Annotated in this window: 45 protein-coding genes, 1 other RNA gene, 1 riboswitch and 1 other annotated feature (2 of these 48 running past the window's edge); of the genes, 39 read left to right on the top strand and 7 right to left on the bottom strand. The window is 33.8% G+C overall.

Annotated elements, in window-relative coordinates; all coding sequences use genetic code 11:
* Positions 1-208, top strand: the 3' portion of a protein-coding gene (gene rsmA / locus BN4220_RS03410; protein WP_066713617.1) for a 16S rRNA (adenine(1518)-N(6)/adenine(1519)-N(6))-dimethyltransferase RsmA. Its footprint begins 665 nt before the window's first position; 208 of the gene's 873 nt are visible here — the last part of the coding sequence; its start codon lies beyond the left edge, outside the window; its stop codon occupies positions 206-208.
* Positions 209-267: 59 nt separating this feature from the next.
* Positions 268-1146, top strand: coding sequence for a GNAT family N-acetyltransferase (locus tag BN4220_RS03405; protein WP_066713615.1), 879 nt, complete (start codon positions 268-270; stop codon positions 1144-1146).
* A 134-nt stretch (positions 1147-1280) separates the two neighbouring features.
* Here BN4220_RS03405 and BN4220_RS03400 read toward each other — a convergent pair whose 3' ends face one another.
* Positions 1281-3131 carry an ABC-F family ATP-binding cassette domain-containing protein gene (locus BN4220_RS03400; protein ID WP_066713612.1) on the bottom strand — a complete coding sequence of 617 codons (1851 nt, stop codon included), beginning with the start codon at positions 3129-3131 and terminating at the stop codon, positions 1281-1283.
* 413 nt (positions 3132-3544) lie between these two features.
* On the opposite strand from BN4220_RS03400, the gene BN4220_RS03395 reads away from it, so the two are divergent.
* Together BN4220_RS03395 and BN4220_RS03390 are read left to right on the top strand one after the other, a co-directional pair.
* Positions 3545-3991: a GatB/YqeY domain-containing protein gene (locus BN4220_RS03395; protein WP_066713611.1), complete on the top strand. Its 447-nt coding sequence runs from the start codon at positions 3545-3547 to the stop codon at positions 3989-3991.
* A 104-nt stretch (positions 3992-4095) separates the two neighbouring features.
* Complete coding sequence (locus tag BN4220_RS03390; RefSeq protein WP_066713609.1) at positions 4096-5661, top strand: DUF6128 domain-containing protein; 1566 nt, start codon at positions 4096-4098, stop codon at positions 5659-5661.
* Here the strand turns inward: BN4220_RS03390 and BN4220_RS03385 are convergent.
* From BN4220_RS03385 to tadA, 3 genes are all read right to left on the bottom strand, one after another.
* Complete coding sequence (locus BN4220_RS03385) at positions 5644-6225, bottom strand: GNAT family N-acetyltransferase (RefSeq protein ID WP_066713608.1); 582 nt, start codon at positions 6223-6225, stop codon at positions 5644-5646. The genes BN4220_RS03390 and BN4220_RS03385 overlap by 18 nt on opposite strands.
* 227 nt (positions 6226-6452) lie before the next feature.
* Positions 6453-7148: an anaerobic ribonucleoside-triphosphate reductase activating protein gene (locus BN4220_RS03380; protein ID WP_066713605.1), complete on the bottom strand. Its 696-nt coding sequence runs from the start codon at positions 7146-7148 to the stop codon at positions 6453-6455.
* An 80-nt stretch (positions 7149-7228) separates the two neighbouring features.
* Positions 7229-7711 (bottom strand): tRNA adenosine(34) deaminase TadA, encoded by a 483-nt coding sequence (tadA, locus tag BN4220_RS03375; protein ID WP_066713603.1) that lies wholly within the window; start codon positions 7709-7711, stop codon positions 7229-7231.
* A 277-nt stretch (positions 7712-7988) separates the two neighbouring features.
* Here tadA and BN4220_RS20205 point away from each other — a divergent pair, with 277 nt between their 5' ends.
* From BN4220_RS20205 to BN4220_RS03340, 8 genes are all read left to right on the top strand, one after another.
* Entirely contained in the window at positions 7989-8156 is a 168-nt protein-coding gene (locus BN4220_RS20205; protein ID WP_197467883.1) for a hypothetical protein, read from the top strand.
* Positions 8157-8288: 132 nt separating this feature from the next.
* Positions 8289-8550, top strand: an RNA gene (gene ffs, locus BN4220_RS03370) — signal recognition particle sRNA large type.
* Between the two features lie 332 nt (positions 8551-8882).
* Positions 8883-11222, top strand: a complete 2340-nt coding sequence (locus tag BN4220_RS03365) for a hypothetical protein (protein ID WP_066713600.1) — start codon at positions 8883-8885, stop codon at positions 11220-11222.
* A gap of 115 nt (positions 11223-11337) precedes the next feature.
* Positions 11338-12930, top strand: a complete 1593-nt coding sequence (locus tag BN4220_RS03360; RefSeq protein WP_066713594.1) for a hypothetical protein — start codon at positions 11338-11340, stop codon at positions 12928-12930.
* A gap of 47 nt (positions 12931-12977) precedes the next feature.
* Entirely contained in the window at positions 12978-13709 is a 732-nt protein-coding gene (locus tag BN4220_RS03355; protein ID WP_066713592.1) for a DUF6063 family protein, read from the top strand.
* Positions 13696-18123, top strand: a complete 4428-nt coding sequence (locus tag BN4220_RS03350) for a hypothetical protein (protein ID WP_066713590.1) — start codon at positions 13696-13698, stop codon at positions 18121-18123. The genes BN4220_RS03355 and BN4220_RS03350 overlap by 14 nt, the downstream gene beginning before the upstream one ends.
* A gap of 79 nt (positions 18124-18202) precedes the next feature.
* On the top strand, positions 18203-18928 hold the full coding sequence (locus tag BN4220_RS03345) for an ABC transporter ATP-binding protein (RefSeq protein WP_066713588.1): 726 nt from the start codon (positions 18203-18205) through the stop codon (positions 18926-18928).
* A 19-nt stretch (positions 18929-18947) separates the two neighbouring features.
* Positions 18948-21158, top strand: coding sequence for a tetratricopeptide repeat protein (locus BN4220_RS03340; RefSeq protein ID WP_066713585.1), 2211 nt, complete (start codon positions 18948-18950; stop codon positions 21156-21158).
* A 30-nt stretch (positions 21159-21188) separates the two neighbouring features.
* On the opposite strand, the gene BN4220_RS03335 is transcribed toward BN4220_RS03340, so the two are convergent.
* Positions 21189-21530, bottom strand: a complete 342-nt coding sequence (locus tag BN4220_RS03335) for an Ig-like domain-containing protein (RefSeq protein WP_066713582.1) — start codon at positions 21528-21530, stop codon at positions 21189-21191.
* Positions 21531-21794: 264 nt separating this feature from the next.
* Here BN4220_RS03335 and BN4220_RS03330 point away from each other — a divergent pair, with 264 nt between their 5' ends.
* The 3 genes from BN4220_RS03330 to BN4220_RS03320 all read left to right on the top strand — a co-directional run bounded on the left by BN4220_RS03330 (position 21795) and on the right by BN4220_RS03320 (position 24726).
* A complete protein-coding gene (locus tag BN4220_RS03330; RefSeq protein ID WP_082812023.1) occupies positions 21795-22622 on the top strand; it encodes a flavin reductase in 828 nt (275 codons plus the stop codon).
* Positions 22623-22679: 57 nt separating this feature from the next.
* Positions 22680-23192, top strand: coding sequence for a shikimate kinase (locus BN4220_RS03325; RefSeq protein WP_066713578.1), 513 nt, complete (start codon positions 22680-22682; stop codon positions 23190-23192).
* Positions 23193-23427: 235 nt separating this feature from the next.
* On the top strand, positions 23428-24726 hold the full coding sequence (locus BN4220_RS03320) for a UDP-N-acetylglucosamine 1-carboxyvinyltransferase (protein ID WP_066713575.1): 1299 nt from the start codon (positions 23428-23430) through the stop codon (positions 24724-24726).
* 50 nt (positions 24727-24776) lie between these two features.
* Here BN4220_RS03320 and BN4220_RS03315 read toward each other — a convergent pair whose 3' ends face one another.
* On the bottom strand, positions 24777-25868 hold the full coding sequence (locus tag BN4220_RS03315) for an HD-GYP domain-containing protein (protein ID WP_066713573.1): 1092 nt from the start codon (positions 25866-25868) through the stop codon (positions 24777-24779).
* Between the two features lie 368 nt (positions 25869-26236).
* Positions 26237-26333, top strand: a riboswitch (SAM riboswitch).
* Between the two features lie 64 nt (positions 26334-26397).
* On the opposite strand from BN4220_RS03315, the gene metK reads away from it, so the two are divergent.
* The 5 genes from metK (at position 26398) to BN4220_RS03290 (ending at position 31616) form a co-directional block, all read left to right on the top strand.
* Entirely contained in the window at positions 26398-27588 is a 1191-nt protein-coding gene (gene metK, locus BN4220_RS03310; RefSeq protein ID WP_066713570.1) for a methionine adenosyltransferase, read from the top strand.
* A gap of 188 nt (positions 27589-27776) precedes the next feature.
* Positions 27777-29321, top strand: a complete 1545-nt coding sequence (locus BN4220_RS03305) for a sensor histidine kinase (RefSeq protein WP_066713561.1) — start codon at positions 27777-27779, stop codon at positions 29319-29321.
* A 30-nt stretch (positions 29322-29351) separates the two neighbouring features.
* Positions 29352-30041 (top strand): response regulator transcription factor, encoded by a 690-nt coding sequence (locus BN4220_RS03300; protein ID WP_066713559.1) that lies wholly within the window; start codon positions 29352-29354, stop codon positions 30039-30041.
* Positions 30042-30231: 190 nt separating this feature from the next.
* Positions 30232-30486, top strand: coding sequence for a TM1266 family iron-only hydrogenase system putative regulator (locus tag BN4220_RS03295; protein ID WP_066713557.1), 255 nt, complete (start codon positions 30232-30234; stop codon positions 30484-30486).
* Positions 30487-30530: 44 nt separating this feature from the next.
* The gene (locus tag BN4220_RS03290) at positions 30531-31616 is read left to right on the top strand and encodes an ABC transporter substrate-binding protein (protein ID WP_066713555.1); all 1086 of its coding nucleotides are present in this window, start codon (positions 30531-30533) and stop codon (positions 31614-31616) included.
* Between the two features lie 188 nt (positions 31617-31804).
* Here BN4220_RS03290 and BN4220_RS03285 read toward each other — a convergent pair whose 3' ends face one another.
* Positions 31805-33562, bottom strand: coding sequence for a DUF885 domain-containing protein (locus BN4220_RS03285; protein ID WP_066713553.1), 1758 nt, complete (start codon positions 33560-33562; stop codon positions 31805-31807).
* 318 nt (positions 33563-33880) lie between these two features.
* On the opposite strand from BN4220_RS03285, the gene BN4220_RS03280 reads away from it, so the two are divergent.
* The 19 genes from BN4220_RS03280 to BN4220_RS03190 all read left to right on the top strand — a co-directional run.
* Positions 33881-37249: a DUF6240 domain-containing protein gene (locus BN4220_RS03280; protein WP_066713551.1), complete on the top strand. Its 3369-nt coding sequence runs from the start codon at positions 33881-33883 to the stop codon at positions 37247-37249.
* 38 nt (positions 37250-37287) lie between these two features.
* A complete protein-coding gene (locus BN4220_RS20605) occupies positions 37288-38772 on the top strand; it encodes a flagellin N-terminal helical domain-containing protein (RefSeq protein WP_278280708.1) in 1485 nt (494 codons plus the stop codon).
* A 19-nt stretch (positions 38773-38791) separates the two neighbouring features.
* The gene (fliS, locus tag BN4220_RS03270) at positions 38792-39271 is read left to right on the top strand and encodes a flagellar export chaperone FliS (RefSeq protein ID WP_066713547.1); all 480 of its coding nucleotides are present in this window, start codon (positions 38792-38794) and stop codon (positions 39269-39271) included.
* A 717-nt stretch (positions 39272-39988) separates the two neighbouring features.
* On the top strand, positions 39989-41449 hold the full coding sequence (trpE, locus tag BN4220_RS03265) for an anthranilate synthase component I (RefSeq protein ID WP_066713545.1): 1461 nt from the start codon (positions 39989-39991) through the stop codon (positions 41447-41449).
* The gene (locus tag BN4220_RS03260) at positions 41446-42033 is read left to right on the top strand and encodes an anthranilate synthase component II (protein WP_066713542.1); all 588 of its coding nucleotides are present in this window, start codon (positions 41446-41448) and stop codon (positions 42031-42033) included. Before trpE ends, BN4220_RS03260 begins: the two co-directional genes overlap by 4 nt.
* A gap of 90 nt (positions 42034-42123) precedes the next feature.
* On the top strand, positions 42124-43134 hold the full coding sequence (gene trpD, locus BN4220_RS03255) for an anthranilate phosphoribosyltransferase (protein ID WP_066713539.1): 1011 nt from the start codon (positions 42124-42126) through the stop codon (positions 43132-43134).
* Positions 43135-43312: 178 nt separating this feature from the next.
* Positions 43313-44101 carry an indole-3-glycerol phosphate synthase TrpC gene (trpC, locus tag BN4220_RS03250; RefSeq protein WP_066713536.1) on the top strand — a complete coding sequence of 263 codons (789 nt, stop codon included), beginning with the start codon at positions 43313-43315 and terminating at the stop codon, positions 44099-44101.
* Positions 44085-44723, top strand: coding sequence for a phosphoribosylanthranilate isomerase (locus tag BN4220_RS03245; RefSeq protein WP_066713532.1), 639 nt, complete (start codon positions 44085-44087; stop codon positions 44721-44723). The genes trpC and BN4220_RS03245 overlap by 17 nt, the downstream gene beginning before the upstream one ends.
* Positions 44724-44834: 111 nt before the next feature.
* Positions 44835-46019 (top strand): tryptophan synthase subunit beta, encoded by a 1185-nt coding sequence (gene trpB / locus BN4220_RS03240; RefSeq protein WP_066713530.1) that lies wholly within the window; start codon positions 44835-44837, stop codon positions 46017-46019.
* Entirely contained in the window at positions 46012-46785 is a 774-nt protein-coding gene (trpA, locus tag BN4220_RS03235) for a tryptophan synthase subunit alpha (RefSeq protein ID WP_066713528.1), read from the top strand. Before trpB ends, trpA begins: the two co-directional genes overlap by 8 nt.
* Positions 46786-46997: 212 nt before the next feature.
* Positions 46998-47759, top strand: coding sequence for an ABC transporter permease (locus BN4220_RS03230; protein WP_066713525.1), 762 nt, complete (start codon positions 46998-47000; stop codon positions 47757-47759).
* Position 47760: 1 nt separating this feature from the next.
* On the top strand, positions 47761-48351 hold the full coding sequence (locus tag BN4220_RS03225) for an ATP-binding cassette domain-containing protein (protein ID WP_066713522.1): 591 nt from the start codon (positions 47761-47763) through the stop codon (positions 48349-48351).
* A gap of 169 nt (positions 48352-48520) precedes the next feature.
* Complete coding sequence (locus tag BN4220_RS03220) at positions 48521-49273, top strand: cytidylate kinase family protein (RefSeq protein WP_066713520.1); 753 nt, start codon at positions 48521-48523, stop codon at positions 49271-49273.
* 145 nt (positions 49274-49418) lie between these two features.
* The gene (ytvI, locus tag BN4220_RS03215) at positions 49419-50459 is read left to right on the top strand and encodes a sporulation integral membrane protein YtvI (RefSeq protein WP_066713515.1); all 1041 of its coding nucleotides are present in this window, start codon (positions 49419-49421) and stop codon (positions 50457-50459) included.
* 49 nt (positions 50460-50508) lie between these two features.
* Positions 50509-50743: a binding site (T-box leader), on the top strand.
* Positions 50744-50839: 96 nt separating this feature from the next.
* The gene (gene proS, locus BN4220_RS03210) at positions 50840-52273 is read left to right on the top strand and encodes a proline--tRNA ligase (protein WP_066713513.1); all 1434 of its coding nucleotides are present in this window, start codon (positions 50840-50842) and stop codon (positions 52271-52273) included.
* 80 nt (positions 52274-52353) lie between these two features.
* Positions 52354-53811: a nicotinate phosphoribosyltransferase gene (locus tag BN4220_RS03205; protein WP_066713509.1), complete on the top strand. Its 1458-nt coding sequence runs from the start codon at positions 52354-52356 to the stop codon at positions 53809-53811.
* A 37-nt stretch (positions 53812-53848) separates the two neighbouring features.
* Entirely contained in the window at positions 53849-55036 is a 1188-nt protein-coding gene (locus tag BN4220_RS03200; protein ID WP_066713507.1) for a coenzyme F420-0:L-glutamate ligase, read from the top strand.
* A gap of 547 nt (positions 55037-55583) precedes the next feature.
* Positions 55584-56600 carry a LacI family DNA-binding transcriptional regulator gene (locus BN4220_RS03195; RefSeq protein WP_066713505.1) on the top strand — a complete coding sequence of 339 codons (1017 nt, stop codon included), beginning with the start codon at positions 55584-55586 and terminating at the stop codon, positions 56598-56600.
* Between the two features lie 58 nt (positions 56601-56658).
* On the top strand, positions 56659-57671 hold the 5' portion of the coding sequence (locus BN4220_RS03190) for a hypothetical protein (protein ID WP_066713502.1). Its footprint extends 448 nt past the window's final position; 1013 of the gene's 1461 nt are visible here — the first part of the coding sequence; its start codon is at positions 56659-56661; its stop codon lies off the right edge, out of view.

The following is a 57671-nucleotide window of genomic DNA, read 5'->3' as shown; positions in this document are numbered from 1 at the left end:
TATGTTTAAATTAATCAGAGCGTCCTTTAATCAAAGAAGAAAAACTTTGGCCAATGGATTAAATAATTCACAAGATTTATCATTTTCAAAGGAAATGATAGAAAAGGCGATAGAGGAGTTAGGAGTTCCTGCTACAATACGTGGAGAGGCCTTAACGTTAGAACAGTTTGCAAGGTTAACAGATATTCTTTCACGTTTAAAGAATTAACAGCTAATAACAGATAAAGAATATAGACAAAATAAGAGAGGCTTCGGTGGAAAACAAACATGGGGAATATAAAATGTCTACATCGTTTGAATGGCCGTTATAGAGAAGAAATTCGAGCATTAGAAGAAAAATGCAATGCTTTAGATCAGTCAGAAAGAACGGTATACTTATCAACAAACGGTAACACAACAAAGAATCTTAAGTGTTTTTATTTATATTATGAAGAGGAATTAAAGGGTTTTTTAGCCTTAACAAATATTGATGACAATGATATTGAACTGAATGCTTTTGTAGACCCAGAGTATCGACGCAGAGGAGTTTTTAAAAAACTAGTACAAGCGGCTTTTAAAGAGTGCAAAAAAAGCGATGTTTCAGAAGTATTCATTTTTCAAAGACCTTTTGATAAAGGATCATTGAAAGCAATTTTATCAGTAGGTGCAGAGTATTTATATTCTGAGTATCAGATGGAATTGTCATTATTAGATGGAATGAAAGCGGCAGAGGATATATCAAAGGTAGTTACCTTACATGAAATAAAACAAGAACAAAAAGAATTTTATACAAAACATATGATTCCGTTATTTCAGATGTCAGAGGATGAAGCTGGTGAGCGTTTTGAAGATGCAATTTCAGAACCACGATTAAAAACATATATTGCATATGATAATGAGGAACCAGTCGGATTTTTTAGCCTCTTTTATGGAGGAAGCGCAGTTACTCTTTTTGACGTGGGAATTTGTGAGGAATATCAAGGCAAAGGCTATGGAAATGCTTTGTTAAGAGCGATATATGACGAGGTTTTAACCAAAAAGGAAGATGGAATTTATAGAATAATTCTTCATGTTAGTAGTTATAATGAAGTCGCTACACATCTTTATAAAAAACACGGATTTCAAGTGAAAGACCAGTTAGATTGCTATAAAATTGAAATATTATAATAGATAAAAGATTATATAGTTAAATAAAAATACCACTGTTTTTTAGGAGGGTGTCCTCTTTAATATCAGTGGTATTTTTAATTCGTATGCTTATATAAATAGAAGATTACTATGGCTTTGTAGGAAATAATAACTTATCGATTCTCTTTATAGGCCTGTATTTGTTCGGCTAGGTCATTTAAATATACCCAGCGTTCCATTTTCTCTTCTAACTTTTGTTCGCATTGCTCTTTCTCTTCCATCAGAGCATTTAGTTTGGAGTATTCTGTTGCGGACTTTGCAATATTTTCTTCTAGCTCAGCGATGGTTTGTTCTAGCTTGCTAATATCTTCATCGATGGTTTCATATTCTTTTTGCTCGTTATAGCTAAACTTTGGACGATTGTTTGGTTGCTTCCAAGTGTTTTTGCTAGACTCTGTATCCACAGAAACTTGGTCATCGGCTGCTTTATTGTTGATAGAGGAACCATTTGCGCCACCTGATTGTGGATAACTTTCCTCACTTGTTCTTTTTTCTTTGTAATCACTAAAATTACCTTCATATTGAACAATTAAACCATTGCCCTCAAAGGAGAAGATTCTATCTACTACCTTATCTAGGAAATAACGGTCATGAGAAACTGTGATAACAATTCCATCAAAGTTTTCTAAGTAGCTTTCTAAAATACTAAGTGTTTGTATATCTAAGTCGTTGGTAGGCTCATCTAGTATTAATACATTAGGAGCTTCCATTAACACTTTAAGTAAATAAAGTCGGCGCTTTTCACCACCGGATAACTTTGATATAAGTGAGTACTGCATAGCGCCTGTGAATAAAAACTTTTCACACATCTGTGAAGCTGTTACTACACCATCCACGGTCTGAATGAATTCTGCTGTATCTTTCACATAATCAATTACCCTTTGTTGCTCATTTAAAGCTTCATTTTCTTGAGAAAAATACCCGATTTTAACGGTGCTACCAGTATGCACTTGTCCTTGATCTGGTGTTAGCTTGTCTGTGATTATTTTTAGCAAAGTGGATTTTCCACAACCATTTGGACCAATAATTCCAATACGGTCTCCTGGTAAAAAGATATAGGAAAAGTCCTCGATATACGTTTTGTTATCAAATTGTTTTGAAATATGTTCTAATTCGATGGTTTTCTTTCCTAAGCGAGTAGATACAGAAGATATTTCAACACTTTTATCTTCTTCAATGGTTTTTCTATCTCTTAAAGCTTCAAAACGTTGGATATGGGCTTTTTGCTTTGTAGAACGAGCTCTTGCGCCACGCATCATCCACTCTAATTCAACACGATATAAACTTTTATTTTTTCTCTCTGTAGCCATTTCAATGTCTTCTCGTTGGGCTTTTAGTTCAAGAAATTTTGAATAGTTCGCCTGATAGCTATAAAGATTTCCTTTATCTATTTCAATAATTCGGTTTGTTACTTTATCAAGAAAGTAACGATCGTGAGTAATCATAATAAATGCACCACGATATTTGTTTAAATAGTCCTCTAACCATTCGGCCATTTCATTATCTAAATGGTTTGTTGGCTCGTCTAAAACTAAGATTTCCGCTGGTGTTAATAAAGTTCGAACCAACGCTGCTCTCTTTTTTTGTCCGCCAGATAAAAACTTAGGAGATTCGTCAAAGTTTGAAAGTCCTAATTTAGTGAGCATGGACTTAGCTTCCCCCTCTAAGTTGCGATAAGATTCTTCCGCGGTTTTTCCCTGAATTACATTTTCAAGAATGGAAAGTTTCTCGTCAAATACTGGTACCTGTGGTAAATATTCAATTCTAACCTTTTTACCTTTCGTTATTGTTCCAGTATCAGGTTCTTCAAGGCCTGCAATCATCTTTAGTAAGGTTGACTTACCGGTACCGTTAATTCCGATTACTCCGATCCGGTCGTTATCATTAATTCCTAAACTTGCATTTATAAAAAGCATACGCTCGGTATAGCTCTTGCTGATGTTTTCCATTGTTAACAGGTTCATAAATACCTCTTTCTAAATATAGAATTTACGATTTGTATAGTGCACATTCTACACTATTTTGTATATGATTGCAAAGGGGAGATAGCCAGCATTAGTGGATTGGGAATATCAGGTTGGTGGTAATCATGGAAAAAAGGTGTTTCTTATGCTATAATTATTGGATGTAATTATGTTATTCATATGCTTACTTTTGGAATTTAGAGTGGCGATTCAATATAGGTACACCGCAATATATTCGAAAATCTAGAGCGAAGGCTTAAAATTATGTTTTAGGTAGAAAAGGTTTGATATAGTGCTTTATGGAAATAATAACTATATTAGGCAAGAAAGAAAATAACGATTACCATAAAAGACTCATAGTGAGGTTTTATTAAGAAATTGAATGTCGCTAATGGCGACGGAATGGAGGAAATATGTCGAAAATAGAGTTAGTTAGAGCAGAGATGGTGAAAGCAATGAAAGCTGGTGATAAAGCTAGAAAGGATGCACTTTCCGCGTTATTAACAGCATTAAAAAACTTCGAAATTAATAAACGTGCAGATTTAACAGAGGAAGAAGAAAATACTGTTATTTTAAAAGAAATTAAGCAACTAAAAGAGACTTTGGATTCTGCACCAGCGGATCGTACTAGCATTATTGAAGAATGTACCTTCCGCATCAATGTATTATCTGAATTTGCACCAAAAGCGATGGATGAAGAGGAAGTAAAGGTAGTTATTAAAGAGGTTTTAGAGTCACTTTCTATCTCAAATCCTACAGCAAGTGATAAAGGAAAGATTATGAAAGAACTTATGCCAAGAGTCAAAGGAAAAGCAGATGGCAAGATGGTAAACGAACTTGTAGCTAAGATGTTTTCTTAAAAGTAATAAGCAATTTTAGTCATATTACTCCCAACACAGTCATATATTTCGATAAGACGAGCAGTTTGATTTGAACGCTAAATAAAGCGCAAGGGAGGAGTAATATGGCTGATTACAAACGCTTAATTACGTATGCATATAATTATGAGTCAGGAACGAAAAAGCAAAATGTGGGTCATGCAAGAGTTGAGGTATTTGGAAATGAGCTGAAAGTAAAGGTGAATATAAAAGTACCAAACTTTTCTGGAAATGCTTTAAAATTGTATTTTTACAAGCGAATTCGTGGAGGATTAAAAGTTACTTATCTTTGTGAGATACCTGTGGCAAATGGGTTGGTAGATGAAAAGGTACAGACAGTTACCAGTCATATCGGAGATTCAGGGCTAGAATTTCATGAATTGGATGGATTTATCTTATACTATAATCCTACAAAGTGTGTTGTATCGGATTGGAATGACATGGTACTAACTAGTGAGGAATTATATAGTATAGAATCTTTAAAGACTAAGAAGGCCTCCGATGAGGCTACTAAGATATCACAGATAAAACCTATAAGTGAGCAGGTAGATATTGTAGAAAATGAACCAAAAGATTTACCTAAGATGCAAGACGATAATCAAAAGGAAAAAGCATCTGAGGTTATAAGTGACTCTAAAATTAACAATGAATTAGAATTAGAGCTTGAGAATAACTTGGATTCTTCTAAGTCATCTGAATTAGATCTCTTTAAAAATATAGCTTCTAAAATTGTACAAAATATTAATAAGTTAAAGGATTTAGATGATAGTAATTCAGAGACCGAGGCTGTAGGGGAAAAAGCTTCGGAAGAATTCTCCGAACAAGCAGTCTTTTTTGATGAAAAGGCCTCTAAAATTTCGGAAACAGAAGATTCACAATTGGATTTAGATGCGGGCTTATTTGATAATACTTTATCAGAGCAATCGAAAGAGGATGGTGTATTAGAGGAGAATGAGTATACACAACAGCAAAAAGATGCAGATGCATTAAATCAAATGGATGAAAATGCACGAGAGGAAGAAAATGAGTATACTTTTGAACAAGAATATGAAAGTGCACTAGATCAAGAAGTACATAATATATCAGGGGAATTCTCTCAGGAATTCTTAGAACAAGAACTTATGAATGCATCAGAACAAGAGACTAGGAATGTTCCAAATAGGAGAACCGACATGCATTCTATACCTGGGCTAGCAGCTGCAGCTACAGGTGTTCCAATAGAGAATCAAGGCATTTTTGGTGCAATTAATCAGCAAGCGCCAGCAAATACAAATAAAATATTCCCTTGGAGAGACACCCCTGAAGCAAGAAAAATATTAAACGGATTTCCACGAGTTTATCCTTTTGAAGATGGTGAAATCGCAGAATGTGTTAAAATAGAACCCAAAGATATCGGTTTATTACCAATGGAGCACTGGGGAACCGGTAATAATAGTTTCTTACTTCATGGTTATAACAATTATCATCATTTGCTGTTTGCGAAAAAGCAAACTAGAAATGGGTGTTTGTATTTACTCATGGTTCCTGGTGTTTATAATGCACGTGAAAAATATATGGCTAGGTTATTTGGTTTTGAATATTTTAAATCTGCAAAGCGTAGGAATCTTAGAGAAGGTGAATTTGGTTATTGGTACTTAACGATTAACTTTTAAATGAAAGGTTGGGAGTGGATCGTTTGATAATAAAGAAAAACGAAGATGGTTTTCTCGTTTTCCAGCGATTTCACAGCTATTTCTAGATATTCCTTCATAGGTAAAGCCTAATTTAGTTATGAATTGAATGGAAGCAGTGTTACTTGGTAAAATATCAGCTTCAATACGATCTATGTTTAATTCATGGAACAAAATAGGTATAAGATAGCTTAGTGCCTCATATGCATATCCTTTTTTTATAGAATCTTTATCGAGACGATAGCCTATTTTACAGGTGGCATAAGGTAAGTGGTAAATATGGTAAAAACATATTGTTCCAATGATATGGTTTTCATTGCCTTTCTCAAACAAATAGTAGCGAAGGGAGCTTGCCCTTAAAAACAGCAGATTATCTGCTTTAAGTGCAGCTTCCTGATAAGCTATTGTATAAAATTCTGTGGATTGTAGTGGTTCATATGGGGAAAAGAAAGCTTTATTTTTATTATAAAAATCCAGTACCATAGGAGCAGCACTTTCATTTAAAAGCTTTAGCGTTAAACGCTGGGTATTATAGATAAATTGCATGGAAGTGTCCTCCTAGTTTCTGTCATTCGTAAGTATCTTCTAGAAATTAATTATGCCTGCATAATTAATTAATCAGGCGTAAGTATAAAGCATTATACTGTCTAAAGCATTATACTGTTTAAAGTATTAATTTATTACGCTGTCTAAATTATTACGCTGCCTAAATTGAACTGTATAATTTGTTACACAATCGAATTAACTAGGCAGATCTAATTGATTCGGTATATCTAATCAATCCCACGCAAGCTAGTTTGTGGGATATAAGAAGTGAGCAGGTCTTTGATATGTAGCATTTCTTCTTTGCTAAGAGGGTGTAATCCTCCTTTAATTAAATCTCCAGAATCTTTGAAAGCTTGTAAATAATAATTTTTTGCACCTTGCAACCATTTTCCAATGGATAAAAAATCATCTGGAGTATGACATTCTTTCACGACGGTTGTACGGAATTCATAAGGAATATCACTTACAAGTAATATTTCGACACTTTTTTCAATATTGTTTAGATGAAAAGAATCTAATCCTATTGTTTGACCATATTTTTCTTTGGAGTTTTTAATATCCATAGCAACATAGTCAATTTTCTTTGTATCTATTAATTCTTTTAGAATGCTTGGTTTATAACCATTGGTATCTAGTTTTACCAAGAAACCAAGTTCTTTTATTTGATCAATAAATGAAATAAGATCAGTTTGTAAGGTTGGCTCTCCACCTGTAATACAGACTCCTTCTAGTACCCCTCTTCTCTTTTTTAAAAAATCAAAAAGTTCAAGCTCTGTAATTTGAGGCTGTTCATGAGGATGTAAAACCAAAGGTGCATTTTGGCAAAAAGGACAACAAAAGTTGCAACCATTCGTAAAAATTGTACATGCAATGTGTTTTGGATAATCTAAAAGCGTTAGTTTTTGTAACCCAGCAATTTTCATAATACCTCTATTCTGACGCTTTAACGCCCATTCATAATGAGCATACGTCTGTGTGCCGATAAATTTATCAATCTTTTACCTTATTTATCTTTATTTTGAAGTTTTTCCTTTTTCTTTTGTTCCCTTAATTCTTTAAAAAAACTTTGTAATAAATTCGTACACTCTTCTTCTAAAACCCCAGTGATAAGTTCTACCTGATGATTAAACTCTTGCATTTGCAATAGATTACATACGGAGCCAGCGCAGCCAGCTTTTGGATTCATAGAACCAATGACCACTTTATCAAGGCGAGATTGCACGATAGCTCCAGAGCACATTTGGCAAGGCTCTAAAGTGACATACATGGTACAGCCTTCCAAACGCCAATCTCCCAAACGTTTACTAGCCTTTTCAATGGCTATCATTTCTGCGTGTGCAAGAGTCGTTTTTTTTGTGTTTCTTTTGTTATAACCTCTAGCAATAATGGAATCATTATAAACAATTACGCAGCCAATGGGAACTTCACCAATTGCAGCGGCTTTTTTTGCTTGCTTTAAAGCTTCTTTCATATATATTTCGTCCATTTGGGTAAACTCCTTTATATCAATTAACCTTTTGATTATTATAGACTTATCAAAGGTATCGTACAAGCCCTTGAAAATCAATATAATTTTCGTATATAAGCTTTATTGTATAATATAAATTTCAAAAAATAAATTATATACCAATAGAATGATTTTTTAAAATATAATAAACACTTATAATATACCTCTTTATGGCACATATTAATTACTAGCTTATGGCTATTTTAAAAGCATTGAAAGCAGAGATATAAAATTAAATTTTATTGGAGGTAATTACATGGCAAAAGCAGGTATGAGAAGACCAGATCCTAAAGAGCCACATGGAACAGAGAGTAATCACAAGTTGCATATTAAGAAAAATGATCAACCGCCAGTTCCTGAAATACAAGGAAAGGCAAAGAGTGGACATAAAAAGGCGAATGATATGCAAGAGAATTCAAAATAGTAGCTTGATTTGTAATAATTCTCTTGAAAGAATCTATTGTATGTGAACGCTTTTTCTTGACATATGAGCTAAAACAAAGTATACTAAGTCATGCATTAAAAATATTATATTATTAAATTGGTTATAAAATTTCCGTGCAGCCGGGGAGATAGCGGTGCCCTGTACCTGCAATCCGCTACAGCAGGGGTGATGTCTAGCCTAGGGCAATGTGTTGTAGAGCAGCCCTTAATAAGTGGCGTTGACGTTTGGGTCTTACGCAACAGGAATTTGTGAACCGTGTCAGGGCAGGAATGCAGCAGCACTAAGCAAAACCTCTTGTGTGCCGTAAGGGAGCCTGGGCCGAGTTAACTGTTAAGGTAACGTCTATGAGCATTGTTCGAAGCAAGGCGCACGGATTAAAATAGAATTATAATGATGTCGTTACAATGGGTAGCGGCATTTTTTTTGTGTATTTCTTGTTTTTGATAAAGACTACCACAGAAGTTGAATTTTTATATTTAGTAATTCCAAAAAATGTATAGGACTATTGTATTAAATTAAATAGGACTGGTGTACTATCAACGGAGATAGCCCTTTGCCTGATTGTCTAAAAGCCTTAAAAAAGTGTGTTTTTATACAAAATTCTTGCATTTTCATCTTCCCGTACTTTCCTTTTTGGATTATAATAATAGTTGAAGTTATGAGGGGCTTTTAAATCTTAAGATAAGAAAGGTATCGGATAAAGATATGAGTATAGAATTAAAACCGGGTACTGTAAGTCAAGTAGTGAAAGGTACAACTCTATTTGCTCAGAATGGTACGATTGATAATATCTGTATGATATTAAAGGGGCGTGTAATGGCAAGAAGTAAAGGAGTATTTACTGTTCTTACTCCTGGATGTTTTATTGGAATAAATGATATATATTTAGGTCGGTATTTAAATGACTATATTGCTGTTGATGATTTAGCTATTTACACGTTTGCAGTAGAGGGGTTAGAAAACGAAGGAGCAAAAATTTTAGATAAAATATTAGAGGTAAACAAAGACTATGGCGGTTTAATCGTTTATTCTTTATGCAATTATCTAAAGAATATTATAGAAGTTAAGCTAAGCTTGTCTTCTTTAACAATGTCTTTATATACATTTATAAAGTCGCATTATAAGAATTACATTGAAATTGGTAAGGGAGCAGGCGTTATAACAAATACAATGCCTCAGGTAGAAGAACTTTATTTGTATGAATCAGAATATAGTGTAGATAATAAAAAGCTTCAGTATTACCTAGAGAGCAGTAAAATTCCTGTGGATATTCAAAAAAGCTATTTTTCATATACAAACTACATGGTTTCAAGTCATATTGAAGAGATATCAACATTAATAGCAGAAGCTACGAATGAATGCATGGAACTAGCGGAATACATAGAAGATGCAGTATATGTTTTAATGAATGATGGTGAGCAAAGCTTATTTAAAAATGAAGCTATATTGGCTATGAAGTTAAATAAAGCAGGGAATAGAAATGAATTCCTTATGGAAGAAATCGATAAAACCGTCGATCAGATTAATAAGGTAGATAAAATCTTCACCGAAAAGGTTGGACGTAGTTTACAGATTGATCGTGAGAAGATGGAGCAACTATATTATGCACTTATTAGTGGAGAGAATGAAGTTCTCATCCACAATAAGCAAAATAAGTTGGTTGATAGCAGCGATTATTTAAAAGAGTTAGAGGGATCTTTACAAAAGATTTTAAGATATAGTACATTAGAGCAAGAAGAAATGTTGGCGTTTACCAACAATATAGAGTATTTTATTAATGCAAGCGACCGATTATCCATTGATGATACGATGCGCTTAGTAAAACGAGAAATTTCAAAAACGTTTTATGAACTATATGAGAACATTTTCTTGCTTTCTTATGGTAAAACATCAATTCCTAAAGCAGTGGAGCTATTTTTAAATTATGGATATATTGATGAGCGCTTGTTAACCGAGGAGCAACTGCTTTCTCTATGCCAGATTGATGATTTAAAAGAGGAATCCCGTTTTAATATCTATAGCATAAGAGAATGGCTCACTTTAATCTATGAAGGAAAAAAGGAGCCGTCTAAAACGGAATTTGATTTGGATTATAATGAAACTCTTAGGATTGCAAAAAAACGTGGTGAGATTCGAGAAGAAGACGAGCGTCGATTGAGCACTGATCTTAATGAAAAGTTAAAGTTTGAAATTAAAAATATGTTCTTGTATAATAACAGAATTGTAAATGGTCAATTATCAACATTTGTTCCAATTTTATATAAGGATATGTTTTTAAATAGCCTAGAGCGTTCCTATCTAACAAAACAAAGAGTAGAAGAAGCACTAAATAAAGTAATCTCTATTGATTACTCTGCTTTTTGTCGTGAGGTTTTGTATTATGATAAGGAAAAACGAATTGAACGTGAATATATCATAAAAGAAGTATTTCCTGATATTATACTATTCCCAACCGTTGGTACCAATGGATCTATGTGGCAGGAAATCACGGGTAAGAAAAGAGATAGTGAAGGAAGATTTATGTTCCCAAGCTTTTTTGAATCCAATTTTGATGATGTAATGATTCGTATGGTTGGGCGATTCCGTTGGGAACTTTGTAGAAGTATTCAAGGAACCTCATGGAATAACATTAAGGAGAAATCCTTAACTTCTGAATACATGGATTATATTCAGTTTTATAAAAAGAATTCAGAGCTATCAGAAGAGCGTAAGGAAAAGTTAAAATCACAAATTCAAAGAAATAGAAACAATTCTAGAGAAATATTTGCGTCTGACTATGAAGCATGGATAAAAGGAGAGGCCATGGGGGCCTTAAAATTAAATAAATATGTAAGAGAACTTCTTGCAACTTATTGTCCATTTTCAAAGCAAATAAGAGATAAAATTAGGACGCAACCGTTGTTTGAAGAGGCAATGGCAAGATATAATCGTAATAAATTTAAAAAGATACATGAGCTTGAACTTCGATATCATGCTTTGCAAAAGGATAATATTGAGTTAACGCAAGAATTAATTGATACAATGAAATTTTACAAAGAACTGTAAGTAAACATCAGTTTTAGAACTGTCGCAAGATTGTGCATATGCGACAGTTCTAATTTTCTTGAACAGCTTCTTTTATTAAATTTAGTGCACCTTAGGTGGCTTAGTGAGAGGAAATATGATTCAAAATTCTCCAATGATTACGGATATTATAGAAAATCATAACGATCGTATGCAAAACTTAAAGAAGTTTATTCCCTTCTTTCGATTGCAAGATTCTGCGATGAATTATTACAAGGAAGGAAAATATGCCTTCCTTGATTTAGGATATTTAACAATGGCGTTGTTACGATATTTCATTGAAGAAAATAATTTTAATGACCGCCAAGTTTCTTATGCAGAAGTAATATCTTTTATGACGCAAGCGCTACAACGGGATTTTGATCTCTTTTTATCAGAGGAAGAATATAAGGATTTAATAGGCTATATGTTCGACAAGATAAAGAATGATGGAAAACCTTTTGTGATGGACTATTTTGATCCAGCGGATAAGAAAAGAAAAACTGCCAGAATGAAATTAATTGATAGTAAATTAAGCAATGGAACTGTACTTTATACAATTACAGCAGATGCCATTGAGTTTTACTTAGAAACCAAGGAAGTAAAAGAAGAAAGTAGAATTAGTATTGAGCAGCTGCTACTTGAAAAAATGATAACTACGAAAAATTTTAGAGGTGGAATTGAGGTAATCCGAAGAATTAATGGAGAGGTAAATCGATTACGCCTTAGGAAGCAAGAGGTATTACAGATTTTAGGAAACAACGTCTTTGAGGGTGTAAAGGCACTTGAAGAGTTTAATAAGACGGGTATCCAGTGGTTTAACGAGGAACAAAAGGCATTTTTAAGGAATAAACAGTTGATTGACCAAGCTTATGCAAAAACAGAGCAATTGGCAAATACAGAGCAAGATCCGGTGAATCGCGAAAACTCATATAGAGAAATTTATGAGTTGGAAGTGGAGATAAATAAGGCAATTGATAATCATGGTAGATTGTTAAGTGATTGTACGGAACTCCAAAAAAGAGCCGATGAAATTATTTCTAAATACAAATTTTCAAGGTTAAGAAATGCATTTGATTTTAGCGGATATTTAGAGAAAGCAAAAGAGAAAAACAATACAGAATTTTTATCCTCACTGATGATGCCATTGTTAAAGCCGAAAATAAATAAAAGCTTTTATATAGGATCCATAGATGAACTTTTATTGGGGCAAACGGAGTCAGAGGAAAAAGGACAGTTAATTGGAGAACAGTTAGAGGAAAACTATCGATACGATGATGAAATAGAAGAAGAACGCTTAGAATCCAATTATCAAAGTATTGTAAAAACATTACTTGATACGTTGTTAAGCAATGAGAGTTTTGATTTAAAACAATTTAACGCCATATTAGAGGTAAAGTATTTTGATGTTATTTTTAAGAATAGCGACTATTATTCTTTTCTTGTTCAACTATGCCAGAAAAAAGAGTATGATTTATCAAAACTTGAGGAGCATCAGGATACATTTTTTGAAGGCATACTAGCTAAGTTTTTATTAGAACCAAAACATGCAAGGTATAAGAAGTTAAAATTCCGCTTGGAGTTATCAGGGGAAGAATCCCTTACATCGGAAGGCATGTTAAAAGAAGAGGACCTATTAACACATAATGTTTTATTAAAAGAACATACAGGAAGCTTTACAACATCGAATATTCGATTTATACGTATATAGGAAAGTTAAAATACCTCCTAGCAGTAACATAGAAAGGTTAAGAAACGATGAATAACAAAAATCTTGAAAAGGCAATGGACATATTTGCAGCTTTGATTGTTGGTGAAGAAATCAGCTTAGAATCCGGAAAAAATGCAAGTCTTTATGAAGCATATAATTCCAATAGTGAAGTAAATGATATGGTTGATCTTATGCTAAAGAAGATGAATTTGAATATATATAACTATAATTATAGTTTGTATGTAACAGCAGGGGATCATAACCGAGTGTTTGGATACAGCAATGAAGAATTAAAGCGAATGCTTTCCCTTCGCCTTAATAAAGAGCTTTATCTGTGTTATTTTATTATGTATAATATCATGACGTATTTTTATAGCGATTCCGCTACTTATACTTTTGCAGAATATATAAAGTTGGAAGATGTAATTTCTTCTGTGGATGCATCTTTAAAAAATATAATTTCGAATTTAAATATTATGGTGAAAAATGAGCTTGAAGAAAGCAGTTTTGAAATGTTAGCTCTAACTTGGGATGAACTTCCTGTAATGAGTAAAGAAGATACCAATGGGATACGTGCAGGAAGAGGATCTAAAGCAGCTTTTGTAAAACTAACATTTAACTTTTTGCTTTCTCAATCCCTAATGGTAGAAGCGCAGGAGCGATACTATCCAACCAACCGTTTTCATGCACTGATTAAGAATTATTTTGAAGAAGAGCGTGGACGTTTGTTTGAAATGGAGCAATTCGCAAAGGAGGAAAATACCGGTGCCGAATATTAATAGAATTCGAGTAAACAATGTAAAATACAATTTTGGAACACAAGCTTACGATGATTTTATAATGAAACCATTTGGTCAAAATACCTTATATGATTTAGCAAATGGCGGTGGTAAAAGTGTTCTTATGTTATTAATGTTACAAACGGTGTTACCAAACTGTACATTAGATGACAAGCAGCCAATTGAGAAGTTATTTCGAACCAATGAGGGAAGTCAAACGATTCATTCACTGGTAGAGTGGAACCTAGACAATAAAGATATTGTCCATGGTTTTAAATACATGACGACTGGTTTTTGTGCAAGAAAAGCGACTGCAAATGCAGCAGAAGTTAATCCATCCAAGGAAACTGCCTCCATTGAATATTTTAACTACTGTATTTTTTATCGAGAATATAACGAAAATGATATTAGAAATCTTCCTTTAGTAAAGGATAAAGAAAGAATTACGTATAGCGGTCTTAGGAAATATTTAAAAGAGTTAGAACGTGATAATTCGTATATCGTAAAGATATTTGATCGAAAAGGAGAATATCAAAGCTTTATCAGTCAATATGGGCTTTATGAGAGTGAATGGGAGATTATTAGAGGGATTAATAAAACCGAAGGGCATGTTAGAACCTATTTCGAGAACAATTACAAAACCACGAGAAAAGTCGTTGAAGATTTATTAATTGAGGAAATCATTGAAAAGTCCTTCCGCTTAAAATCAGGAAATGATGAAGCGGCAGATATGATGTCAAAAACACTGCTTGATATTAAGGACCGATTACTTGAACTATCCAAAAAGAAAGAAGAAATCTCAGCTTATGATAAGCAAATTGAAATTATCTCAGATTTTTCAAAGCGTGTAGAAGGAATACTAAAATCTTATGAAGAATTGGCTGACTGTGAGAAAGATTTAGTTCGAACATATGCCCAAATAGGACATTTATATAAGTTAAAGACAGAAAAGCTTGAGACAAAGAAAATAGAAAGTGTATCTTATAAAGAAAAATTATTTTCCTTAACAAAAGCTATTGAATCTGCAAAATATTATATGGACAAATCCGCTGCAAGTGAACTTTTAATTCAGTTAAATGAAATGGAAGAGGAGCTTAAAGAGGCAAAAAACAAGCATACATTGATGTTAGAGCAGCTTCAAATAAAGGAAAGTTTTAATGATTATCTGGAGTATCAAGAAGAAAAAAATAAGCGTGATGAGATTTCAGAAGCAATTGCGGCGATTAAGAATAAAAGCACTGGGCTAATTGATGAAATTCACCTCTTAACTTATCATTTAAAAGAACGTTTTTCAATGAAACAAGAGAAATTAGAGGAAGAAATTAAGCAAGTAAAAGATGAGATAGAAGTTTCTTCAAAACAGGTACAAGATCTTGACTTTAAAACAAGATTAGTAGAAAAAGAACTTGCAATCAGTGATAGTAAATTTGAACAAGCCAGTGAAAAAGCCATTGAATTATCGGAGCATATAGCAAAACTTAAAACGAATTTAGGTCTTCTTGTGATTGAGAATGTAAGTGATGAAATTAAAGAGTATGAGAAAAAGCTTGAGAACTGCAAAGATTATCGAAAAATATTAGTAACTTCTTTAATTGAAATCGAAAAAGAGTTTAGCGAAGCAGAAGTTGAATTAACGAAAAATGAATATGAGAGTCATGCCCTAAAACAAGTATGCCAAGAAGCAGAAGAATTTTTTAAAGAGTATGAAGAAATTAAAAAAAGAATCCATGGTCTTGGAATTGTTTATGGTAAAAGTGAGTACGCTGCTTTAAGAAATGAAATAAAGGCAAGATATAAAAACAATATTAGTAATATTGAGGAAAATAAGACTCGTATTAAGACATTGGAAGAAGAATTAAAGCGCCTTAAAGATAAGACGTTTTTATCAAATAGTGAAATATTAGATGATTTTAAAGAAGAAATAAAAGTTAATAACCAAGTGTATGCAAGAACTGGCGAAGAGTATTTATTAACACGTTCTGAAGAAGAGAAAAAGGAACTTTTAAAACGTTATCCATATCTTCCATATTCTTTAGTCATTAAAGAGGGATATGAGGCGATAAAATCGGATGAAACGTTAATGAGTAAATTAACTTTTGATGTAGTCTTACCACTTATTGACGAAAGAGCTTTAACTTATAGTAAAGAAGTATTGCAATCAGAATACATCTGCTTGTTGGCAAAAGATCAAAGTATCTTTTTTGATGAAGAACGTTTAGAAAAAGAAATTCTTTCAAAGAAAAAAGAGCTTGAGGAAGCAAATCGGATTCAAAATCGTCTTTTGGAACAAGAGAGCACTTATCTTACAGATGAAGCACAGGTTCAAGAATTTATTTTAAAATATGCGGATAAGTATGCACGTTTACAAGAAGATGTTTTTGAGAAGGAACAAAAGCTAAAAATTCTTGAAAAAAGAGCAGTAGAAATACGTGAGAATTTAAATCAACGTATCGATAAAAAAGAGCAGACAAGGCAGGCATTACAGAGTACAGAAGATGAGATGGGCCGTCTAGAGATGGATATCGAAGTATTAAAAGAGCTTCTTCGATTTGATATGGAAAATGAACAGCAAGAAAATATTCTGAAGGAAGAAAGTAAGAAGAAAGATCATCTGGTTAAACAGCGCGATTTGTTAGCAGAAGAATATAACGCTGCTACATATAATCTTCAGTCAATCAAAGGGCTTATGGAGAGTAAGCAAGTAGCATTAAAAGAGTTAAATACGGTATGGGAAGAGAAATATCAGTCCTATTACGTAGAAGGAAACTATGAGGGCATTAATTTAACAGATGATGAGCTTTTAACTAGCTTAAATGGAAAATGTCTTGCATTTGAAACGGAGCATACGGACTTAGAGGATAAGAATCATTTAGTGAATTCTTATGTAAACGGTATGAATCGATGCTTAAAAAGTATTTCCAACCGAGGCGTTAGTACTTCGCTATTAAGTCAGTTGCAAGAAGAAGGAAAGTTATATCAAGTAAGTGATCAAGAGCTATTAAGCCTTAAATCTGGCGTAAGAGAATTAAAAGAGAAAATTGATCACATGGTTCAGATATTAGATGATAAAAAGGCGGAATTTAATCGCTTAGATGGAAAAACTGGGCAAGCCTTATCTGCTTATCAAGAGAAGTATGGTGAATTAACGGATGTTATTTTAGATGAAATGAAGGCTAAGGATGTTATTGAACGTAGTAAAAATCAGATTTTACAGTTGCAAAATAGCTTAGCTACCATGGAGGACGAACAACAGCAGTTAATAAAAGAATCTGAAGCGTTACTTGATATGAAAAAAGATATGGAGCGTATTTTTAAGAATAGCACGCTCTTAAACGAAGTACCAAACAATACGGATGATTTCTATGAATTAGAAGAAAAGGACATTAGCTCACGAAACGAGGAATTAGTTAAGTCATATGATTTACTTCAGGTTGCACTAAAATCAAAGCAAGAGGTGTTTGCAAGAAGTAAAGACGCAATTATTAGTGAACTCATGGCATTGAATGCAACAGGATTAGCTGAAGAGATTAGAAGCAGTGTTTCTATACCAAAGAATGTTGAAGATACGGTGAGATTACTTAAAAACTTAGAAGAAGTAAACGAATGTATCGCCTTAGAAAAAACATTGATTATGCGTGGAATAGAAGATATGGAGCAGATGAAAGAAAACTTTGAAAATCAATGTTTACAACGCTGTATTCATATTAAGACTGAACTTGAGCGCCTGTCTAAACTTTCAAAAATCATGTTGGATGGGGAACAAATTAGTATGATAAACCTTAGCATCCCTTATGTTAAGGAGGAATTCTATCAAGAAAAGATGTCCCATTATATTGATGAGATTGTGCACTATGCAGATGAATGCAAAACCTCAGAGGAAAGACTGAAATTTATTAAAATGTCTCTTTCATTAAAGAAGTTATTTTCTGTTATTGTTACAGACATGAACAGTATTAGACTTACTCTTTATAAAAGAGAACGTATCAAAGAACAAAGTAAGCATTTACGTTATGAAGAAGCCGTTGGAAGTACAGGACAGTCCCAGGGAATTTATATTCAGTTCTTAATTGCCATCATAAATTATATAAGTAATATAAACAGTGCATCTATGGATAACACTGGACTATTAAAGGTAATTTTTATAGATAATCCGTTTGGTGCAGCAAAAGACGTTTACATTTGGGAACCAATTTTTGAATTATTAAAGACCAACCATGTTCAATTAATTGTTCCAGCAAGAGGAACGACACCAGCGATTACAGGTAGATTTGATGTAAATTATGTACTTGGACAAAAGATTATCGATGGTAGACAGCAAACCGTTGTGGTTGATTATCAAAGTAGAGTGGATGCCAACGAGATTGAATATATACCAATTCAGTATGAACAAACCAGTATGGACTGGTTTGAATAGTCTATAAATAATACACTTGTCTAAAAATAACGTTAATGATAAGATATTCTTAAAATATGTCTAAAAAGGAGAGAATTTCATGCTTGAACTAATACATGTGAGTAAACATTATAAAAAGGTTATAGCTGTGAAAGATCTTTCCTTTTGCATAGATAAGGGCGAAGTCTTTGGGATAATTGGTGAGAATGGTGCCGGAAAATCAACGACTTTGTCCATGATTGCTACTTTAATAAAACCAGAGGAAGGTAGCATTTTATTCGAAGGCAAGGATATTGTGAAACATCCAAAGGTTATTAGGCAATCTCTTGGATATGTTCCACAAGATATTGCACTTTATGAATCTTTAACTGGTTATGATAATATATTATTTTGGGGAAGAGCCTATCATGTAAGTGATAAATTAATACACCAAAGATTAGCCATACTTAGTGACATGGTAGGTTTTTCTGCAAGTTTACTAAATAAAAAGGTAAAAGAATATTCAGGCGGGATGAAACGTAAATTAAATATTATAGCAGCTTTGTTGCATCAGCCTAAATTAGTTATATTTGATGAGCCTACGGTTGGCATTGATATTAGATCAAGAAAACAAATCTTAAAAGCAATCCTTGAATTAAAAAGGAATGGAACTTCTGTTATATTTGTTGGGCATCATATGGATGAAATTGAATCAATTTGTGATCGTATTTTGGTATTAAAAGATGGAAGAAGCATATATAATGGAACTATGAAAGAGGCAGTAAACCGTCAAACGGGCAAGATACCATTAGAACAATTGTATATGGAATTGATGAATCAATCATAAGTTTGCGGGGGAAAGCGTAATGGAAAGATATCATAATATTGTTAAAATAGAAAAAATAAAAAAGTGTTTGGAGCAGGAAGAGCTTGGAACAGCGCTTAAGGTTGCTCAAACCATTAACAAAAAGAAAATTAAAAATTTATCGGATTTAAGTATATTAGCAGAGGCATTCTTTCAGAATAAACACTATGAAGAAGCAAGAGAAATCTTTCTGTCCATTTATTCCAAAAACAAGGCTCGTAGAATTCTTGCTCAATTAGTACATTTATCAATAAAATTAAACGATGTAGAAGGTGCAGAAAAATATTTGGAGGAATTTAAACGAATTGCTCCAAAGGATTTTTATCATCATATTTATCGCTATAATATTGATAAAATGGCAGGCAAAGAGATTGATGTTTTAATTGCCGACTTAGAAGCATTAAAAAATGACTCCTATATGGAAAGTTGGGCTTACGAACTTGCTAAGCTTTATCACAAGGCTTCTATGAAAGATAAGTGTATCGAAGAATGCTCTAATATTATTTTATGGTTTGGAAATGGAGTTTACGTTGAGAAGGCAAAGGCATTAAAAGCTTACTATATGGGTGAGATTGACTTATCTGAAATTGAGGGAAAAGAGCAGGAATTAAGAGAAGAGCAAATCGCTAAGCAGATAAAGAATATTTTAAGTGAATATGAATTAAAGGAAAAAGAAAAAGAGGGCTCTTTAGAAAAATATAATGAAGATGAAGAAGGGGATACTGTAAGTAAGAAAGAGTATCAGACCCAAGAATCTGTCGAAGACTTTATCGATGAATTTAATACAGAAGAAGATATAGATAACTTTGTGGAAGAGTCCATAGTAGAGGAGAGTATGGAAAACTCTGCGGAAGAGGTCGAAGTAGAGGAGAGTATGGAAAACTCTATGGAAGAGGTCGAAATAGAGGAGAGTATGGAAAACTCTATGGAAGAGGTCGAAGTAGAGGAGAGCCTAGAAAACTCTATGGATGAGTCTGAGGTAGAGGAGAGTATAGAAAGTACTATTGAAGAAGATAAAGTAGAGGAATCCTTAAAAACTTTAGAGGAAGTGGATGGAGCTAAAGATTCTAAAGGATATATTTTAGAAGAGAAAGTAGTGAAGGAGTCTATAGAAAACTCTGTAATAGAGAATAAAGAAGTAGATGTAACAAAAAGCTCTGAAACAATAGATAATTCAGTAGATGCAGTAGAAACTTCCGAAAAAGAGAGTAGTATTAAGGAACCTCTTTTAAATAAATCTGAGTTAGAAGCGATGAAAAAATCGCTTTTAAAGCATGCCAATTTATTAGAGAATGAAAAATTAGATTTAATATACAATGAAGAAGATGCCGAATTTGTTAAAGATAATGAGTTAGTATCAGAAGAAGTAAAAGAAACGAAAGATGCAACTTATCAAGCGGAGCCAATTAATTTATCTTCACTCTCACTAGATGAGAATAAAGAGCTATATCGTATTATCCAAAAAGAAGGCATAAAAGTAGAGGATATTTTACGTAATTATGTCCGTATGGATACTGTGGGAAAACAGGTAATCCAATGCTTACAAAACATAGTGGATGATGGTTACAATAATGTGAACTTTATTATAACTGGACCAAAATCTTCAGGAAAGACTTACTTAGCAAAGTGTATTTCTAAATTTATGCGAAAAATAAATCGAAATGTTTCTTCTAAAATCGCTTTAATTGATTCAAATAAATTAAATGAAATTGATTTAGAATCAAAGAAAAAGCAGCTGATTAATTGCACCTTAATTATTGAGCGTGCAGGTAGTTTAAATGCCAAAAGCATTGCTTGGTTATTAGAGTTGTATAAAAGCCATACGAATTGCGCTCTTATATATTTAGAAGATAATATGGAGAATATGAATAAGCTTTTAGAAAAGCATATGGAGCTTAAAGAAGTATTTTTGAATCGGATAGAAGTACCAAATTATACAGCAGAAGACTATTTGGGATTTGCATATGATTATTTAACTGAGAGAGAATATGAAATAGAAGTAGATGCGTATGAACTACTACATGATAAATTACAAAAGCAATTACAACAAAAAAGAGAATACTCTTTGGATGATGTATTCTCATTGATGCATAGTGTTATAAAAAATGCTGAGGACAGAAGTGCAAAACAACTTTTAATTCACGCGCAAAAAGGTGAATTTAAAAATTCTGATTTATTGGTTATTACGAAAGAAGATGTTGATAGGGCTTAAAGTATTTTGCTTTTCGCCTCGATCAACTAGTTAGACTTTGAATCGCAACTGAATATCATCTTTTAGGGTTTGTCCGCCTTTTGATTGAACTTTCTTGGAAATGTTTAAGATATAGGATTCATCTTTGGCATAAGCCTCTAGAGGTTCAATTTCGATATAGTTATTGACGGAGTCATAACGTATTAAGGTTTTTAATGGTGTTTCAGCTGCAGTTGTAACATATAGATTCATATTATTAACGGTTGCAGGATTTAATGGTGCAGTAAATTTAATTCGCCAAACGAATTTGCCAGTTTTAAATTTTAAATCCTGTTTTACTAGGTTTCTAGGGCTTCCTGAAACTGCCTCAATATCAATGTAGTTCGTGCTCATTTATAATCACCTCAAGTAAAATTACATATATTGTTGATAACCTATATTAAAGAAGTTCTAAGAACTTCTTATCACTTAAGTTATGGCGCAAAGACAGCGCCTGTTATTAAAACTTATAGAATAAGTTTTAATAACCTATTTAACCTATATAGTAGGAACTAAAGAATGTTCCTATTATCGATTAACCTTTATTATACAATAAGATTTCCAAAAAAGATATATTTTTTGACAGGTAAAAAGGCTCATTTAGAAAGGTTTATAAACATGGAGAAGGAAACATTTAAATCAGGAAATATGCTTTATCCATTGCCAGTTGTTATGATTAGCTGTAGCGATGGAGAAGGGCATGATAATATAATAACCGTCGCATGGGCAGGAACTGTTTGTACGAATCCACCCATGCTTTCAATTTCCATACGACCAGAACGATATTCATATGGACTTATTGAAAAAACAAAAGAATTTGTGGTAAACTTAACAACTGAGGATCTAGCAAAGGCTACTGACTTTTGTGGCGTTAGATCTGGAAGAAATATTGACAAGTTTAATGAAATGAAATTAACGAAAGCAAAAGGAGATCATGTAAATGCTCCAATGATTTTAGAGTCTCCTGTAAACATTGAATGTCGTGTTAGGGATATCATTAAACTAGGTTCTCATGATATGTTTTTAGCGGATGTACTTGCAGTTCACGTAAATAAGCAATTAATGAATGAAAAAGGAAAGCTTGAGTTAAATCGATCCAATCCAATTGTATATTCACATGGTGAATATTATGGAATCGGATCTTTACTTGGGACTTTTGGCTATTCTGTGAAAAAAGAAGTACAGAAAAAGGAAACGAAAGAAAAAGATAAGAAGAGAGAAAAGCAAAAAGATGATGCGAATAAGGAAAGTATAAGAAATACGGATTCGCATAAGAAAGACGATAAGAAAGACCATAAAAAAGAGAAAAAGAAAGACAATAAAAAAGACAATAAAAAAGACAGTAAGAAAGTCAATAAGAAAAGAGAAGCTAGCTCAAATCAGATAAACAAGAAAGATGCTAGTAAAAAGACAAAAAAAGAAAATAAAAAGAAACCAATAAAATAAACGAACAGGATACATTTGTGAAAAACCATAGAACAAACAAATTGCGGGAGAAAAAGCATGAAGCGAAATAATATTGTTTTGATTGGCATGCCTGGAGCAGGAAAAAGTACGATGGGAGTAGTCCTAGCTAAAGTATTGGGATATCAATTCTTAGATGCGGATCTGCTGATACAAAAGGAAGAAAAAAGATTATTAAAGGATATTATTAAAGAGGAAGGCTTGGAGGGGTTTATCAATATTGAAGAGAGAGTGAATAAAAACATTCAAGCAAATAGGACAGTTATAGCAACAGGCGGAAGTGTTATTTATGGTGAAAATGCCATGGAGCATTTGCGAGAAATTGGGTTGGTTGTGTATTTACAATTAGGTTATGAAAAAATAAATAGCCGATTAGGGAATATAAAGCAACGAGGAGTTGCATTAAAAAAAGGACAGACTTTACATGACTTATATTTGGAAAGATGTCCACTTTATGAAAGATATGCTCATATTACAATCAATTGTGAAAATTTAGATATTGAGGGTGTAGTAGAAGCAATTGTGGAAGGAACGAAAACAATTTTAGAATAGTGTTAGACAATACAAAAAAGCAGTCCTGATTTTTTAACAATGAAAGAGCGAAACATTAGATAAATACAGTGTTTTTCGAAAAAGTCATTTACAAATGGTAACTTTGTGATATAATCAAACTAGACTATAAATTTACACAAATTACAATAGCAGTTTATGTGCATAATTGACTATAGAGTAGAAATGACGGGCAGTACACTATTTTAACTGCGTAATAAATAGATAGAGGTGTGCAATGGAGCAGTATATTATAAAAGGTGGGAAAGCATTAGCTGGTGAAGTCACAATCGGTGGCGCCAAGAATGCCGCACTTGGGATTATAGCGGCAGCAGTAATGACAGATGAGACCGTAACAATAGAAAATTTACCGGATGTGCGTGATATTAATGTTTTGTTAAAAGCACTTGAAGAAATTGGTGCTAAAGTTGATAGAATTGATAGACATACAGCAAAAATAACTGGAGAGAATATATCAACATTAAATATTGATCAAGATTCAATAAGAAAAATTCGTGGCTCCTATTATTTATTAGGAGCATTGTTAGGTAAATATAAAAATGCGCAGGTAGCATTGCCTGGTGGATGTAATATTGGAAGTAGACCAATTGATCAACATATAAAAGGTTTTGAAGCACTTGGTGCTGAAGTTAAAATACAGCATGGATTAATTCAAGTAGAAGCTAAGAAATTATTAGGAAATCATATTTATTTAGATGTTGTTAGTGTTGGAGCAACGATTAATATTATGATGGCAGCTGCACTTGCGGAAGGTTTAACAACAATTGAAAATGCTGCAAAAGAGCCACATATTGTTGATGTTGCAAACTTTTTAAATAGTATGGGTGCTAACATAAAAGGTGCAGGTACAGATGTAATTCGTGTAAAAGGTGTAACGAAATTACATGGAAGCACTTACTCCATTATTCCTGATCAAATTGAAGCAGGTACTTTTATGCTTGCTGCAGCTGCAACAAAGGGTGATGTAATTGTAAAGAATGTTATACCAAAGCATTTAGAAGCGATTACTGCAAAACTTGTTGAAATAGGTGCAGAAGTAGAAGAGTTTGATGATGCTGTCCGTGTTGTAGCAACAAAACGTTTAGGACATACACAAGTTAAAACCTTACCATATCCTGGGTTTCCAACGGATATGCAACCTCAAATTTCAACTGTTTTAGCAATGTCTACAGGAACTAGTATAGTTACAGAAAGTATTTTTGAAAGTCGCTTTAAGTATGTGGACGAACTTGCAAGAATGGGTGCGTCTGTTAAAGTAGAAGGAAATACTGCTATTATTGATGGTGTAAAAGAATTGACTGGTGCTACTGTAAGTGCTCCAGATTTAAGAGCAGGTGCTGCACTTGTAATTGCAGGACTTGCAGCAGATGGCTTTACTGTAGTAGAGCAAATCGAATATATTGAACGTGGTTATGAAAATTTCGAAGAAAAAATGCGCGAACTTGGTGCTACTATTGAGAAAGTAGATTCTAATGATGAGAAAGCGCTTCGTAAATTTAAATTAAAAGTTGGTTGAAAAAGGCTCTAAAAGGGCGGAATTCTTAGAATTCCGCCCTTTATTAAATATTATAGTATAGCCTCAATAAAAAGATCAGTTTCTTTTGTAAGATCAACATATGTGTTGTCAGGAAACGCTATTACAGGTTTTGTAGAGGAAAACTGATTCATCATAACGATTTTACCAATGGCTTTATTATTTAGTCGTACGTTGTTATTTAAATATGTTTGATAAACATGTTCTACAAAGGTCATTAAATATTTAGGATCAAACTTCTTAAACCCTTCGGTATTAAACATGGATAATACCTCAAAAGGACAAAGAGCATCACGATATACACGTGCAGATGTCATAGCATCATATACGTCTGCAATCATAACTAACTTAGCAAATCTATCAATTTGATCGCCCTTTATCCCCATAGGATAACCACTTCCATCACAGCGTTCGTGGTGCATAATGCTTGTCATTTTAATATGGATATTAACATTACTTTGTTGTAATATATTATACCCTTTTGTTGTATGGGACCGAACGATCTCAAATTCCTCTTCCGTAAGTTTTTCTGTTTTGTAGATTACCTCTTTTGGGATTGCTAATTTTCCAATGTCATGGAGAAGTCCGCAAAGTGTTGCAGTTTCAGTGTCTTTTTTACCAAAATTTAACCAGTGGGCCATTGTATTGCAAATCAAAGCAACATTTACAGAATGTATAAATGTCTCATCTTCAATATCTCTTAAGCAATGCAACATATCAAATAAGTGAATCCCGTTACGTGCTTTTCTTGCTAAAGCATTGATTTGCTTATACAGCGCATCTGTATTTATTTCTTTGTTTCCATTGGCAATTTGGATTAACTCTTTTTTTAATGAAGCCGTGGAGTTTAAGAGGGAATTGTTAAAATCTTTAAAAGCCACTGAATTTTTTACTTTCTCTGAATGTAATTCCTTATCATAAGGTTCTGTTGGCATGGGTTCTGGGATATCTTCTGTAACAGAAATGAGTATATTTTTTATAGAATAAAATTTAAGACGCGTAATCGCCTTATCTGTTAATATGGTACCGTTAGGAATAATAAGCTGATTATTAAATGTATAAATGTCATCAGCGACTGTCATTCCGGGGGTTGCCTGTTTTGTTAAGATCTTAACCGACTTCATAGTAAACCTCCAATACATTGTAAGCGAATGGTAAAATATTGTAAATTATAACTTAATTATAGGGATATACAAGAAAAATGTCAATCAATGTATTTATTTGGTACATATTTAAAAATTATAATAGTAATTTACATAAATTAGGCTTATTTATGTTAAAATAAAAGTTAAATAATTATATTAATGTAAGTATTTATCAATTAAAATAAAATTGTTGACTTTTGTTTCGCTATGGTTTATTCTATTTTCACATGTTACTAGTGCGTATGCACAAATAATCATCCTCAGCAAGAACTTTACTATAGAGATTTGGCAAACAGTTGTATGCTAATAGTGATAGTAGTAAGTATAATTGAATATTGTATGAATTTCTCTTATTCAGAGTGACGGAGAGTAAAGACTCGGTGAAGTCACGGCAACCCCTGATACGGAAGGTGCCAAGTTGAGCGATTAATCGAACAATAAGAGGATTTGATTATTTATATCAAGTCCGCTTTTGCGGATTTTTTTTATTTTTGAAAGGAGTATTCGAATGAATAACAAATTACTTTTTACATCTGAATCGGTAACGGAAGGACATCCAGATAAAATCTGTGATCAAATCTCTGATGCTGTACTTGATGCCTTACTTGCTCAAGACCCTATGAGTCGTGTTGCTTGTGAAACAGCAATTACAACAGGATTAGTTTTGGTTATGGGTGAAATTACAACTCAAGGTTATGTAGATATTCAAAAAATTGTTCGTGACACAGTTCGTGAAATTGGATATGATAGAGCAAAATATGGTTTTGACGCAGATACATGTGGTGTAATTGTTGCATTAGATGAGCAATCTGCAGACATCGCTATGGGTGTTGATAAAGCCTTAGAAGCAAAAGAAAACACAATGACTGATGAAGACATCGAAGCAATCGGTGCAGGTGACCAGGGTATGATGTTTGGATTTGCTTCCAATGAAACAGAAGAATTTATGCCTTATCCAATTTCCTTAGCTCATAAATTAACAAAGCAGTTATCCATTGTACGTAAGAATGGAACTCTTTCTTATCTTCGTCCAGATGGTAAGTCTCAAGTAACAGTAGAATACAATGAAGAGGGACAACCTGTTCATATCAATGCTGTAGTTTTATCTACACAGCATGATCCAGATGTAACTCAGGAACAAATTCATGAAGATATTAAAAAGTATGTATTTGAACCTGTATTACCAAAAGATTTAATTGATGAAAATACTAAGTATTTCATTAACCCAACAGGACGCTTTGTTATTGGTGGACCAAATGGAGATAGTGGTTTAACTGGTAGAAAGATTATCGTTGATACTTACGGCGGATATTCTCGTCACGGTGGCGGTGCATTCTCTGGTAAGGATTGTACAAAAGTAGACCGTTCTGCATCTTATGCAGCAAGATATGTTGCTAAGAATATTGTAGCTGCAGGTCTTGCAGATAAGTGTGAAATTCAACTTTCTTACGCAATCGGTGTAGCAAAACCAACTTCTATCATGGTTGATACTTTTGGTACAGGTAAGCTTTCTAATGAAAAGTTAACTGAAATTATCAATGAAAACTTTGATTTACGTCCAGCAGGAATCATTAAAATGTTAGATTTAAGAAGACCAATTTATAAGCAAACAGCTGCTTATGGTCACTTTGGTAGAAATGATTTAGATTTACCTTGGGAGAAACTTGACAAGGTTGAGGATTTAAAAAAATATTTATAATAAATGATGAAAAATGGTTTGAGTATTTTACTTAAACCATTTTTTCAATTTAGGGTATAAAAGCATAAATGCATTGTCCTAGAAATAATAGTTTCACAAAAAGTTAAGAAATATCATGGATAGTTAATGTGTAAGAAAAGATAGACTATGGTATAATATAGGAAATACGGTAGTTAGGAGGGGAATCATTGGAGTTAAAACGAAGACTGCGAGTGGCATTTCTAATTATAATATTTTTACCATTGCTTATGGTTTGCGCGATTGGAAAAGCGATTATCACATATCAGGTGAATTCTATTCAGGAAACCTATGATATTGAATCTAGTACCGTGCAACTGATAACGAATCCTTTGCAAATACTAAACCGTGTCACACGAGATGTGTATAATCGTGTAAAATTAGCAGCTTTAAAAAATCCAGAGTATTTAGAAAATATAAATTATATAAAAGAATTAAATAATGAGTTAAAGGACAAGTATTCCTTTATTGTTGCTAGGAAAGGAAAGGAATTTATCTTTGAGGGCGATTCTGCCAAATTAGATCTTATAAGAAATAGCCTACCTGAATTCGGTGTATATAGCACAGATGTTGATGGAGGAATCTATGTTGGTGGAAAGAATCCATTTCTAATAAAGCAACAGGATTTTTATTATAGTGACGGTTCACAGGGTACTATCTTTGTCGTTACAGATGTGAATACATTGGTGCCACAGATAAAATCATCTGCAATACAGGCGGTAGTATCATTTGTAATGATCATTGTTACTACTGCGGTAATATTAATCTTTTGGCTGTATCGAGGAATACTGCGACCATTAGATACACTAAAACGTGCAACCAATGAGATGAAAAAAGGAAATCTAAATTTCTCAATATCAGGAAACCCAGACGATGAAATAGGCCAGTTGTGCGAAGACTTTGAGGAAATGAGAATTCATTTAAAAGAATTGATTGAAGTTAGAATGCAATATGAGCAGGAGTCAAGAGAGTTAATTAGTAATATTTCACATGATTTAAAAACACCATTAACAGCGATAAAAGGCTATGCAGAAGGCATACTAGATGGTGTAGCAGATACTCCAGAAAAAAGAGATAAATATATAAAGACCATATACTCTAAGGCAAATGATATGTCTGTATTAGTAGATGAGCTATCCATTTATTCTAAGATAGATAGCAATGCGGCACCATATGTGTTTAGCACCATAGACGTAGGCGAATATTTTGGTGATTGTATTGATGAGGTGAGTTTAGATCTTGAACTAAAAAATATTGAGTTAGGATATGAGAATACCACGCCACCAAATACAAAAGCAATTGCGGATGCAGAGCAATTAAAGCGTGTAATTAATAATATTATTGGAAATTCGGTAAAATATTTAGGAAAGAAAAAAGGTAAGATAAACGTAAGAATCAAAGAGCTTGGTGAGTTTATACAAGTAGAAATTGAAGATAACGGAGTAGGAATACCTGCAAAAGATTTACCTTATATCTTCGATCGTTTTTACCGAGCTGATGCTTCTAGAAATTCAAAAAAAGGTGGCTCAGGTTTAGGTCTTGCCATTGCTAAGAAAATTATTGAAGAACATTCCGGTAGAATATGGGCAAGTAGCGATGAAGGTTTTGGAACTTCAATATTCTTTACAATTAAGAAATGGAATAGTGAGCCTGTAAAGACAGAGACTAATACAGCGAAACATAGTAAAGATAAGAAACTACAAATAAAAGATTAAAAAGATAAATAAAAGTTGGGAGGAATTTGAATGGAAAAGATACTAATAATTGAGGACGAAGTTGCAATTGCAGAACTCGAAAAAGATTACCTTGAATTATCAGGATATGATGTGACGATTGAAAATTCGGGAGATGCAGGTCTTGAGAGAGCCTTACAAGAAGAGTTTGATTTACTAATTTTAGATTTAATGCTTCCAAATGTAGATGGATTTGAGATTTGTAAGCAGGTGAGAGCGGTTAAAAACATACCTGTAATCATGGTATCTGCTAAGAAGGATGATATTGATAAAATTAGAGGCCTTGGCCTTGGTGCAGATGATTATATGACAAAACCATTTAGTCCAAGTGAATTAGTAGCAAGAGTAAAGGCACATTTAGCAAGATATGAACGCCTTATTGGATCAGGTGCAAAAGAGAATGAAATTATTGAAATTAGAGGTATTAAAATCGATAAAACTGCAAGAAGAGTTTATGTAAATGGGGAAGAAAAAACATTTACCACAAAAGAGTTTGACTTACTTTCATTCTTAGCAGAAAATCCGAATCATGTATACACAAAGGAAGAGTTATTCCAGGAAATTTGGGATATGGAATCCATTGGAGATATCGCTACGGTTACTGTTCATATTAAGAAAATTAGAGAAAAGATAGAGGCAAATACATCAAAGCCTCAATATATCGAGACTATTTGGGGTGTTGGTTATCGCTTTAAAATATAATGAAATCAATGATTGCTTCGTTGACAATAATACTAAAAAAAAGTATAATTGTGGTGCTGAGATAAAAGGAATGCCCTGATAGGTAAGCACATTAACAATTGCAATTATATGGTAGAATGCGCCGTACTTATATTGGGCTGTTTCATTATTGAAACAGCTCTTTTTTGTTTATAGGAAAGGAGGAGAAGCGTTGGAGAGCCGGATTGCTTTAATAGGTATAATCGTTGAGGATATTGAAGCCTCAGCAGATGTTAACCGCATATTACATGACTATAGTACATATATCATAGGAAGAATGGGTATTCCGTATAAAGAAAAGAAAGTTAATATTATTAGCATTGCTATTGACGCAGAAAATAATGTAATCAGTTCTCTTTCAGGGAAATTAGGAATGATTAAAGGAATTCGTGTTAAAACCATGTATTCCAAAGGAGCTAATAATTAAAAATTGAATTTAGTGCAACGATAGGTGGCAGAATGGGAGGAATTATGAAAAGATTAGTTTCATTGTTAACGATAATGGTACTTTGCATCGGTTTAGTTACCGGATGTGCGAAAGAAAAGAAGGATGAGAATCCAGAGATTACAGTTACACCTACTACACAGGAAAATAATGAAGCAACAGAGACACCAACTGACGAAGCAACAGCTACGCCAACAAATGAACCTGTGAATACAGAAAAGATGGATATTTCAATTGCAGCCTTAAAAGGACCAACTGCTATGGGAATGGTAAAGGTAATGAAGGATGCTAGCAATGGAGAAACTGCAAACAATTATAACTTTACAATTGCAGGGGCAGCAGATGAAATAACAGCTCAATTAATCTCAGGGGATATAAAGATTGCAGCAGTACCATGTAACTTAGCTTCTGTTTTATACAATAAGACTCAGGGTGGAATAAAGGTAGCAGGAATTAATACACTTGGTGTGCTTTATGTTGTTGAATCCGGAGATAGCATTCAAAGTGTTAGTGATTTAAAAGGAAAAACAATATATTCAACTGGAAAGGGTACAACACCAGAATATACATTAAACTATTTGTTAAGTTCTGCAGGAATTGACCCAACAAAAGATGTTACAATTGAGTATAAATCAGAAGCAACAGAAGTTGCTGCAATATTAAGTGAAGAAGAAAATGCAATTGCAATGCTTCCACAACCATTTGTTACAACAGTAATGATGCAAAATGAAAAGGTACGTATTGCACTTGATGTTACAAAAGAGTGGGAGAACTTAAGCAATGATGGAAGTTCCGTAGTAACAGGAGTTGTAGTGGTAAATACTAAGTTCTTAGAAGAAAACAAAGAAGCAGTCGACGCCTTTTTAGAGGAATATGCAAACTCTGTAGCATATGTAAATGAGAATGTAGATGAAGCTGCGAACTTAGTTGAGGAATTTGATATTGTGAAAGCTCCTGTAGCTAAAAAAGCAATTCCTTATTGTAATATTACCTTAATCCAAGGTGATGCTATGAAAGAGAAGATTTCTGGATATCTTAATGTATTATATGACCAGGCTCCAAACTCAGTAGGTGGTGCATTACCAGCCGATGATTTTTATTACGTAAAATAATCCAACAACTAAATTAGGCTTACAAAGGAAAAATTATCGTATTTCTTTTAAGTACGGCCATTAAGAAAAATTAAAATGAAAAGCTCATATGTCTGATTCTAATATTTATTACAAGAAGTTTTAAATAGGAATCATTCATATGAGCTTTTTATTTTTATATTAAAATATAAGTGGGCTACTCCATAATTTTATGGTGTAGGAGTTACCTTTTTATCGCTAATCCAGTTGTTTAGGTATTCATTAATAATTTCAAATTGTGTAGGACCAATATTTAAGAAAAACTCATGAAAATCTTTCATATTAAAATCATCTTTTAATTGTTCCATAGCAGTATCTCTTAACTCCATAATCTCGAGGTATCCAATGGAGTATGGTAAATAAATACCCGGTTCAGCTAAGATATTCGTATAAATTTCCTCAGCAGTTTCTTTATTAACTCCATAATTATCCCAAAAGCTAAGAGTGTCTTCTTTCGTCCATCCAGAATAATGAATGCCAATATCTGTTAGTGAGTATAAACAATGAAGGGCAATGGTATTTGCCTTTAAAAAGCTTGCAAGTTCCTTTGAAATATTAGCAAAATCATAGGAATAAAGTTCAACGTAGGTTGCCCATCCTTCATCATAACCGGATACATTAATGACACTGCGAACTGGGTTAGGATTGTTTTGTCTAAAGTATACATTTTGAAAAAGGTGACCAGGATAACCTTCATGTGCGATTGTTGGAAAAATCATTTCCATATCATAATTTGAATTATTGTTGATATAAATGTTGTTTTCAGTATAAAAATCAATTGGTGGAACGAGATACATAGCAGGACTTAGATGCTCTTGCAATGATTCGTGTACATATTTTATATTACAATTTACATCTTCAAGATAAGGAAAGTCTTCTTTAATGACATCTTTTAAATACGTAATAATCTCATTCGGTTCTGAAGATGGAAAGGAGAGATTCATATATTCGTTGTAAATATTCTCATTTGTAAGTGCTAGAGTCGTCATAGTTGCTCTACTCTTATTTAATGCTGTCTCTAAGGCTGTTTTCATTTCTGGTACCGTCTTTGATGAACCTGTGTTTAGTTGCACCATAGTTTCATAGTATTCTTTTCCTTTTTCAAATCCACATAAACCATTTTCGTTCTTACAAGAGCCTTTTAATTCTGCTAAAGTATCAATAATTAATTGATACGCTGGAATGACTGTATCAAGAATAAGATCGCGGTTCTTTTCCTGATATAAAACCACTTCATCATTGGTTAAATTGCTTAAATTAGCAACTTTTTCATCAAATATTTCAATTAAGAAGTTTTCTTTTGGGGATGCAATAAAATCTTTGCATTGAGCAATAATTAGATCAGCCACTTCATCTGACATAAAAAATCCTAAGGATGCTTTTTCACGTTCAAATGCTGCAATTTCAGAATAAAAATCTTTTATACATGCAAGCATTGCAAGATAGTCTTTCACATCTTCTTCATCATAAAAGGTGTATTCTGCTAATAAAATCGGTAGCTGAGCTTGCAAGCCAGTGGTTGGACCAAGACATTCTTGATAATATAAGTAATCGCCTAGTTTTAAGGTTTGAGACATACTTTGATTCAGTATTTTATAGATTAGCTGTTGTTCTTCTGTTAATGTGCTTGGATCATATTGTTTTAATAACGTTAAATAATTTTCTGTTTTAGACAAATCTTCTTCCATTTGTTTCACTGAATAATTACCTAAGGTTTGAACGCTCTCTGAAATTCCATAACTTTCAGGATTAGCAAGTGTATAATGGAGTGATATCGTATCACTAGTTACTTCTTCAATAAAGTAATCATTCAAATAGCTATTAAAATCCTTTGTAACTAAAGTGTCATTTGTTTTAGAACAGCCAACGATTGTGAAAATCATTGTAATAATTAAAAGAAGTGATAACCACTTTTTACCTCTTTTCATTCCAGATCCTCCTATGCCTTTCTAAAATTACCAGATAAAGACGACCATATCCTGGTAGTAGAAATCCTGCTAATAATAAGTGTATTCAAAGCAAAGATATTACATACCGATATAACTCGTACTTCATTTATATACAAATAACACATATTAGAAAATCTTTCAATAAAAACCAAAGTGTTTCATATTTTTATCGTGGCAATAACTATTAAGCTTTTGTTATATTTGACCGAAATATGTAGTAACAATAAACGAGAAGTAAAATAAGGGTTGAAAAAGTATTTCAACCTGTAAAATAAAGAACAGGTGAGAGTGAAATCTATGCAGATGAATGGAATTTATGCAAATCAGGCAAATAACCAAATGGCTGTTAAGCAGCAAAAAAGCAATCTTGGCTATGAAAAAGGACAGGTTATTGAAGGCGTAATCTCCAAAGTATCCGACGAGGTTTCCATCAACTTTAGTGGAAGAGAATTTACATTCTCTAAAAATACAGTACAAAACGCCAAGGAGGGCGAAATAAGACAATTTGAGATTGTTGATTTATCAAAAGGAGGTATTGTACTAAAGGAAGTTGGAAGTAAGGCGGGGGGCAATGGAAATGCTAGTAATACCTCGTGTACTATGGTAAATGTAGACTCCTATGGCTTTATAGAACGTAAAGATGATAAAGAGAAAACGAAAGAAGAGTCAGAAGAAGATTTAAGCGATACCTCAAATAAAATGACAAATGAAGATTATGAGGAACTTTCAAAGGAAGGGTTTACCTTAGAAAAATTCAATCAAGAACGTTTGTCACGTGCATTAGATCGTATAAAGGAGCAAAAGAGTCTAAAGCAAAAAGGTATCGAAAATCAAACAGAGCAAATGGAAAAATTAAGAGAGTCTGTTGAAGCAAGTGTACGTGGAATGGTTTCAGATACCACGGCCGCGAATATGATTGCAAATAAATTAGTTGAGCTTGACCTTCCAGTAACAAAAGAAAACGTTGAACGAATGCTTTCCACCATGAACCTAGCGAAAGAAGCTGGCAAAATATCAGATGCATCCAGTGCCTATTTAATTCGTAACGAGTTAGAGCCAACGGCACAAAATATTTATAAAGCAGTGCATAGTGGTTCCAAAGAAAATCTAGATTCTAAGGAGGAAGCATGGGAGGAACTCGTTGATGTAGTAACAAATGTTATTACAGAAGCGGGACTTCCTGTTGATGAGAATAATTTAACAACTGCTCGATGGTTAATTGATAGAGATTTGCCTATAACCGGGGAAAATATCAAATACAAAAAGTTTCTTGATAAAATGAAAGAAGGGGATTTTGTTAACTTTGCACTTCAATCAGAAGCACGTATGATTCGTAATGGAAGTAATATAGGAAATACACTAGTATATGAAGATAACAGTGAAGCTGCATCAAGAATTGTAGGTAATGTAAACAAAATAACTGAAGATGGACTTTTGCTTGCATTTTATAAGAAGCAAACGAAAGCAGAAAGTTTGGACCTGACAGAGGAGGGAGCAGCAAAACTTACCCTTAAGGAGTTAAATGAGGCTCAAGATGAGATTCTACAAAATCCTAACGCTTCTTCCGAGCTTGATGTAAATAAAGACTCAATACAGTACATAACAGCAAAGCGTCAATTAGAGGAAATCCGTTTGAAAATGACAACGGAATCTTGTAATAAAATGCTGATCAAAGGATTTCAGGTAGAGACAGAAAATCTATCCCAAGTAGTAGATGAATTAAAAACAATTGAGGATTCTTATTATAAAAACTTGTTAAAAGAAGTAGGGGCAGGGGAAGAACATCTTTCTTTACTTAAGGAAACATCGGAAAGCTTAAAGAGTTTACAGGAAGCACCCAGTGCTATACTTGGTAGTACTTATACAAGTAGAAATCTTCAGACGATACAAAGCCTAACTGAGATAGGTAATACATATACAGAACGCTTTAAGAATGCAGGAGAATCTTATGAGGCCTTAATGACGAAACCAAGGTCTGATCTGGGAGATTCTATTGTAAAGGCATTTGAACATGTAGATGAAATGTTAGAACAATTAAATCTTGATCTAACAAATGCAAATAGGCGTGCAGTTCGAATATTAGGATACAATAGCATTGAAATAAACGAAGAAAACATTCAAGCAATGAAGGTTTATGATGCAAAAGTAAATGAATTATTTACGAATTTAAATCCTCCAGTGACGGCTACTTTAATAAAGGAGGGTATCAATCCTTTGCAGATGCCCATCGATGAAATCAATGAATTAGCCAAATCAATTCAGGAAAGAGATGGAGGGTCAAGAGAAGAAAGCTTTAGTGAATACTTGGTACGACTTGAAGATAATAAAGAGTTAACGAAAGATGAGAGAAAATCCTACATTGGAATATATCGTCTCTTGAATCAAATTGATAAGTCCGATGGTGCAGCCATTGGTGCCCTTGTAAAAGCAGGGCAAGAAGTAACTTTAAATAATTTATTAACGGCAGTTCGAACAAAAAATCGTGGTACGGTGGATACGTCTATCAATGATGATTTTGGCTCACTTGTTTCCCTTGCAAAAGCAGGAGAATCAATTACAGAACAAATCAATGCGGCATACAATAGCCCAAATGATAGCAGTATGGTAGAAAGTGATGAAACCTGGTATCAAAAAAATATACTTTCTCAGTTACTGAAAGAGATTTCACCAGATAAAGTAGATGAGTCGGTTAAGATATTTGGTGAGAACTTAGGAGATATTAGTTTAGAACGTTTAAAAGAAGAGTTTGACTTAGTTAAAACAGATGCAACGAACGATCCAGTCATAAGAAATCGTATGGAGCAACTTCAGACCGTAAGTAATAATACAGAGTTAGAGCAGCAGTTCTTAAAAGAATATGAGATTTCTAGTAGTATTAATAATTTAATCGCTGCTAAGGAAATGGGTGAGAATCCAGCTAGTTTATATCAAAATATTAATGAACTTACAAAAAGCCTTAAAAATAAAAGCATAGATACAAATGCTAGTGAGAATGGGGAAGGTAAGTATCCTAGTCTAGGGGATATCAGACATTTTACAGATGCTATAGATGATCCGGAAAAGCTGACTTCAATGTTTGATCATTTAAAGACGGAAACAGAGAATTTGTTGGGAAAAGCTTTAGAAGAGGACAATTTAAACATTGCAGATTTACAGCTTATGAATAGCATTCGAAATGCACTGCCATTAACATTAAATCTAAGTAAGAAAGAGTACTTTAACATACCAATGGAAACCTCCGATGGAATTATGGCTATGAATCTAACAGTAATTCATGAGTCAGAAGATAAAGGAAGGGTTAGGATTAAAATCCCGAATGAGACTTATGGAACAGTGAGTGCTGAGTTATCTATTGATAATAAGCAGGTGAAATGTTTTATAACAGCAGAAAGTAAAGGTGTTGTTTCTGAGCTTAAAAATCAGGAAGATGAGCTAAGTAATCACCTAAAAGGCTTAGGTTTTAATATAGAGGAACTTTACTATGTTTCAAGTCCTGTAAGTAATAATAAATTTATTTTTAAAAATGGAAGCATATATAAAGCAACAAATGAAAGTGAATCAGCTATAAATTCAACAAATAACACATCAACAAATGAGTTGTATCTGGCGGCAAAAGCAGTCGTAGAGCACATTCAAAATTGGAGCGGTAGTAAGAAAAACCCATAAGAAAGGATTCGGTAATAAACATGAGAATCAATCATAATATGTCAGCGATTAAAGCTAACAATCAATTATTTCGTACAAATTCAGCATTAGATAAAAGTTTGGAGAGATTATCCTCCGGATATCGTATTAATAGAGCAGCCGATGATGCAGCAGGAATGGCAATTTCTAAAAAAATGAGAACTCAGATTGATGGACTTGATCAAGCTTCAAGAAACGGTTCTGATGGTATCTCCGTGATTCAAACAGCAGAAGGTGCCCTAAATGAAGTAAATGCAATGCTTCAAAGGGCAAGAGAGCTTGCAGTTCAAGCATCCAATGGTACCAATACAGCAGAGGATCGCGCTGCAATTCAAGCAGAAATCGATCAATTAAATAGTGAAATAAATCGTATTTCAACTTCCACTGAGTTTAACACAAAGACTTTATTAGATGGTAGCGTAGATAATCAGTCGTATTCTAGTAGTAATAAAGTGCAATTAATTTCATTATCAGATACCGTTACAGCATCTAATATGGAGTTAACGATTGTACAAGATGCAAGACAGGCTGTTCTTAGTGGGTTTAAATTAGATGATCCTAATTACGAGATTAAAGATGGTGAAAATGGAATTCTTAATATCAATGGCATGGAAGTAGAAGTCGAAGTTGGTGATACATTAGCAGAGGTATATGAAAAGATTCGTACTGCTGGAGATGCTATGAATATTAAGGTGTTTGCAGGAAAACCAGGTGGGGATGATCCAGAGTATGCAAATTACGAACAGGTAGAATTAGGTAGTGTAGATAGTGAGCTGATTTTTGTTTCTAATGCATACGGCTCAAGCCAAAGCATTGAAATCAACTGTGATAACCAAGAATTATGTAAGTTATTTAACTTAAGTAGCCAAGGGGCAAAAGCCACAGGCATTGATGCAAAAGCTACCCTAGGAGATGGATTTTCACAAACAGCTACGATTAGTGCGAGGGGAAATATATTAACGGTTACAGATAATAATAACTTTGAGGTAAAATTTAGGGCTACACCAGGCGCAGCTGAGACAAAATTTACAGATGCTACAGTGAATGGTGGTACTGCCAATCAAGTAGATGGTACAGATCATGATGTATCTATTACGGTTTTAGAGGCAGGTCCAATGGATTTACAAATAGGTGCAAATGAAGGACAGACAATGACAGTTAAAATTCCACGTGTGGATACAACAACCCTTGGAACAGATGTTGTTAATGTGAATACAGAAAAAGGCGCACAAGAGGCAATTACTATTCTTGATAATGCTGTAAATCAAGTAACATCTATTCGTGCAAAATTAGGAGCATATCAAAATCGTTTAGACCATGCAATTGCAAACTTAGATGTATCTTCTGAAAACATTACAGAAGCATTATCAAGAATTGAAGATGTAGATATGGCTGAAGAAATGGCAACTTATACACAACAAAACGTGTTAGCACAAGCAGGAACATCAATGCTTGCACAGGCAAATGAAAGACCACAGATGATTTTAACATTATTACAAGGTTAATAAAGTAAAGGTGTAAAAGATGGAAAAGGATAAAATACAAGAGTTTACTTTGCGTGTAACGCAAGCATCGAAAACAGAACTTGTTGTTATTTTATACGATATCCTTTTGTCTGATATAAAAGAGGCGAATCGATATTTTATAGAAGGAGATCTGAATGCATATTTTCAGGAGCTAAAGCACGCTGGAAAATGTGTAAATGAGTTAATGGCAACACTGGATTATAGAATTTCTCTTTCTCGTGATTTGTTAAGTTTATATTCTTATGTGAATAAAACTTTAATTGCCGCGCAGATGAAAAAGGATGCTACTTTACTTAGTTCCGTAGTTTCTGTTATAACGAAATTACAAGTAGCGTTTTCAGAGATTAGCAAACAAGATACCTCTGGTCCTGTCATGGTAAATACCCAACAAGTATATGCGGGTCTTACTTATGGTAAGGGCACTTTAAATGAGTCTTATTTAAACTCATATGATCAAAATCGCGGATTCAAAGCATAGTATTCTTACATAATTTCGTAAGGATCTTATAAAATTGTGTAAGAATCTTATATAATCGCGTAAGAATCTTATAAAGATAGATAAGAATCTTACATAATCTCGTAAGTATCTTAATTAGATAAGAATCCTATATAAATACTTAGGTATCATACATTAATAAGCAGTAATATTCAGAAAAGTACTAAGCAAATAGATACAATAGAAATATTGAGTATTAAAAAAGGTCAATAAAATAATTAAAATTAGGTATTGACATTAAATACCAGTTCATTTATACTTTACAAAAATAAATAGTACCAAATAAACCGATGAACAAGAGTAGTAAGTAAAGGAAGTCTTTACAGAGAGCCGTGGTTGGTGTGATACGGCAAGACAGGATTTTATTATCCGTAGAATTTATGGAATGGACTTGTGAGGGTGACTTGAAACCGTAAGGGAGTAGACGTCAACGGGGACCCTGACCGTTATCAGCGGGGTGTATATGTTTGTATACAAATAGAGTGGATGCCAATTGGCATCAATTTGGGTGGTATCGCAGAAGTTATAAGCTTTTGTCCCTTTATAGGGGCAGAAGCTTTTTTTATTGTACTTGTCCTATAACATAAAAGAAAGGAGAGCTTTAAATCAAACGCCACTTTGTATACAAAGAGTCATTATTAACTTTCGTTATAACTTTTATTATTAACTTTATTATTAACTTAAAAAGGAGAATAAGATATGGTGATTCCAAGTTATGAACAAGCGAGTAAGTTTTTCGAAGATTATCAATTCATTCCTGTTTGCAAAGAAATTTATGCAGATGCAATTACTCCAATTACCTTACTTCGTAAGATAGCACAGATTGATAAAAACTACTATTTGCTTGAAAGTGTTGAAGGTGGCGAGAGATGGGGAAGATACTCTTTTTTAGGAATGCAACCCTTACTTCATGTAAGTGCAAGTAAAGGTGAAGTTACAATAAAAAGTGGAGCCATTGAGAAGAAAGAAAAAGTCGCACCGATGAAAGCTCTAAAAGAGTTATTGCAACAATATAAAGCTCCTCGAATCAGTGGACTTCCGACCTTTGCCGGTGGCTTTGTAGGTTATTTTTCATATGAAATGATTCAATACACAGAACCAAAGCTAAAGCTAAAGGAGAATGAATACGATGATTATCATTTGATGTTGTTTGATAAGGTTATTGCTTATGATCATTTAAAACAAAAGATTAATATCATTGTCAATTTCAAAGCGGAGGAAGAGGAACAAGGCTATCAGGCAGCACTTCTTGAGATAGAGAAAATTATATATTTCATACAAGATAATATACCACTAAAAAAGCAGAAGATAAATGAACAGGCAGAGTTCTATTGCAATACTACGAAAGAGGAGTATTGTAAGATGGTAGAAAAAACAAAAGAATATATCAGAGAAGGTGATATTTTTCAAGGTGTTATCTCAAGAAGATTTGAGGCTAAATATTCAAGTAGTTTACTAAATGCCTACCGCGTATTGCGCACAACAAATCCATCTCCGTATATGTATTTTATCCAATGTGAAGATGTACAAATAGCAGGGACCTCACCAGAAACTATGGTGAAATTAGAAGAAGGAAAACTTACCACGTTTCCAGTTGCAGGAACAAGGAAACGAGGAAGGGATGAGGTAGAAGATAGGCAATTTGAAGAAGATTTGTTAAAGGATGAAAAAGAGCTAGCAGAACACAATATGTTAGTTGATTTAGCAAGAAATGATATGGGTAAGGTGGCACGTTATGGCAGTGTTCTTGTAGAGGAATATATGAAAATCCATCGTTTTTCAAAGGTAATGCATATTGCGTCTGTGGTTGGTGGTCATTTAAGGGTGGATAAGGATGGCCTTGATACAGTAGCTGCTTTATTACCAGCAGGAACCTTATCTGGAGCACCAAAATATCGAGCAGTTGAAATTATTAATGAGTTAGAACAGGTTCCAAGAGGAATTTATGGAGGAGCAATCGGATATTTAGATTTATCTGGGAACTTAGATGTTTGCATTGCGATTCGAACTGCGATAAAAAGAGGTGATAAGGTATATGTGCAAGCGGGAGCAGGTATCGTAGCAGATAGTGTACCAGAGCTTGAATACGAAGAGACTGAAAATAAGGCAAGTGCAGTTATAGATGCAATCAAAAGGGCAAATGAGGTGAGTGATATATGATTCTATTAATTGATAATTATGATAGCTTTTCCTATAATTTGGTCCAGTTAGTGGGGAGTATTTGCAAAGAAAAAGAAGAGGTAGGAAAGTTTGAAGAAATTCATGTAATTCGCAATGATGAATGTAACATAGATGAAATAGAAAAGATGGCACCAGATTATATTATTTTATCACCCGGACCAGGAAGGCCAAGGGATGCAGGTGTTTGTGAAGATTTAGTACTTCATATGAAAGGTAAGGCAAAAATTTTAGGTGTTTGCCTTGGACATCAAGGAATTTGCGAGGCCTTTGGTGCAACCATTACGTATGCAAAAGAATTAATGCATGGCAAGCAAAGTGAAATAACCGTAAGTATGGATCCAATTTTTAAAGGGATTACGGATGGATGTTTAGTTGCAAGATATCACTCCCTTGCAGTAGATAAGGAAAGTATTCCAAAAGAGCTAGATATTATAGCAGAAACCAAAGACGGAGAAGTTATGGCGGTTAAGCATAAAAAGTATGATATCTACGGGTTACAATTTCACCCGGAATCCGTTCTGACTCCTGAGGGAAAAAGGATACTTGAGAATTTTCTTGGATAGTTGAGTATGATTAAATGAAATAAATAGCGTATAATCAGCGCTAAATACAATATTAAGTAGTTAAAAGAGTTAAACAAGGAGGAATTCATAATGATCAAAGATGCAATTTATCAATTAGTTAATAACAATGACTTATCCTATGAAACAGCAGAGGTGGTAATGGATGAAATCATGAGCGGTACAGCATCACCAATTCATATTGGTGCGTATCTTACGGGCCTTCGTATGAAGGGAGAAACCATTGAAGAAATTACAGCAAGTGCCGCTGGAATGAGAAAACATTGTACGAAATTACTTCATGACATGGAGGTACTTGAAATTGTAGGAACTGGAGGAGATGAGGCAAACAGTTTTAATATTTCAACAACGGCCAGTTTTGTTGTTTCAGCAGCAGGAATACCAGTTGCCAAGCATGGAAATCGTAGTGTTTCTAGTCGATGTGGCTCAGCTGATGTATTAGAAGCACTGGGAGTTAATATAATGGTTTCGCCAACGCAGAGTACCGAGATATTAAAAGAAATAGGACTTTGCTTTATGTTTGCACAAACCTATCATAGCGCGATGAAATATGTTGCTCCTGTTCGCAAAGAGCTTGGAATTCGTACTATTTTCAATATCTTAGGACCACTTGCAAATCCTGCTGGAGCGAATTATCAATTGCTTGGTGTTTATGATGAAACCCTTGTAAGACCTTTAGCAGAAGTGCTTGTAAGACTTGGAGTAAAAAGAGGCATGGTTGTATACGGTAAAGATGGATTAGATGAAATATCAATTAGTGCAAGTACTACTTGCTGTGAAATACGTGATGGAAGCATTTATGGATATCTGATAGAGCCAGAGCAGTTTGGATTTGAAAAGTGTGCAAAAGAAGAATTACTAGGTGGTGATTCTAAGGAAAACGCAGAGATAACAAAGGCTATTTTAATGGGTGAAAAAGGACCAAAAAGAAATGCAGTTCTAATGAATGCTGCAGCTTGTATCTATATGGTAAAAGATAAAATTTCATTAAGACAGGCGATGGACATTGCTGCAGAAATGATTGATAGTAAAAAAGCTTACCATCAACTTGAGCGTTTTATTGAATTATCGAATAAGTATTAAAAGAGCTAATAAATGAGATATTAAAAGAGCTATTAAAAGAGTTGTTAAAAGAGGAGTCCAAAGAGTTTTTAAAAGAGCTAATAAAAGAGTTACCAAATGAGACCTTAAAAGAAAATTAATATAAATATAAATATTAAGCTAATGTTATTCGAATTAAGAACAAAGCTTGGAGGCTTATATGATTTTAGAGACCATAGCAAAAGATGCAGTGGAACGCGTTAACCGTGATAAATTAAAAGTATCTCTTGCTGAGATGAAAAAACGAGTAGAGTCCATACAAAAAGAACCTTTTTTATTTGAAAGAGCTTTAAGGAAAGAGGGACTTCATTTCATATGTGAAGTTAAAAAAGCATCACCTTCAAAGGGGGTAATTGCAAAAGAATTCCCTTATGTAACGATTGCAAAAGATTATGAAGCCGCAGATGCGACTTGCATTTCTGTATTAACGGAACCAAATTATTTTTTAGGGAGTGATGAGTACTTAACAGAAATAGCGCAATCAGTAAAAATTCCAATTCTTCGTAAGGATTTTACCATCGATGAATATCAAATTTATCAGGCAAAGGCAATTGGGGCAGATTGTGTACTTTTGATTGTAGCCCTACTCTCATTAGAGCAACTAAAACAATATTTAAAGATATGTGAATTGATTGGATTATCAGCAATCGTAGAAGCCCATGATGAGGAGGAAGTAAAAATTGCAGTTGAAGCTGGAGCTCGTATATTAGGTATTAATAATAGGAACTTAAAAAACTTTGAAGTAGATATCACGAATTCTCTACGTCTTAGAAATCTAATACCAGAGGATGTGATTTGTATTGCTGAAAGTGGTATTAAGAATAGAGAGGACATTATTAAATTTGAAGAAGCCAGAATACGAATATTTTTAATCGGAGAAACCTTAATGAAAAGCGAGAATAAAAAAAGGAAGCTTGAGGAGTTGAGAGGTATTGTGGACAAAAATTAAAATTTGTGGATGTAAGCGCAAAGAAGATATAGCTCTTGTGAATAAGTTTCTTCCTAACTACGTTGGATTTGTATTTGCAAATAGCAAAAGAAGGGTTAGTGATGAACTTGCAAAAGAATTAAAAGCAATGTTATCAAAGGAGATACAATCCGTTGGAGTATTTGTTAATGAGCCAATAAATCATATATTATCATTGTGCGAACAAGGCATTATAGATGTAATTCAACTACATGGTGATGAGACAGAAGATTACATTAAAATATTAAAGCAGAAAGTATCGCAACCAGTGATTAAAGCAATTCGGGTAGTATCAAAAGAACAAATAGAAAAGGCAGATGAATTATCTTGTGATTATTTACTACTGGATACCTATCAGAAGGATTCCTATGGTGGGAGTGGAGTAGTATTTGATTGGGGAATGATACCAAGACTTAAGAAACCTTATTTTCTGGCGGGTGGGATAAATATAAATAATATGAAAGAAGCAGTGAGTGAGTGTAATCCGTATGGTCTTGATATTAGTAGTGGCGTTGAAGTGGATGGATTTAAAGATGATGTAAAGATTAGAGAAATAATGAATTTACTGCACACAGTTTCTTTCACAGATTTAAAACGAGAGTAATTTATGGGATTGCGGTTAAAATGATTCATAAACTTAAGAATTAATAGTATTCATTGGCGTTATGGAAGTACGTTATAAAAAGAGTTTATGCAGGAAAGGTAGGGTATTTAAATGAAAAAAGGACGTTTTGGGGAATATGGTGGGCAGTATATACCAGAAACCCTTATGAATGCGGTAAAAGAAGTAGAAGAAGCATATGCATATTATAAAGAAGATGCTACATTTATAAAAGAATTAGAGGATCTTATGATAAATTATGCGGGAAGACCTTCTCTACTCTATTATGCTAAGAAAATGACAGAGGATTTAGGTGGAGCAAAAGTTTATCTAAAAAGAGAAGATTTAAATCATACAGGTTCCCATAAAATCAACAATGTTCTAGGGCAAGTGCTACTTGCAAAAAAGATGGGTAAGAAAAGAGTAATTGCTGAAACAGGGGCAGGGCAGCACGGAGTGGCAACTGCTACGGCAGCCACTCTTATGGGATTAGAATGTGAAATATTTATGGGAGAAGAAGATACGAAGCGTCAGGCACTTAATGTGTTTCGAATGGAACTTTTAGGTGCGAAAGTTCATGCAGTAACCAGCGGCACAAGAACCTTAAAAGATGCTGTAAATGAGACTATGAGAGAGTGGACAAAACGTGTGGATGATACATATTATGTTCTTGGTTCTGTTATGGGGCCACATCCATTTCCAACGATCGTACGTGATTTTCAAAGTGTTATTGGTAAAGAGATAAAAGAGCAGATGTTAAAGGCGGAAGGTAGATTACCAGATGCGGTAATTGCTTGTGTTGGAGGCGGAAGTAATGCCATGGGAGCATTTTATGAATTTATCAAGGATCCATCGGTAGCCTTGATTGGATGCGAGGCGGCTGGACATGGGATTCATACCGATATGCATGCAGCGACCATTGCAAAGGGAAGTGATGGAATATTTCATGGAATGAAGTCTATCTTTTGCCAAGACGAATATGGACAAATCGCACCGGTATATTCTATCTCAGCTGGATTAGACTATCCTGGAATTGGACCAGAGCATGCAGATTTGTATAAAACGGGACGTGCAAGCTATGTTCCAGTAACGGATGATGAAGCGGTTGCAGGGTTTGAGTATTTATCAAGGATGGAAGGCATTATACCGGCAATTGAAAGTGCACATGCGGTTGCATATGCAAGAAAGCTTGCAAAGGAGCTACCAAAAGATAAAATAATCGTTGTTAATATTTCTGGGCGTGGCGACAAAGATGTGGCTGCGATTGCAAAATATAAGGGGGTATCAATCGATGAATAGAATTAGTGGAGCATTTGACCATGGAAAAGCATTTATTGCATTTGTAACGGGTGGCGATCCGGATTTAGAGACGACTGAGAAGTTAATTGTATCCATGGAAGAGGCAGGGGCAGATTTAATCGAGATTGGGGTCCCTTTTTCGGACCCGATTGCAGAAGGTGTTGTCATTCAAGCAGCCAATGAGAGAGCTTTAAAGGCTGGATGTACAACAGATGCCTTATTTGATATGGTGGCTCGGGTAAGAGATAAAGTAAAAGTGCCACTTGTATTTTTGACATATATTAATCCGATATACACTTATGGAAAAGAGCGATTTTTAAAGCGTTGTAGCGAGTGTGGTATTGATGGAGTTATTGTTCCAGATCTACCTTATGAGGAAAAAGAAGAATTAGAATCTGACTGTAATACATATGATGTTCATTTGATTTCACTTATTGCGCCAACGTCAAACGAGCGAATTGCGATGATTGCAAAAGAGGCAAAAGGCTTTATTTATTGTGTTTCTTCCCTTGGTGTCACTGGTGTACGATCTGATATCAAAACAGATCTCTCAGCCATTATTAAAAATGCGAAATCAGTTACAAGTTTGCCTTGTGCCATTGGTTTTGGAATTTCAACAACAGAGCAAGCAAAAGAAATGGCAAGCATATCGGATGGAGTAATTGTGGGAAGTGCAATTGTATCTTTAATTGAGAAGTATGGAAAGGATAGTATTGAACCTGTAAAATCGTATGTTAGTGAGATGAAAGCGGCAATTTTAAGTTAGAGCCAATGAGCAAGAAGTATGATTCAATATATACGAATTCAATATATACGAATTCAATATATACGAAGAGATATTATTCTAGTAGCAATACATAAAAGACTGGGGCAATAAGAGCTGATGGTTAGAACAGCTCTTATTGCCTTTGTCTATCTACCTCTTGTTATTTTCTTTGAATCTAGCTAAAATGAAAGAGAATAAGAGAGGAGAGTTTTATGAGTACTCTAAAAAAGTATAAGAATCGCATATTAGCAATCCTTTTGTGGATTTTAATCTGGCAGGGATTTAGTATGTATCTTGATAATGAGATTTTATTAGCTTCTCCATTGAATGTTCTAAAGGCGTTGTATACCCTATTACATTCGAAAGTGTTTTATTTTTCGATTTTCCATTCGTTGGTTAAGATATCGGTAGGATTTTTGCTGGCTGTTGTTTTTGGAATTTTACTTGCCCTATTCTCCAGTATGAATTCTTTTATCAAAGAGATGATATCAATCATGATACGTCTCATGAAATCAATACCGGTGGCATCTTTTGTAATTTTAACACTACTTTGGGTACGTTCTCAAAATTTATCAATTATTATTTCATTTTTAATGGTTTTACCAATAATATATTTAAATGTTTTACATGGAATACAACAAACAGATGTTAAACTACTTGAAATGGCTAAGGTGTTTAATATGAGCTTTATTAGAAAAGTACGATATATTTATATACCTGCTGTAATGCCCTATTTTATATCCGCATCTTCTGCTAGCCTTGGACTATGTTGGAAAGCTGGTGTGGCGGCTGAGGTTATTGGTTTACCAAGGAACTCAATCGGGGAACAGCTTTATGAAGCGAAACTTTACCTAATGACAAAAGAGTTATTTGCATGGACATTTGTTATTGTTTTAATCAGTCTTGTATTTGAAAGGTTTGTTATGGCAATCATAAGAAGGATAGGAAAATTAATGACAGGAGCTTCGATTTAATATGGCTATTACTTTAAATCACATATCGAAAACGTATCATGGTAAAAAGGTTTTAGATGATATAAATTTAGAATTCAGTGAAAATAAATTCACTTGTATCATGGGACCATCTGGCGATGGAAAAACAACATTACTTCATATACTAATGGGATTAGTAAAGCCAGATGCAGGTACCATTGATGGTGTTAGAGGAAAACAAATAGCGACTGTATTTCAGGAGGATCGCCTTTGTGAAGAGTTTGATGCAATAACAAATATTGAAATGGTTTTAGGTAATCAAAAAAGCTCTGTTGATATCCCGAAAGAATTTAAAAAAGTAGAATTAATGGACTATCAAAATAAGCCAGTGGCACAGTTAAGTGGAGGTATGAAGCGAAGAGTTGCTATTTTACGTGCATGCTTAAAAGAAGCAGATATTTATATTATGGATGAACCGCTGAAAGGATTCGATGAAGAACTAAAAATAAAGGTGATTTCTTATATAAAAGAAAAATTAAAAGGAAAAACTGTTATTATAGTTACACATGAGAGAACGGAAGTGGAGATACTAGAGGCAGAGCTTATCAACCTAAATCAAGGAAAGATAAGATAAAATAAAGCTTTTACATATATCTTCCTTTAACTAGTGCTTTCCATACGCATACTTTCGTGCTATAATAGCCGAATATAAGTAAACAGACTATAATAGGTCAAGGTATTTTTAATGTAGGAAACTATGGTTGTTAATTGGAAGAATGGATATTATTTAGGAGGAAATAGTTATGCACATCACATTAACCGGGAATCTTGGTAGTGGGAAATCAACAATTTGTAAGATACTTGAATCGGAGTACCAATATGAAATTTACTCAACAGGAAAGGTTCAAAGAAAGCTTGCAGAAGAATTGGGGATTAGCGTATTAGAGATGAACCAACTTATGTGTAAAGATCGTAAATACGATACGATGATCGATGAAACAACCGTGAAAATTTCAAAAGAGAATCCAGAAAAACCGATTGTATTTGACTCAAGACTTGCTTGGAACTTTGTAAATCCATCGTTTAAAGTTTTTTTATCCGTAAGTTTAATGGTTGCAGCAGAGCGTGTATACGGTGATAATCGTGGAAATGTTGAAAAATATACTTCAGTTGAAGATGCAAAAAATCAATTGAAATTAAGAGCGGAAACAGAAAAGGTTCGTTATAAAGATATATATAATTTGGATTATTTTAATTTTACAAATTATAATTTAGTATTGGATAGCACATATTGTACACCTGAAATTTTAGCGGATATTATTATAAAAGAAGCCAGTGCAAGTAAGGATTCAAATAATAGTACAAAGATTTTAATGTCTCCAAAACGTCTTGGTATGGATGTCGTAAATAATACGATAAACAAAGACAAGTATTATTTGGATGGACAAGTAATCGTAACCTTGGAAGATAATGAATATAAAGTCATAAAAGGAATGGAAATTGTGGAAGAGGCGGCAAAGGAAGGAATTCCTTTTGTGAGTGTTACAATTAACTAAATTTACTATATAAAAAATCTTTAGTATTTAATATGCTTTGCTCGTATGGTATAAGTTGCATTGATTAATACAGCATATAACAATTTCATTTACAAACAATAGTATCAGTTTATTAACCATTTAATAATTGATGCGAGGTGATTGTTTGGAAACGAAAGAATTTTTAACAAAAAAGAATAAAAAATTAATAATCACCATTGGGACAATTGTGGCAGTATATTTCGGGTTTAAATACCTTTTGCCATTATTTGTCCCATTTATATTCGCGTATTTTGTAGCGTGGATACTAAGACCGATCGTAAGTTATTTACACAGGCGGTTAAAGGTTCCTGTTGCAATTGGTGGGAGTATAAGTTTGCTTCTATTGCTTATTATGCTCGGAACTGGCATATTTTATATCGGTCGTATGTTTATTAATCAACTGGTCCTTTTTCTTAAAAATATGCCCGTATATGAAGCGTATATCTCGAATCAGGTAGAGTATATTTGCGTAGGTGGAGATAAATTATTAGGGCTTACAAGTGGTACAATGAGAGGTTTTTTTGATAATAGTATGGATTCCTTATTAAATATGGTACAAAATACCTTATTACCTAAAATGACAATGCAGACATTAAAAGTAGCCATTGGAGCCTTTGAGTTTTTCACATTGATTATAATTGTAATCGTATCTATCTTATTATTTATAAAAGATATGGAGAGCTATAAAGAAGGATTTCGTAAATCGCCATTTTATTCTCAGATTCATAAGATTACCAAAAAGCTATCCTCAACAGGTACGGCTTATCTTAAAACCCAAGTGATTATTATGGCAATCATCGCAGTAATATGTGTAGTGGCCCTATTTATAATTAAAAATCCATATGCAATTTTAATTGGAATTGCAGTTGGAGTATTTGATGCATTTCCTATCTTAGGAAGTGGATTGATCTTAGTACCTTGGAGTATCGTACTTTTATTTCAGAAAAATTATTTTGATGCAGCAATATTAATGAGTGCATATTTAGTTTGTCAGTTTGTTAGAGAGATTGTAGAGCCAAAACTTCTAGGAAACAAACTTGGGATAAAACCAATCTATAGTATGATGGCAATGTATATTGGTGTTCAGTTGTTTGGATTTGCAGGTTTTTTCTTAGGTCCATTTGGTCTTATCATTATTCGAACCGTGATTAAGACCTACACTTGATATATAATCTACTTGACAAAAAACGGCGAGTGGAATAGAATCATTTACAAATAATGCGTTGAAAAGGGATAGTATATAACAGCCTTCATTTCAGAGAGAGAATCGATGGTGTGAAATTCTTATGAAGTGTTATAGAACCTGCCTTTGAGCTCTGTATGAAAGTATAGCGTAAGCCGGCGTTAACGGTAGAAAGAGAATTGTAGTAGTAATAGCGCGAATGATTTTTAAGTCTATTATGAGTACAATTAATTAGGGTGGTACCGCCGATTTTTTCGGTCCCTTTCTTAAGGGACTTTTTTTATTGTCTAAACGTAAATTTTTATGTATAAAAGAGAGTAAATGGTCCCAAGTTTAACAAACTATAAGTAAAGGAGATTAGTATGGGAAGCGATAAAAAATTAGTTGAGTCCATTACGTCTATGGAAGAAGATTTTGCTAAGTGGTATACAGATGTTGTAAGAAAAGCAGAATTAGTTGATTATTCAGGAGTTAGAGGTTGTACAATTTTTAGACCTGCTGGATATGCAATTTGGGAAAACATTCAAAAGGAACTAGATGCTAGATTTAAAGAAACTGGCGTTGAGAATGTGTATATGCCAATGTTTATTCCTGAAAGTTTATTGAATAAAGAAAAAGATCATGTGGAAGGTTTTGCGCCAGAAGTTGCTTGGGTAACACATGGTGGTGGTGAAGAATTACCAGAAAGATTATGTGTACGTCCAACTTCAGAAACTTTATTCTGTGATTTCTATTCAAAAACAATTGAATCCTACCGTGATTTACCAAAGCTTTATAATCAATGGTGTTCCGTTGTACGTTGGGAAAAGACAACAAGACCATTCTTACGTACATTAGAATTCTTATGGCAAGAAGGTCATACAGCTCATGCAACTGCAGAGGAAGCAGAAGAGAGAACAATTCAAATGCTTAATCTATATGCGGATTTTTGTGAACAAGTATTAGCAATTCCTATGGTTCGCGGAAGAAAAACAGACAAAGAAAAATTTGCAGGAGCAGAGGCTACTTATACAATTGAAGCCTTAATGCATGATGGTAAAGCATTACAATCCGGTACTAGCCATAACTTTGGTGACGGTTTTGCAAAAGCATTTGATATCAAATATACAGATAAAGAAAATAAACTTCAATATGTACATCAGACTTCCTGGGGTATGACAACACGTTTAATCGGAGCTATTATCATGGTTCATGGTGATAACAGTGGTTTAGTATTACCTCCAAGAATTGCACCTACTCAGGTTATGATTGTGCCTATTATGCAAAAGAAGGAAGGCGTGCTTGAAAAAGCAGCTGAATTAAAAGAAAAGCTTGGTGCCTTTAGAGTTAAGGTGGATGATTCTGATAAGAGTCCTGGTTGGAAGTTCTCTGAACAAGAGATGAGAGGAATTCCAGTTCGTGTAGAATTAGGACCAAAGGATATCGAAGCAAATCAAGCAGTTATCGTAAGAAGAGATACAAGAGAAAAGACAGTTGTTTCTTTAGATGAAATTGACGTTAAAGTAAAAGAAATCCTAGATAAAATGCAAGTTGAGCTTTTAGAAAGAGCAAGAGCGCATCGTGATGCTCATACCTATGAAGCTAAAACAATGGATGAATTTGCTGATACTGTTGAAAATAAACCAGGATTTGTGAAAGCAATGTGGTGTGGTGATCGAGCTTGTGAAGATGAAATCAAAGAAAAAACAGGAGCAACTTCACGTTGTATGCCATTTGCCCAGGAACATATTTCTGATACTTGCGTATGCTGTGGTAAAAAAGCAAAGAGTTTAGTATACTGGGGTAAAGCATACTAGATTGTATTGAGCATAGGTGTGAAGAAATTAATTATCTCACATTTTTAGAGATGCCAAAAAAGGTATCATAGGAGTGAATTATGGACAAACGTAATTTAACCCTTCTGGCTGATTTTTATGAAATAACAATGATGCAGGGGTATTTTAAAAATAAAATAAACGATATTGTAGTATTTGATATGTTTTATAGAAATAATCCATCTGGTAGTGGTTATGCGATTTGCTGTGGTCTTGAACAAGTCATTTCTTATATTAAAGAGTTGAATTTCTCATATGAAGACATTGAGTATTTAAGAGAACTTGGTATGTTTGATGAAGATTTTCTTGATTACTTAGCAGGGTTTCATTTTACAGGAAGTATCTATGCAGTTCCAGAAGGAACGGTAGTGTTTCCAATGGAACCGCTTATTAAAGTTGTGGCTCCTATTATGGAAGCGCAATTTATTGAGACAGCTATCTTAAATATTATCAATCATCAAAGTTTAATCGCTACGAAAGCATCAAGAGTTTGCTTTGCAGCTCATGGTGAAGGCGTCATGGAATTTGGACTTAGAAGAGCACAGGGACCGGATGCTGGCACTTATGGTGCCAGAGCTGCTGTAATTGGTGGATGCGTTGGAACAAGTAATGTGCTAGCAGCGAAAATGTTTGACGTTCCAGCACTTGGAACCCATGCACATAGCTGGATTATGAGTTTTGAAGATGAACTTACAGCATTTCGTACGTATGCCTCTCTTTATCCAAACAACGCGACTTTGTTAGTGGATACCTATGATACTTTACGTTCTGGTGTCCCGAATGCAATTAAAGTGTTTGAAGAGCTAAGAGATGCTGGTAAAATGCCTAAAAGTTATGGAATCCGACTAGATAGTGGAGACTTATCTTATTTATCTAAAAAAGCTCGTAAGATGCTAGATGAGGCAGGTTTTACCGATGCATTAATTTGCGCTTCCAGTGATTTGGATGAATATCTTATTGACTCCTTAAAAACACAAGGAGCAAAGATTAATTCCTGGGGAGTTGGTACCAACTTAATTACTTCTAAGGATTGTCCAGCTTTTGGTGGTGTTTATAAATTAGCAGCAATTAAAAAAGATGGAGAATTTATTCCGAAGATTAAATTAAGTGAGAATCAATGGAAAATTACCAATCCAGGTAATAAGACGGTTTATCGTGTTTATGATAAAGAAAGTGGAAAGATTCGTGCTGACTTGATTGCCTTTGCAGATGAGAAATTTGATGAAGGCAATCCATTATTGCTCTTTGATCCAATGGCTACTTGGAAAAAAACATATTTAAAGCCAAATACTTATACTTTAAGAGAAATCCTAGTACCAGTGTTTGTAGATGGAAAATGTGTGTATGAGTCACCAAGTGTTATGGAAATCAGAGAATATTGTCAGAAAGAATTAGATACATTATGGGATGAAACAAGACGTTTAATTAACCCTCATGATGTATATGTGGATTTATCCAATGAGCTTTATCAGACAAAGTGTCGATTGATTGATGGATATAATTATAGTGGCAACCGTTAATTTTAACCAAAGAAATAAGAGAGGACTTAGGTTTAACATGGAAAGAAGAATAGGTACAGTATCAATGGGTATTCGTTGCCCAATCATTAGAGAAGGGGATAATTTAGCTAATATCGTAGTAGAAAGCGTTTTAGCTGCAAGAGAAGAAGGCGTTGAATTACGTGATCGTGATATCATTGCTGCAACAGAGTCTATTGTTGCAAGATCACAAGGAAACTATGCTACTGTTGATGATATTGCTACAGACGTAAAAGAAAAATTAGGTGGAGAAACCATTGGTGTTATTTTCCCAATTCTATCTAGAAACCGTTTCTCAATTTGTTTAAAAGGAATCGCAAAAGGAGCAAAGAAAGTTGTTCTTATGCTTAGCTACCCAAGTGATGAAGTTGGAAATGAACTTGTTTCTCTAGATAAATTAGATAACGCTGGAGTAAATCCTTATAGTGATGTGTTAACTTTAGAAAAATATAGAGAATTATTCGGTGAAAATAAACATCCATTTACTGGCGTTGATTACGTACAATATTATGGTGACTTAATCAAAGAATGTGGCGCAGAAGTAGAAATTATCTTTGCTAATAATCCAAAAGTTATTTTAGATTATACAAAGGATGTATTAACTTGTGATATCCATACAAGAGCACGTACAAAACGTATCTTAAAAGAAAACGGTGCAAACCGCGTATGTGGTCTCGATGACATTCTTACTTCTTCCATCAATGGAAATGGTTATAATGAAAAATATGGTCTTTTAGGATCTAATAAGTCTACGGAAGACAGCGTTAAACTATTCCCAAGAGAATGTTTTGACTTCGTTGAAGATGTTCAAAAACAAATTCTTGAGAAAACTGGTAAATATGTAGAAGTAATGGTATATGGCGATGGAGCTTTTAAAGATCCACAGGGTAAGATATGGGAGCTTGCTGATCCATGTGTATCACCTGCATATACTGCTGGTCTTGAAGGAACACCAAATGAATTAAAATTAAAGTACTTAGCAGATAATGATTTTAAAGATTTATCTGGAGAAGCTTTAAAAGAAGCTATTTCTAAGAGTATTAAAGAAAAGAAAGAAAACTTAGTTGGAAACATGGCATCCCAAGGTACTACACCAAGAAGACTTACTGACTTAATTGGTTCTTTATGTGATTTAACAAGTGGTTCTGGTGATAAGGGTACACCTATTATCTTAGTACAGGGATATTTTGATAACTACGTTAGCTAGTTGAAGTATAATTTGAATATAATGTAATTAGAAAGACTGTTATATGAGTTTTGTTTGGCTCATATAGCGGTCTTTTTCTAGTTATAGTTAATTAAAGCATAAATGCTTTGATCTATTCTTTAAAACTTTTATGGGAATGCTACATGATTTACGAAACATAACGAAACCGATAAAAATGTAAAGTATTAATTTTATGAAAAATTATAATTGTTGAAAGAATTCCATCATTTAATAGGGTTCTTGGCATTTCATAAATTATTGATATTAAAGAACATGAGTTGCTTTGATATAAGTTTTCGTAAAAATAATTAGTAAAAAGGGATTAATAACGAAAAACATAGCGAAAATAATATTTGAAATAAAAAAATACATATTTTGAATACTAATAATATGTATTAAAAGCATATATAAATAACATTAAATGGCAATATATAGAATAAAATTATAATAATTAATAAAAAAAGTAAAATATCACTTGATTTATTGTTTAATCTGCTCTATAATGAAATTACGAAAACGTTGTAGTAAAAATTATGGTGGTGTGAGAATGGCGACGATAAGAGATATTTCATTAAAGTGCGGCGTATCGGTATCAACAGTTAGTAAAGCACTGAATGGTTATCAAGATATCGGAGCGGCTACAAAGCAGATCATACTAAAGACGGCAAGTGAGATGGGATATTATCCTGATTCTAATGCAAGAGCGTTGAAACTTAAAAAGACCTATAATATTGGAGTTTTATTTTCTACATTATCAGGTCATGGCTTAAGAAATGAATATTTTGCACATATTTTAGCATCTCTTAGAGAGTATGCAGCCAATCGAGGTTATGATATTACGTTTATTGAACATAATATCGGAAATCGCAAGATGACTTATCTAGAACATTGTAGATATCGTAATTTCGATGGAGTATGTATTATATGTGCGGAGTTTAGTGACCCTGAGGTTCATGAGATTATTAATAGTAATTTACCAGTTGTTATAGTCGATCATACCTTTAATGATGCAATATCCATTCTGTCCGACAATATTGAAGGGATGAGGCAACTAACTAAGTACATAGTAGAACAGGGGCATAGAAAAATAGCTTATATTCATGGGAATAAGTCTTCGGTAACACATAATCGTTTGGTCAGTTTTTATAATGTACTTCGTGAATACAATATTGTGATTCCAAACGAGTATGTAGTTGAAGGGGTTTATCGTAGCTCAGAAGAAGCGGAGAAGGTAACGCAAGCCTTACTTGACTTACCAGAACCGCCAACCTGTATTATAGCATCGGATGATTATGCAGCACTTGGCGTAATGAACACTATACGAAGGAACGGATTGCATATTCCAGAAGACATTTCAGTAGCTGGATATGATGGTATCTCTGTCTCGCAAGCGTTAGAACCAAAGCTTACGACAATTATACAGGATACCGATAAGATTGGAGCTGAAGCTGCAAAGCAGCTTATAAATCTAATTGAGAGGCCAATGGCTACCTCATTAGAGAATATATACCTAAAGGTACAGCTTGCAAAAGGTGGTTCTGTGAAGAAATTAGAACAAGAGTAGATAGTGTTTTAATTAGGCAGAAAACCAGTAGCAAAAAAATTTATAAGGAGGAGAAAAAATGAAAATTTCCAAAAAAGTAATGGCACTTTTATTAGTGTTAGTGATGATGGTTTCACTTGTTGCTTGTAAAGATAAGTCAAATGAAACATCTAAAAATGAAAGTCCTACAACCGAAGCTACAAAAGGAGCAGAGCCTACAAAAGAAACAGCAGAACCAACAACTGAACCTACAACAGAACCTACTGAAACAGCTGAACCAACACCTGAACTTCCAGACAGCGTTGTAACGGGTGATATTAGTCGTGATGACGCGTTTTATGTATATTGCTGGAATGGAGATGTTAAAAACAACATTCTTAAATTCTTCGAAAAATATTATCCAGAAGATGCAGCAAGAATAGTATATGTTGATACTGGTGGAAGTAATTTCTATCAACAAAAAATCGATCCAATTTTAGCTGATCCAACAAACCCACAATATCCAGATTTATTTGCAGTTGAAGCAGATTATCTTTTGAAGTATACAAATTCTGAGGATACCTTAGACGTAGCAACTCTTGGATTCACAGAAGCGGATATGGCGAATATGTATCCATATACAGTTCAAGCAGCTACTGCAGATGGCAAGGTAAAAGCGTTGTCATGGCAGGCTACACCAGGTGCTATGATGTATCGTAGAAGTTTGGCTAAGAAATATTTAGGAACTGATGATCCAGCAGAAGTTCAGAAATACTTTAGTGATTGGGATACAATGTTACAATCAGGTAAGGATATTCTTGAAAAATCTGGTGGAGCAACAAAATTATTCTCTGGTGTAGATGATGTTAAGCGTGTATATCAAGCATCTAGACATAATGCATGGTATGATGAGAACGATACGATTGTTGTAGAAGATACAATGCTTTCTTATATGGATTATGCAAAAGCATTATATGACAATAACTTAACTAACAATACTTCACAATGGTCTACAGATTGGGCCGCAAATGTAACAAACGATAATACATTTGCTTATATGGGATGTACCTGGTTCTTACATTGGACTTTAAAGGCGAATAGTGGCGGAACAGT

The organism is Clostridium sp. Marseille-P299 (assembly GCF_900078195.1).
Taxonomy (GTDB): domain Bacteria; phylum Bacillota; class Clostridia; order Lachnospirales; family Lachnospiraceae; genus Lachnoclostridium.
Note: the sequence above shows the minus strand (reverse complement) of the source record. Positions and strands in the feature narration are given on the sequence as shown.

Coding starts and splice junctions, on each gene's coding strand:
- BN4220_RS03405 (WP_066713615.1), top strand. CDS start 268: ATGGGGAATATAAAATGTCTACATCGTTTGAATGGCCGTTATAGAGAA.
- BN4220_RS03400 (WP_066713612.1), bottom strand. CDS start 3,131: ATGAACCTGTTAACAATGGAAAACATCAGCAAGAGCTATACCGAGCGT.
- BN4220_RS03395 (WP_066713611.1), top strand. CDS start 3,545: ATGTCGAAAATAGAGTTAGTTAGAGCAGAGATGGTGAAAGCAATGAAA.
- BN4220_RS03390 (WP_066713609.1), top strand. CDS start 4,096: ATGGCTGATTACAAACGCTTAATTACGTATGCATATAATTATGAGTCA.
- BN4220_RS03385 (WP_066713608.1), bottom strand. CDS start 6,225: ATGCAATTTATCTATAATACCCAGCGTTTAACGCTAAAGCTTTTAAAT.
- BN4220_RS03380 (WP_066713605.1), bottom strand. CDS start 7,148: ATGAAAATTGCTGGGTTACAAAAACTAACGCTTTTAGATTATCCAAAA.
- tadA (WP_066713603.1), bottom strand. CDS start 7,711: ATGGACGAAATATATATGAAAGAAGCTTTAAAGCAAGCAAAAAAAGCC.
- BN4220_RS20205 (WP_197467883.1), top strand. CDS start 7,989: ATGGCAAAAGCAGGTATGAGAAGACCAGATCCTAAAGAGCCACATGGA.
- BN4220_RS03365 (WP_066713600.1), top strand. CDS start 8,883: ATGAGTATAGAATTAAAACCGGGTACTGTAAGTCAAGTAGTGAAAGGT.
- BN4220_RS03360 (WP_066713594.1), top strand. CDS start 11,338: ATGATTCAAAATTCTCCAATGATTACGGATATTATAGAAAATCATAAC.
- BN4220_RS03355 (WP_066713592.1), top strand. CDS start 12,978: ATGAATAACAAAAATCTTGAAAAGGCAATGGACATATTTGCAGCTTTG.
- BN4220_RS03345 (WP_066713588.1), top strand. CDS start 18,203: ATGCTTGAACTAATACATGTGAGTAAACATTATAAAAAGGTTATAGCT.
- BN4220_RS03340 (WP_066713585.1), top strand. CDS start 18,948: ATGGAAAGATATCATAATATTGTTAAAATAGAAAAAATAAAAAAGTGT.
- BN4220_RS03335 (WP_066713582.1), bottom strand. CDS start 21,530: ATGAGCACGAACTACATTGATATTGAGGCAGTTTCAGGAAGCCCTAGA.
- BN4220_RS03330 (WP_082812023.1), top strand. CDS start 21,795: ATGGAGAAGGAAACATTTAAATCAGGAAATATGCTTTATCCATTGCCA.
- BN4220_RS03325 (WP_066713578.1), top strand. CDS start 22,680: ATGAAGCGAAATAATATTGTTTTGATTGGCATGCCTGGAGCAGGAAAA.
- BN4220_RS03320 (WP_066713575.1), top strand. CDS start 23,428: ATGGAGCAGTATATTATAAAAGGTGGGAAAGCATTAGCTGGTGAAGTC.
- BN4220_RS03315 (WP_066713573.1), bottom strand. CDS start 25,868: ATGAAGTCGGTTAAGATCTTAACAAAACAGGCAACCCCCGGAATGACA.
- metK (WP_066713570.1), top strand. CDS start 26,398: ATGAATAACAAATTACTTTTTACATCTGAATCGGTAACGGAAGGACAT.
- BN4220_RS03300 (WP_066713559.1), top strand. CDS start 29,352: ATGGAAAAGATACTAATAATTGAGGACGAAGTTGCAATTGCAGAACTC.
- BN4220_RS03290 (WP_066713555.1), top strand. CDS start 30,531: ATGAAAAGATTAGTTTCATTGTTAACGATAATGGTACTTTGCATCGGT.
- BN4220_RS03285 (WP_066713553.1), bottom strand. CDS start 33,562: ATGAAAAGAGGTAAAAAGTGGTTATCACTTCTTTTAATTATTACAATG.
- BN4220_RS03280 (WP_066713551.1), top strand. CDS start 33,881: ATGCAGATGAATGGAATTTATGCAAATCAGGCAAATAACCAAATGGCT.
- BN4220_RS20605 (WP_278280708.1), top strand. CDS start 37,288: ATGTCAGCGATTAAAGCTAACAATCAATTATTTCGTACAAATTCAGCA.
- fliS (WP_066713547.1), top strand. CDS start 38,792: ATGGAAAAGGATAAAATACAAGAGTTTACTTTGCGTGTAACGCAAGCA.
- trpE (WP_066713545.1), top strand. CDS start 39,989: ATGGTGATTCCAAGTTATGAACAAGCGAGTAAGTTTTTCGAAGATTAT.
- BN4220_RS03260 (WP_066713542.1), top strand. CDS start 41,446: ATGATTCTATTAATTGATAATTATGATAGCTTTTCCTATAATTTGGTC.
- trpD (WP_066713539.1), top strand. CDS start 42,124: ATGATCAAAGATGCAATTTATCAATTAGTTAATAACAATGACTTATCC.
- trpC (WP_066713536.1), top strand. CDS start 43,313: ATGATTTTAGAGACCATAGCAAAAGATGCAGTGGAACGCGTTAACCGT.
- trpB (WP_066713530.1), top strand. CDS start 44,835: ATGAAAAAAGGACGTTTTGGGGAATATGGTGGGCAGTATATACCAGAA.
- trpA (WP_066713528.1), top strand. CDS start 46,012: ATGAATAGAATTAGTGGAGCATTTGACCATGGAAAAGCATTTATTGCA.
- BN4220_RS03230 (WP_066713525.1), top strand. CDS start 46,998: ATGAGTACTCTAAAAAAGTATAAGAATCGCATATTAGCAATCCTTTTG.
- BN4220_RS03225 (WP_066713522.1), top strand. CDS start 47,761: ATGGCTATTACTTTAAATCACATATCGAAAACGTATCATGGTAAAAAG.
- BN4220_RS03220 (WP_066713520.1), top strand. CDS start 48,521: ATGCACATCACATTAACCGGGAATCTTGGTAGTGGGAAATCAACAATT.
- proS (WP_066713513.1), top strand. CDS start 50,840: ATGGGAAGCGATAAAAAATTAGTTGAGTCCATTACGTCTATGGAAGAA.
- BN4220_RS03205 (WP_066713509.1), top strand. CDS start 52,354: ATGGACAAACGTAATTTAACCCTTCTGGCTGATTTTTATGAAATAACA.
- BN4220_RS03200 (WP_066713507.1), top strand. CDS start 53,849: ATGGAAAGAAGAATAGGTACAGTATCAATGGGTATTCGTTGCCCAATC.
- BN4220_RS03195 (WP_066713505.1), top strand. CDS start 55,584: ATGGCGACGATAAGAGATATTTCATTAAAGTGCGGCGTATCGGTATCA.